The organism is Caldimonas sp. KR1-144, assembly GCF_049446155.1.
Lineage (GTDB): Bacteria > Pseudomonadota > Gammaproteobacteria > Burkholderiales > Burkholderiaceae_C > Rivibacter.
Genome location: NZ_JBMSEE010000004.1, coordinates 109,213 through 165,020, shown reverse-complemented (window position 1 = coordinate 165,020; position 55,808 = coordinate 109,213). Strand labels below are relative to the sequence as shown.

At 72.6% G+C, this 55,808-nt stretch carries 52 protein-coding genes (2 of these 52 only partly in view); 19 read left to right on the top strand and 33 right to left on the bottom strand.

What is annotated here, in order from left to right; genetic code table 11:
* From ACO2TI_RS11190 to ACO2TI_RS11175, 4 genes are all read right to left on the bottom strand, one after another.
* Positions 1 to 600: the 5' portion of an ATP-binding protein gene (locus tag ACO2TI_RS11190; protein ID WP_423284318.1), read on the bottom strand. It extends 2,262 nt beyond the left edge of the window; the window shows 600 of its 2,862 coding nt (coding positions 1–600); it begins with the start codon at positions 598 to 600; the stop codon falls past the left edge of the window.
* Positions 601 to 669: 69 nt separating this feature from the next.
* Complete coding sequence (locus ACO2TI_RS11185) at positions 670 to 1,332, bottom strand: response regulator (protein WP_423284316.1); 663 nt, start codon at positions 1,330 to 1,332, stop codon at positions 670 to 672.
* A gap of 65 nt (positions 1,333 to 1,397) precedes the next feature.
* Complete coding sequence (locus ACO2TI_RS11180; protein ID WP_423284315.1) at positions 1,398 to 3,203, bottom strand: ABC transporter ATP-binding protein/permease; 1,806 nt, start codon at positions 3,201 to 3,203, stop codon at positions 1,398 to 1,400.
* Between the two features lie 133 nt (positions 3,204 to 3,336).
* Positions 3,337 to 3,834, bottom strand: coding sequence for a c-type cytochrome (locus ACO2TI_RS11175; protein WP_423284314.1), 498 nt, complete (start codon positions 3,832 to 3,834; stop codon positions 3,337 to 3,339).
* A gap of 555 nt (positions 3,835 to 4,389) precedes the next feature.
* Between ACO2TI_RS11175 and ACO2TI_RS11170 the strand changes: the two genes are divergently transcribed.
* Together ACO2TI_RS11170 and ACO2TI_RS11165 are read left to right on the top strand one after the other, a co-directional pair.
* Entirely contained in the window at positions 4,390 to 5,337 is a 948-nt protein-coding gene (locus tag ACO2TI_RS11170; protein WP_423284312.1) for a DnaJ C-terminal domain-containing protein, read from the top strand.
* Positions 5,334 to 5,744: a chaperone modulator CbpM gene (locus ACO2TI_RS11165; RefSeq protein WP_423284311.1), complete on the top strand. Its 411-nt coding sequence runs from the start codon at positions 5,334 to 5,336 to the stop codon at positions 5,742 to 5,744. The genes ACO2TI_RS11170 and ACO2TI_RS11165 overlap by 4 nt, the downstream gene beginning before the upstream one ends.
* A gap of 22 nt (positions 5,745 to 5,766) precedes the next feature.
* Here ACO2TI_RS11165 and ACO2TI_RS11160 read toward each other — a convergent pair whose 3' ends face one another.
* Positions 5,767 to 6,399 carry a dienelactone hydrolase family protein gene (locus ACO2TI_RS11160; protein WP_423284309.1) on the bottom strand — a complete coding sequence of 211 codons (633 nt, stop codon included), beginning with the start codon at positions 6,397 to 6,399 and terminating at the stop codon, positions 5,767 to 5,769.
* Positions 6,400 to 6,559: 160 nt separating this feature from the next.
* Between ACO2TI_RS11160 and polX the strand changes: the two genes are divergently transcribed.
* From polX to ACO2TI_RS11145, 3 genes are all read left to right on the top strand, one after another.
* Positions 6,560 to 8,350 (top strand): DNA polymerase/3'-5' exonuclease PolX, encoded by a 1,791-nt coding sequence (gene polX / locus ACO2TI_RS11155; RefSeq protein WP_423284308.1) that lies wholly within the window; start codon positions 6,560 to 6,562, stop codon positions 8,348 to 8,350.
* On the top strand, positions 8,347 to 8,796 hold the full coding sequence (locus ACO2TI_RS11150) for a host attachment protein (protein WP_423284307.1): 450 nt from the start codon (positions 8,347 to 8,349) through the stop codon (positions 8,794 to 8,796). Before polX ends, ACO2TI_RS11150 begins: the two co-directional genes overlap by 4 nt.
* Positions 8,797 to 9,020: 224 nt before the next feature.
* Positions 9,021 to 9,449 (top strand): Hsp20/alpha crystallin family protein, encoded by a 429-nt coding sequence (locus tag ACO2TI_RS11145; RefSeq protein WP_423284306.1) that lies wholly within the window; start codon positions 9,021 to 9,023, stop codon positions 9,447 to 9,449.
* A 244-nt stretch (positions 9,450 to 9,693) separates the two neighbouring features.
* Here ACO2TI_RS11145 and ACO2TI_RS11140 read toward each other — a convergent pair whose 3' ends face one another.
* From ACO2TI_RS11140 to ACO2TI_RS11110, 7 genes are all read right to left on the bottom strand, one after another.
* A complete protein-coding gene (locus ACO2TI_RS11140) occupies positions 9,694 to 9,906 on the bottom strand; it encodes a hypothetical protein (protein WP_423284305.1) in 213 nt (70 codons plus the stop codon).
* Between the two features lie 132 nt (positions 9,907 to 10,038).
* Positions 10,039 to 10,647, bottom strand: a complete 609-nt coding sequence (locus tag ACO2TI_RS11135; protein WP_423284303.1) for an isochorismatase family protein — start codon at positions 10,645 to 10,647, stop codon at positions 10,039 to 10,041.
* Positions 10,648 to 10,766: 119 nt separating this feature from the next.
* Positions 10,767 to 11,723, bottom strand: a complete 957-nt coding sequence (locus tag ACO2TI_RS11130; RefSeq protein ID WP_423284302.1) for a hypothetical protein — start codon at positions 11,721 to 11,723, stop codon at positions 10,767 to 10,769.
* Positions 11,720 to 12,364, bottom strand: coding sequence for a phosphoribosyltransferase (locus ACO2TI_RS11125; RefSeq protein WP_423284301.1), 645 nt, complete (start codon positions 12,362 to 12,364; stop codon positions 11,720 to 11,722). Before ACO2TI_RS11125 ends, ACO2TI_RS11130 begins: the two co-directional genes overlap by 4 nt.
* Before the next feature lie 40 nt (positions 12,365 to 12,404).
* A complete protein-coding gene (locus ACO2TI_RS11120; RefSeq protein ID WP_423284300.1) occupies positions 12,405 to 13,811 on the bottom strand; it encodes a homospermidine synthase in 1,407 nt (468 codons plus the stop codon).
* Between the two features lie 13 nt (positions 13,812 to 13,824).
* Positions 13,825 to 14,163, bottom strand: coding sequence for a hypothetical protein (locus tag ACO2TI_RS11115; protein WP_423284299.1), 339 nt, complete (start codon positions 14,161 to 14,163; stop codon positions 13,825 to 13,827).
* The gene (locus ACO2TI_RS11110; protein ID WP_423284298.1) at positions 14,160 to 14,627 is read right to left on the bottom strand and encodes a CBS domain-containing protein; all 468 of its coding nucleotides are present in this window, start codon (positions 14,625 to 14,627) and stop codon (positions 14,160 to 14,162) included. Before ACO2TI_RS11110 ends, ACO2TI_RS11115 begins: the two co-directional genes overlap by 4 nt.
* Before the next feature lie 446 nt (positions 14,628 to 15,073).
* Between ACO2TI_RS11110 and ACO2TI_RS11105 the strand changes: the two genes are divergently transcribed.
* The 4 genes from ACO2TI_RS11105 to arcA are packed head-to-tail and all read left to right on the top strand — an operon-like array spanning position 15,074 to position 18,130.
* A complete protein-coding gene (locus ACO2TI_RS11105; protein WP_423284297.1) occupies positions 15,074 to 15,400 on the top strand; it encodes a DUF883 family protein in 327 nt (108 codons plus the stop codon).
* A 27-nt stretch (positions 15,401 to 15,427) separates the two neighbouring features.
* A complete protein-coding gene (locus ACO2TI_RS11100; protein ID WP_423284296.1) occupies positions 15,428 to 15,883 on the top strand; it encodes a universal stress protein in 456 nt (151 codons plus the stop codon).
* Positions 15,884 to 15,906: 23 nt separating this feature from the next.
* A complete protein-coding gene (gene argF, locus ACO2TI_RS11095; RefSeq protein WP_423284293.1) occupies positions 15,907 to 16,905 on the top strand; it encodes an ornithine carbamoyltransferase in 999 nt (332 codons plus the stop codon).
* Between the two features lie 7 nt (positions 16,906 to 16,912).
* Positions 16,913 to 18,130, top strand: a complete 1,218-nt coding sequence (gene arcA, locus ACO2TI_RS11090; RefSeq protein ID WP_423284292.1) for an arginine deiminase — start codon at positions 16,913 to 16,915, stop codon at positions 18,128 to 18,130.
* Between the two features lie 13 nt (positions 18,131 to 18,143).
* Here arcA and arcC read toward each other — a convergent pair whose 3' ends face one another.
* Both arcC and arcD read right to left on the bottom strand, forming a co-directional pair.
* Positions 18,144 to 19,106 carry a carbamate kinase gene (gene arcC, locus ACO2TI_RS11085; protein ID WP_423284744.1) on the bottom strand — a complete coding sequence of 321 codons (963 nt, stop codon included), beginning with the start codon at positions 19,104 to 19,106 and terminating at the stop codon, positions 18,144 to 18,146.
* Positions 19,107 to 19,132: 26 nt separating this feature from the next.
* The gene (gene arcD / locus ACO2TI_RS11080) at positions 19,133 to 20,635 is read right to left on the bottom strand and encodes an arginine-ornithine antiporter (RefSeq protein ID WP_423284290.1); all 1,503 of its coding nucleotides are present in this window, start codon (positions 20,633 to 20,635) and stop codon (positions 19,133 to 19,135) included.
* Between the two features lie 142 nt (positions 20,636 to 20,777).
* Here arcD and ACO2TI_RS11075 point away from each other — a divergent pair, with 142 nt between their 5' ends.
* Together ACO2TI_RS11075 and ACO2TI_RS11070 are read left to right on the top strand one after the other, a co-directional pair.
* Entirely contained in the window at positions 20,778 to 21,128 is a 351-nt protein-coding gene (locus ACO2TI_RS11075; RefSeq protein WP_423284289.1) for a hypothetical protein, read from the top strand.
* Positions 21,129 to 21,156: 28 nt separating this feature from the next.
* Positions 21,157 to 22,425 (top strand): MgtC/SapB family protein, encoded by a 1,269-nt coding sequence (locus ACO2TI_RS11070; protein WP_423284288.1) that lies wholly within the window; start codon positions 21,157 to 21,159, stop codon positions 22,423 to 22,425.
* On the opposite strand, the gene ACO2TI_RS11065 is transcribed toward ACO2TI_RS11070, so the two are convergent.
* From ACO2TI_RS11065 to ACO2TI_RS11005, 13 genes are all read right to left on the bottom strand, one after another.
* Positions 22,406 to 23,431: a S1C family serine protease gene (locus ACO2TI_RS11065; protein WP_423284287.1), complete on the bottom strand. Its 1,026-nt coding sequence runs from the start codon at positions 23,429 to 23,431 to the stop codon at positions 22,406 to 22,408. The two genes, ACO2TI_RS11070 and ACO2TI_RS11065, sit on opposite strands and share 20 nt — an antisense overlap.
* A 7-nt stretch (positions 23,432 to 23,438) precedes the next feature.
* A complete protein-coding gene (locus ACO2TI_RS11060) occupies positions 23,439 to 24,842 on the bottom strand; it encodes an MBL fold metallo-hydrolase RNA specificity domain-containing protein (protein ID WP_423284285.1) in 1,404 nt (467 codons plus the stop codon).
* 9 nt (positions 24,843 to 24,851) lie between these two features.
* A complete protein-coding gene (locus tag ACO2TI_RS11055) occupies positions 24,852 to 25,055 on the bottom strand; it encodes a YgaP family membrane protein (RefSeq protein ID WP_423284283.1) in 204 nt (67 codons plus the stop codon).
* A gap of 103 nt (positions 25,056 to 25,158) precedes the next feature.
* Positions 25,159 to 25,701 (bottom strand): DUF4124 domain-containing protein, encoded by a 543-nt coding sequence (locus tag ACO2TI_RS11050; RefSeq protein ID WP_423284282.1) that lies wholly within the window; start codon positions 25,699 to 25,701, stop codon positions 25,159 to 25,161.
* A gap of 96 nt (positions 25,702 to 25,797) precedes the next feature.
* A complete protein-coding gene (locus ACO2TI_RS11045) occupies positions 25,798 to 26,595 on the bottom strand; it encodes a formate/nitrite transporter family protein (protein ID WP_423284280.1) in 798 nt (265 codons plus the stop codon).
* Complete coding sequence (locus tag ACO2TI_RS11040) at positions 26,588 to 29,326, bottom strand: cation-translocating P-type ATPase (RefSeq protein WP_423284278.1); 2,739 nt, start codon at positions 29,324 to 29,326, stop codon at positions 26,588 to 26,590. The genes ACO2TI_RS11045 and ACO2TI_RS11040 overlap by 8 nt, the downstream gene beginning before the upstream one ends.
* Positions 29,327 to 29,336: 10 nt before the next feature.
* The gene (locus ACO2TI_RS11035) at positions 29,337 to 29,777 is read right to left on the bottom strand and encodes a universal stress protein (protein ID WP_423284276.1); all 441 of its coding nucleotides are present in this window, start codon (positions 29,775 to 29,777) and stop codon (positions 29,337 to 29,339) included.
* Between the two features lie 106 nt (positions 29,778 to 29,883).
* A complete protein-coding gene (locus tag ACO2TI_RS11030) occupies positions 29,884 to 31,395 on the bottom strand; it encodes an AAA family ATPase (RefSeq protein WP_423284275.1) in 1,512 nt (503 codons plus the stop codon).
* The gene (locus ACO2TI_RS11025) at positions 31,356 to 31,592 is read right to left on the bottom strand and encodes a hypothetical protein (RefSeq protein WP_423284273.1); all 237 of its coding nucleotides are present in this window, start codon (positions 31,590 to 31,592) and stop codon (positions 31,356 to 31,358) included. The genes ACO2TI_RS11030 and ACO2TI_RS11025 overlap by 40 nt, the downstream gene beginning before the upstream one ends.
* Positions 31,593 to 31,700: 108 nt before the next feature.
* Positions 31,701 to 32,879, bottom strand: a complete 1,179-nt coding sequence (locus ACO2TI_RS11020; protein WP_423284272.1) for an efflux RND transporter periplasmic adaptor subunit — start codon at positions 32,877 to 32,879, stop codon at positions 31,701 to 31,703.
* Between the two features lie 23 nt (positions 32,880 to 32,902).
* Positions 32,903 to 35,260 (bottom strand): FtsX-like permease family protein, encoded by a 2,358-nt coding sequence (locus ACO2TI_RS11015; RefSeq protein WP_423284743.1) that lies wholly within the window; start codon positions 35,258 to 35,260, stop codon positions 32,903 to 32,905.
* Between the two features lie 2 nt (positions 35,261 to 35,262).
* Complete coding sequence (locus ACO2TI_RS11010) at positions 35,263 to 35,922, bottom strand: ABC transporter ATP-binding protein (RefSeq protein WP_423284742.1); 660 nt, start codon at positions 35,920 to 35,922, stop codon at positions 35,263 to 35,265.
* A 154-nt stretch (positions 35,923 to 36,076) separates the two neighbouring features.
* On the bottom strand, positions 36,077 to 38,569 hold the full coding sequence (locus tag ACO2TI_RS11005) for a cation-translocating P-type ATPase (protein ID WP_423284271.1): 2,493 nt from the start codon (positions 38,567 to 38,569) through the stop codon (positions 36,077 to 36,079).
* Between the two features lie 407 nt (positions 38,570 to 38,976).
* Here ACO2TI_RS11005 and ACO2TI_RS11000 point away from each other — a divergent pair, with 407 nt between their 5' ends.
* On the top strand, positions 38,977 to 39,399 hold the full coding sequence (locus ACO2TI_RS11000; protein WP_423284269.1) for a universal stress protein: 423 nt from the start codon (positions 38,977 to 38,979) through the stop codon (positions 39,397 to 39,399).
* A 29-nt stretch (positions 39,400 to 39,428) separates the two neighbouring features.
* Here the strand turns inward: ACO2TI_RS11000 and ACO2TI_RS10995 are convergent, their stop codons facing one another.
* Positions 39,429 to 40,064, bottom strand: coding sequence for a hypothetical protein (locus tag ACO2TI_RS10995; protein WP_423284267.1), 636 nt, complete (start codon positions 40,062 to 40,064; stop codon positions 39,429 to 39,431).
* A 168-nt stretch (positions 40,065 to 40,232) separates the two neighbouring features.
* Here ACO2TI_RS10995 and ACO2TI_RS10990 point away from each other — a divergent pair, with 168 nt between their 5' ends.
* Genes ACO2TI_RS10990 through ACO2TI_RS10980 form a run of 3 tightly spaced genes read left to right on the top strand, consistent with a single transcriptional unit; the run spans position 40,233 to position 43,686 of the window.
* Positions 40,233 to 40,883, top strand: coding sequence for a BON domain-containing protein (locus ACO2TI_RS10990; RefSeq protein WP_423284266.1), 651 nt, complete (start codon positions 40,233 to 40,235; stop codon positions 40,881 to 40,883).
* 35 nt (positions 40,884 to 40,918) lie between these two features.
* Entirely contained in the window at positions 40,919 to 42,688 is a 1,770-nt protein-coding gene (locus ACO2TI_RS10985; protein WP_423284265.1) for a PHA/PHB synthase family protein, read from the top strand.
* Positions 42,688 to 43,686 (top strand): zinc-dependent alcohol dehydrogenase family protein, encoded by a 999-nt coding sequence (locus ACO2TI_RS10980; RefSeq protein ID WP_423284264.1) that lies wholly within the window; start codon positions 42,688 to 42,690, stop codon positions 43,684 to 43,686. The genes ACO2TI_RS10985 and ACO2TI_RS10980 overlap by 1 nt, the downstream gene beginning before the upstream one ends.
* Positions 43,687 to 43,837: 151 nt before the next feature.
* Here ACO2TI_RS10980 and ACO2TI_RS10975 read toward each other — a convergent pair whose 3' ends face one another.
* The gene (locus tag ACO2TI_RS10975) at positions 43,838 to 45,199 is read right to left on the bottom strand and encodes an AMP-binding protein (RefSeq protein WP_423284263.1); all 1,362 of its coding nucleotides are present in this window, start codon (positions 45,197 to 45,199) and stop codon (positions 43,838 to 43,840) included.
* Positions 45,200 to 45,282: 83 nt separating this feature from the next.
* On the opposite strand from ACO2TI_RS10975, the gene ACO2TI_RS10970 reads away from it, so the two are divergent.
* From ACO2TI_RS10970 to mgtA, 3 genes are all read left to right on the top strand, one after another.
* Complete coding sequence (locus tag ACO2TI_RS10970; RefSeq protein WP_423284261.1) at positions 45,283 to 47,931, top strand: GNAT family N-acetyltransferase; 2,649 nt, start codon at positions 45,283 to 45,285, stop codon at positions 47,929 to 47,931.
* A 97-nt stretch (positions 47,932 to 48,028) separates the two neighbouring features.
* A complete protein-coding gene (locus ACO2TI_RS10965) occupies positions 48,029 to 48,781 on the top strand; it encodes a hypothetical protein (protein ID WP_423284259.1) in 753 nt (250 codons plus the stop codon).
* Between the two features lie 14 nt (positions 48,782 to 48,795).
* Positions 48,796 to 51,366 carry a magnesium-translocating P-type ATPase gene (gene mgtA, locus ACO2TI_RS10960; protein ID WP_423284258.1) on the top strand — a complete coding sequence of 857 codons (2,571 nt, stop codon included), beginning with the start codon at positions 48,796 to 48,798 and terminating at the stop codon, positions 51,364 to 51,366.
* A gap of 10 nt (positions 51,367 to 51,376) precedes the next feature.
* Here mgtA and ACO2TI_RS10955 read toward each other — a convergent pair whose 3' ends face one another.
* Positions 51,377 to 52,213, bottom strand: a complete 837-nt coding sequence (locus tag ACO2TI_RS10955; RefSeq protein ID WP_423284257.1) for a universal stress protein — start codon at positions 52,211 to 52,213, stop codon at positions 51,377 to 51,379.
* Positions 52,214 to 52,304: 91 nt separating this feature from the next.
* Positions 52,305 to 53,564, bottom strand: a complete 1,260-nt coding sequence (locus tag ACO2TI_RS10950; RefSeq protein ID WP_423284255.1) for a putative Na+/H+ antiporter — start codon at positions 53,562 to 53,564, stop codon at positions 52,305 to 52,307.
* A gap of 267 nt (positions 53,565 to 53,831) precedes the next feature.
* Between ACO2TI_RS10950 and ACO2TI_RS10945 the strand changes: the two genes are divergently transcribed.
* Positions 53,832 to 54,203, top strand: coding sequence for a TraR/DksA family transcriptional regulator (locus tag ACO2TI_RS10945; protein ID WP_423284254.1), 372 nt, complete (start codon positions 53,832 to 53,834; stop codon positions 54,201 to 54,203).
* 34 nt (positions 54,204 to 54,237) lie between these two features.
* Here the strand turns inward: ACO2TI_RS10945 and ACO2TI_RS10940 are convergent, their stop codons facing one another.
* Entirely contained in the window at positions 54,238 to 54,486 is a 249-nt protein-coding gene (locus tag ACO2TI_RS10940) for a hypothetical protein (RefSeq protein WP_423284252.1), read from the bottom strand.
* Between the two features lie 105 nt (positions 54,487 to 54,591).
* Positions 54,592 to 55,808, bottom strand: partial view of a phenylacetate--CoA ligase family protein gene (locus tag ACO2TI_RS10935; protein WP_423284250.1) — the 3' portion only. 166 nt of this gene lie beyond the right edge of the window; 1,217 of the gene's 1,383 nt are visible here — the last part of the coding sequence; the start codon falls outside the window, past its right edge; it ends in the stop codon at positions 54,592 to 54,594.

Genomic DNA, 55,808 nt, shown 5'->3' with positions numbered 1-55,808 from the left:
GGTCTTGAGCCGGTCGAGTTCGCGCGTCTTGTCGTAGAGCCGAGAGATCTCGGCGTTGGCGCCACGCAGCTGCTCGTTGACCTGCTGCAGCTCCTGGGCGCGCAGCAGGATCTCGGCGGCCATGGACTCGGTGCGCCCGCGCAGCTGCGCGGTGAGCTCGGCGTACTCGGTGCCCCGGCGCTGCACGCGCACGAACTCGGTCACGTCCTCGACGCGGTGCATCAGGTAGCTCAGACTGCCGTCGGCGGCGAACACCGGCGAGTTCACCGGGCTCCACCAGCGCTCGTCGAAGCCGCCGCCCTGCTCCGCCGGGCGCCGCACGTCGTATTTCTGCACCGCCATCGTGTCGCTGGCGCCGCTGGCGAGCACGCGCCCGAGCGAGGCGCTGAGGTTGCTGACCCCCGTGGCGTGCGGATCGTCGGGGTTGTCGGGAAACACGTCGAACAGGCCGCGGCCGAGGATGTCTTCGCGCCGCGTCATCGTCGCGCGCGCATAGGCGTCGCTGACCGCGACGATGGTGTAGCGCGGCGCGTCAGGGCGCAGGGCGAGGTACAGGCCCGGCGCGGACTCGAACAGCAGGCGAAAGTCGGCGTCGGTCATGGTGCCGCAATGGGTTGACGGCGCACGCTTCAGCGGGGGCGCGTGTGCCCAACGGATCTGGAACGAAACCTACAGAGAAACGATTCCTTCGCGCAGCGCGTACTTGGTGAGCTCGGCCACCGAGTGCAGGCCGAGCTTGCGCATGATGTTGCGCCGGTGCGCCTCGACCGTTGCCACCGCGATGTGCAGCTGCTCGGCGATCGCCGCCGAGCGCAGCCCCTCGGCAATGAGGCGCAGCACCTCGCGCTCGCGGCGGCCCAGGCGCGCCGGCCCCTCCTCGCCACTCGCGTTGCGCATCTCGGCCACCAGCGCGCCGGCGACGTCCGGGCTCAGGTAGCTGCCGCCGGCGGCCACCGCGCGGATCGCGCCGACGAGCTCGGTGCCCGCGGCGGCCTTGCTGACGTAGGCCGACGCGCCGGCGCGCAGCATCTCGGTGACGAAGCGCTTGTCCGAGTAGGCCGACAGCGCGACGATGCGCGTCGACTCGCAGGCCTTGCGGATGCGCGCGGCAGCCTCGATGCCGTTCAGCCCGGGCATGGCGATGTCGAGCACGACCACCCCGGGGCGCAGCTCGCGCACGCAGTCGACCGCCGCCTCGCCGTCGCCGACCTCGGCGACGACGTGGATCTGCGGCACATGCGCAAGCGCGGCCCGCAGCGCCTCGCGCACGAGCCGGTGGTCGTCGGCGAGGACGACGTCGATCGGTGCCTGCTGTTGCGTTGTCGTGGCCATGCGGCCAGCATCGCAGATGGCCGCACGAACTCGTTGAGGTGGCGCAAGCTGCGCGAAGCGGCGCTTCAGCGTGCGTCGCGCGGATCCCGCAGATGCCAGCCGCCCTCGCCCTGCAGCTCGAGCACGCGCCGGTGGTACTTCTCGAGGCTGGCGTGGTGACTCACGCTGACCGGCGTGATCGACAGCGCGGCGAGCCGGCCGTACAGCCGGTCTTCGTTGAGCGGGTCGAGCGCGCTGGTCGCCTCGTCGAGCAGCAGGTAGCGAGGCCGCGCCAGCAGTGCGCGCGCGAACGCGAGCCGTTGCTGCTCGCCGACCGACAGCAGCTTGCCCCAGTCGCGTTCGGCATGGAGCCCGCCGACGCGCTCGGCCAGCGCCTTCAGGTTGACGGCCTCCAGCGCGTCGAGCAGCTCGGCGTCGGAGATCGTGCGCTCGGTGTGCGGATACAGCAGCTGCGCGCGCAGGTCGCCCGGCGGCAGGTAGGCCTGCTGCGGCAGGAACTGCATCTCCTCGCCGGCGGGACGCGAGACCACGCCGCCGCCGCTGGTCCACAGTCCGGCGATCGCACGCAGCAGCGAGCTCTTGCCCGAGCCGCTGGGCCCCGCGATCAGCAGCCCCTCGCCGGGCGGCACGGCCACGGTGAGCTCGCGCAGCAGCAGGTGCTCCCGCCCGGGCGTCAGCACGGTCAGGTCGCGCAGCTCGAGCTGCGATCCGGACGCCGTGCGGATCAGCCCCGCGCCGCCGGCGGCCTCGGCCTCGGCCTGCCGCGCCTGGCGCGCCAGCTCGCCGGAGAACGAATGCAGCCGGTTGACGCCGGCCGAGAAGCGGCTCAGGCCCTCGAAATGCTCGACCACCACGGTCAGCGCGCTCAGGATGGCCGCGAACGCGCCGCTGGCCTGGATCGCGCGGCCGACCTCCAGCGAACCCGACAGCACCTCGCCCGCGATGATGATCAGCGGCAGCGCCACCGTCAGGAAGCCGTGCGCGTACTGGAAGGTGTTGAGGTTGAGCTGCCACAGCAGCACGCGCCGGTAGTTGGCGTAGACCGCATCGAAGACGCGGCGCAGCGTCGACATCTCGCGCGCCTCGCCGTGATGGAAGGCGATCGGCTCGGCGTGCTCGCGCACGCGCACGAGCTGGAAGCGAAAGTCCGCCTCGCGCTGCAGCTGGCGGAAATTCAGGCCGATGAGGCGCTTGCCGTAGGCCGACGCGGCGAACCAGGTGCTCACGACCGCATAGCCGACCAGGAAGAGCACCAGCGGCTGCGAGATCGACCACAGCACGCCGGAGAAGGCCGCCAGCTCGGTCACCGCGGCCAGGACGATCATCCCGAAGTACAGCGACTGCTGCGTGAACGCGGCGATGTCCTCCGAGATGCGCTGGTCCGGGTTGTCGATGCCGGCCACCGCATTGAGGCGGTAGTAGGCCCGGTCGCTGAAGTAGCGCGACAGGAACTCGTGCGTCAGCCAGCGCCGCCAGCGCAGGCCGAGCGTGTCGCGCACGTAGTAGTACAGCGCGTAGATCGGCACCGCGATGGCGAGGATCAGCGCGTAGTTGCGCATCGAATGCCAAAAGCGCGGCGCGTCGCGCGCGGCCAGCGCCGAGGTGAACTCGCCGGTCTCGTGGTTGAACAGCACCGCGAAGCCGGTCTGACCGAGCAGCAGCAGCACCAGCAGCGCGAGCAAGCCGGCAGCGCGCCAGCGCTCTTCGCCGCGCCAGTAAGGCAGCGCGATCCTGCCGATGCGCCGCCAAAGCCGCACGTCGAGCCCGAAGCGCTCGAGCTCGGCCGGCGCCGCGGACGCCTCGCCGCGCGGCGCCGCACCCGCCGGGCTGGCGCCGGCCGCTGCGATCAGTTCGGGGTCGAGGTTGGCCACGGACGGCTCCGTTCAGCGGTTGTTGCGCCTGAGCCTGCACGGCCGGTCGGCGACGCTCATGACGGGGGGGCACACGCCGCCGATCTCGCATGAGGGCGCCCGGCGCCGCGGCTTGCGCGCCGGCGGCATGCGTTCAGGGCGCGGGCTGGCCCGGCCCCAGGGCGCCGTCGGAGCGCGCCGACAGGTAGGCATACAAGTCGATGATGTGCGCCTCCACGCGCGGCTGGCCCTGCCACGGTGGCATCACGAGCGCTGGCCCGCGCCGCTGCACGAGCTCGTCCAGCAGCGCCTGGTGCGCCGCGCTGTCGGGCTCGCTCTTGGGCACGGGAAGGTTCCATTCGTAGCGCCTGAGCACCGCGTCCGCGAAACGGCGCGGCCCCATGGTGCGCACGATCGGCAGCAGGTCGGGAGCCTGCGGCGAACCTTGGCCGGCGCTGCCGTGGCAGCGCGCACAGCGGTCCTGGAAGACGCGCCAGCCCAGGTAGGTGGAGCCCGGCAGCCGCGACTGTCGCTCGATCTCCTGCGCCGGCTGGCGGTTGCGAATCTCGACGGCTTCGATCGCGCACCCGCTCATCACCGCGAGCGCAAGCAGCACGGCACCCGCGCGCCTGCAAGACCTGTCCATCGCCATCGCTGTGCCTCCTATCGGCGCCATGCCCGCACCATGCGCACCTTCGGGCCTGGGTACGGGTCGGCACTTGACGCAGCGCAAGGCGCAGGCGCGTCGCGGTCAGCGGCGGTCCCCGGCCCCGCCGTGCGCTGCTCACCGCCCCGAAGACGGACGGGAGGGTCCGCGCGGCTGCCGCGCGCAGGAGATTGACCTGGCGCAATGCGGCGCGGCCCCGCTGGCCTATCTTGAATGCACCATCGTGCCGGGAGCGTTCGCCGCCGCGGCGCGTTTTGGGTCACGGCAAAGGGCCCCGAAAGGGTCCGCTGCTGCGCGGCGCATCAGCGCGGCGCACGTGGCCTGGAGGTGCAGGTGGCCCTGCGCAAGCAGGGCTCTCGGTGCGGTGGCCTTGCCGCAGCGTCCGGCGCTGCGGCATCCCGCGCGGGGCGTCGACCCTGCGGGCGCGCACCGGCCCGGATCGAGCCGCCGAGGTTGATGCCGCGCAAACCGTTGCGCACGAAGCGCCGCTAGCGTGTCCTCGACGCGGTCCGCCCGATCGCGACGAGTGGACGTTCGCGCATGGACTACCGGGACTATTACGCCACGCTGGGGTTGCAGCGCAGTGCCACGCCCGAGGAGGTCAAGCGTGCCTATCGCAAGCTGGCCCGCAAGTACCACCCCGACGTCAGCCACGAGCCCGATGCCGAGGCCCGCTTCAAGGAAGTGGCCGAAGCCTATGAGGTGCTGAAGGACGCCGACAAGCGCGCGGCCTACGATGCGGTGGACCACGAATGGACGCGCAGGCGCGCGGCCGGCGCCACCGCCGCGCAGGACTGGGACGCGGGATTCGAGTTCCACGGCACCGGCCTTGGCGACGGCGGCTTCGCGGAACACAGCGAGTTCTTCGACGCGCTGTTCGGACGCGCGGCGCGCAGCGCGCGCCACGGCGGGCGATCGCGCGGCGAGGACCGCCACGCGCGCGTCACGGTGCGCCTGCAAGACCTGTACGAAGGCGGCGTGCGCACGCTGGCGCTGCGCTCGGCCGAAGCCGCAGACGACGGTCGACTCCGCTGGGTCGAACGACGGCTGGAGGTGCGCATTCCCAAGGGCAGCCTGCCCGGCCAGCACCTTCGCCTGGCCGGTCAGGGCGCGCCCGGCACGGGCGGCGGCGAGCCCGGCGACCTCTATCTCGAGATCGATCTCGAGCCGCATGCCCTGTACCGCGTCGTCGGCCGCGACGTCCACTACGACTTGCCGGTCGCGCCGTGGGAAGCGGCGCTCGGCGCCACGGTCCAGGCACCCACGCCGACCGGCTGGGTCGAGCTGCGGCTGCCGCGCGCCAGCGGCCACGGGCGCAAGCTGCGGCTGGCGGGCAAGGGCCTGCCGGGCTCGCCGCCGGGCGACCTCTACGCGAGCCTGGCGATCACGATGCCCAAGGATGTGTCCCAGGAGGCCGAGCAGGCCTGGCGCGCGCTGGCGCAGGCGAGCGCCTTCGACCCGCGCGAATCGATGGAGCGACGAACGTGAACAGCCCTTCAACCCCGGCAGCACATGGATCGGTCGGCATCGAGCCGCACATCGTCGAGGAGCAGGTGCAGCTCACGATCGAGCAGATGTGCCATGCCTGCGGATGCAGCGCACAGGTGATCGCATGGCTCGTGGAGCACGACGTGCTGGTGCCGCGAGGCGCATCGCCGCCCGCATGGGTCTTTGCCGGCGGTTCGCTGCCGCGCGCGCGGCGCGCGCTGCGCCTCGTGCGAGACCTTGCGCTCGACGGCCCCGGCGTCGCGCTGGCGCTGGACCTGCTCGACGAGATCGAGTCGCTGCGCGCGCAGCTGGACGCCGCACGGGCGCCCGCCGCGGCGACGCAGGATGACCCGCTGAGTCCCGCGCATCCGGCGCACTTCTCGCCGCTCGCGCGCGTGCCGGACTGAACGCGCCTGAACGCGCGCGTCATCACTGCGCGGCGCCCAGGTGGCGCACGAACCAGTCGCCGGCCAGTATGGCGACGGTCTCGAGCGCGCCCGCTTCGGCGAACAGGTGGGTCGCTCGCGGCACGATCTCGAGCCGCTTCTCGCAACGCATCTGGGCATAGGCCTCGCGGTTGAGCGCGAGCACCTCGACATCGGCGGCCCCGACGATCAGCAGCGTCGGCGCGCGCACGTCGGGCAGCGCGGCGCGCGCCAGGTCGGGCCGTCCGCCGCGCGAGACGACCGCGGCCACGTCCGGCCGGCGCGCCGCCGCCACCAGCGCCGCCGCCGCGCCCGTGCTCGCGCCGAACAGGCCGATGCGCTGGGCCGGCACTCGGCCGTCGACGGCGTCCAGGGCCTCGCCGACGCGCGCGGCCAGCAGTTCGATGTCGAACACGTTGTCGCGGTTGGCCGCCTCCTCCTCGGTCAACAGGTCGAACAGCAGCGTGTCGAGGCCGCGCTGCTGCAGGCTTTGCGCGACCTGACGGTTGCGGCCACTCAGGCGGCTGCTGCCGCTGCCGTGGGCGAACACGACCAGACCGGACGCCCTGGGCACGCGGCACAGATCGCCGACCAGGCGGTGTTCGCCGATGGAGATCGTCTTGGTGTGATTGGGCATTGCCATGCTCCTTCCGATCGTGGCCGGCACCCCGACTATCCCGCCGGGGGCGAGCAGGTGCATCGTGCGCCGGCAGGCTGAGTTGACGCAGCGCAATTGCGCCGGTTCTGCGGTTCCTACAGTGAACTCCAGAGCCCGTTGCACATTCGCCCACGCACGCATGCCTGCCACCAACGCCGAGATCGCCGCGGTCTTCGACAGGATCGCCGACCTGCTCGAGCTGCAGGACGCCAACGCGTTTCGCGTGCGCGCCTACCGCCGCGCCGCGCGCATGCTCGAAGGCCTGGGCCGAAGCGTCGCGGCGATGGCCGAGCGCGGCGAAGACCTCGACGCCCTGCCCGGCATCGGGCCCGATCTGGCCGGCAAGATCGCCGAGATCGCCGCCAGCGGCACCTGCGCGTTGCACGAGCGACTGCGCGCCGAGATGCCCCCGCAGATCGCCGAACTGCTCGCACTGCCGGGACTGGGTGCGCGCCGCGTGCGCGCGCTGCACGACGAACTGGGCATCACGTCGCTCGCCGAGTTGCACCGCGCCGCGCAGGACGGCCGCGTGCAGACGGTGCACGGCTTCGGCGAGAAGACCGAGCGCCGGCTGCTCGAAGCCTGCGCCGCGCACTTGCGCGAAGGACGGCGCATCCTGCTGGCGCAGGCCGACGTCATCGCGCTGGGCCTGCTCGAGCGACTCGGCAAGGCGCCCGGCGTGCGTCAGGCGTTCGCCGCCGGCAGCCTGCGGCGCCGCCGGGAGACGGTGGGCGACATCGACCTGCTCGTCACGATGCGCAGCGGCAGCCCGGTCATGCAGCGCTTCACCGGCGCGCCGGCCGTGCAGCGCGTGCTCTCGCGCGGCGCGACGCGCGCGAGCGTGGTGCTCGACAGCGGCCTGCAGGTCGACCTGCGCGCGGTTGCGCCGGCCAGCCTGGGCGCGGCCTGGCTGTACTTCACCGGCTCCAAGGCGCACGGCATCGCGCTGCGCAAGCGGGCCCAGGCGCTGGGCCTCAAGCTCAACGAGTACGGCCTGTACCGCGGCCGCCGGCGCATCGCCGGCGCCACCGAGGCCTCGATCTACGAGGCGCTGGGCCTGGACTACATCGAGCCCGAACTGCGCGAGGACACCGGCGAGATCGAGGCCGCGCGCCGGCATCGCCTGCCGGCGCTGGTGCGCGTCGGCGACCTGCGCGGCGACCTGCACGTCCACACGCGCGACAGCGACGGCGCCGACGATCTCGAGACCATGGCCGAGGCCGCGCGCACGCGCGGCCTGCAGTACCTGGCGATCACCGACCATTCACGCGGCTCGGGCCTGCCGCGCAGTCTCGACGCGCCGGCCCTGGCGCGACAGGTCGAGCGCATCGAGGCGCTGAACGCGCGGCTCGAAGGCATCACGCTGCTCAAGGGCGTGGAAGTCGAGATCCTCGAGGACGGCCGGCTCGACCTGCCCGATGCGCTGCTCGGGCGGCTCGACCTCGTGATCGGCGCGGTCCATCGTCATCTCGACCTGCCGCGCGCGCGCCAGACCGACCGGCTGCTGCGCGCCATGGCGCATCCCTGCTTCAGCATCCTGGCCCACCCGCTGACGCGGCTGATCGGCGAGCGGCCGGCCTGCGACATCGACCTGCCGCGCGTGCTGCGCGCAGCGCGCGAGCGCGGCTGCTTCGTCGAACTCAACGCCCAGCCCTCGCGCCTGGACCTGCCCGATTCGGCCCTGCGCATCGCGCGCGACGAGGGCGTGCTGGTCAGCATCGCTTCCGATGCGCACGCCGCCGGCGAACTCGACGTGCTGCGGCTGGGCGTCGACCAGGCGCGCCGCGGCTGGCTGAGCGCCGCCGACGTGCTCAACGCGCGAACGCTCGCCGAGCTTCGCGCGCTGCTCGACCCGACGATGGGACGGTCTCGCTCGAAGAGCGTTCGAGACCCGTCGGCAACCCCCGCCTTCACCGGAGCGACACCATGAAATCCCAACTGATCCTGATCGCCAACGCGGGCGAGGCCCGACTGCTGCGTCGCAGCTCCAGTGCCGAACCGATGGAGCTGCTGGCCTCGCTGGCGCACGCGCCAAGCCGCGCCAAGGGCAGCGAGCTGGGCGACGAACGCGCGGGCCACGCCAGCATGGACCGCCGCCCCGGTGGCGTGAGCTTCCCGCCGCGCGCCACGGCCAAGCAGAAGGAACACGTGCGTTTTGCCGACGAGCTCGCGCAGCGACTCGACCGGGAACTGGCCGCCGGGCAGGTCGACCGGGTGGCCGTGTTCGCCTCCAGCCCCTTCCTAGGCGAACTCAAGCGCCGGCTCAGCGACGGCGCGCGCAAGGCGCTGCGCGTCACGGTCGATACCGATCTCACGTCGGTCCCGCTCGGCGAGCTGGAGGGACGCATCGGCGCGCAGCTGCGCGCTGCGGCTTAGTCGTGCGCAATGGGCGCGGGGGGCAAAGGCGTGCTTGCTCGCAGGAACCCCGCACCGGCCCTCTTCGATACGGCACACCGCCCGCCGCGAAGGCACTGCCCTCGTCTTCACATGCCTGCCCGATGGCCAGAGCTGATTCAGCTCAATGCACGGATCCTCACGGCGCCTAGATTGGACAGGTGCGCCGGCCTCGGCGCGCGATTGCGTCATGCCAAGGAGACCTTATGAACGCCCTCACCCCTTTCGAACGACTTGACGAACTGTTCCCGACGTTCTGGCGCCGCGCGATGCAGCCTCTGGCGGCGAACATCGAGCCCATGGGCGCGATCCGCATCGACGTGGACGAGACCGACAAGGACTACATCGTGCGCGCCGAGATTCCCGGCGCCAAGAAGGACGACATCCGCGTCGAGATCGAGGGCAACCGCGTCGCCATCTCGGCCGAGGTGCGCAAGGACTACGAGAAGACCGACAAGGACGACAAGAACCGCGTGCTCGTTCGCGAGACCTATCGCGGCAGCGCCTCGCGCAGCTTCACGCTCGCGCACGACGTCGACAAGGCGACCTCGACCGCCAAGCTCGAGGACGGCGTTCTCAAGCTCACGCTGCCCAAGCGCCAGGGCTCGGGGTCCAAGCTGCTGTCCATTCAATGATTCGAGCGGCCCGCCTGCGCCGGCCGTGCCGCCCGCAGGCAGACCGCGAACCGAAGTAGCGAGGCAACTGCTGTTCAGGGATCAGGCGCGCTCGCGCATCCGGCACGGCGTCGAAACGCTGGCCGATGCGGTGAAGAGCACGCCAAACCGTCGGGCGGGTTGCGGTGATCCAGGTCGGCGCGGCGATCGGGGAAGGCATCGTTCCGGGCGGCGGAGCGGCCGGAGCTGTTCTGATCGCCAGCGATCAATGCAGCTCGCTCGGCTGCACGGCCGGCAGCGCGAAGTCGCGGCCGATGCGCTTGCGTGCCATCAGGTAGTTGGCGAGGGCGCGTTCGCTCAGCGTGTCCATGTCGACGTGGCCTTGTCGGTCGCACGGGAAGCTCAGGCCCCGGCCGTCGTCGAACAGTGAGCGAAAGCGCAGTTCGAAGCCTTCGGGCGCATTGGCAGCGGTTCGCATGCGAGTCTCCTGAAGTCCGATCGTCGATGGATTCAGACTAGTCGCCCGGTGCAACGCGCCGGCCGCAGGGCGAAGACGGTCTGCAACGACCGGTCAACGGCGTGTCACCGTTTGCGCTCGCCAGCCGGCGGGTCAGTGGACGAGCCGATGCGCCGGTCGACGCGCACCGATCGCCGCGCCGGCGACGCAGCGTGCGCCGGCGGCGGCCATCTCGCGCAGCACGCGCTCGCCGGCGCCTCCCGGCGCCGCGTCGATGGCCGCGACCGCATCGGTCGGCACCACGACCGAAAGGCCGAGCGCGCAGGCGTCGAGCACGGTTTGCGCCACGCAGTACTCGGTCGCCACGCCGACGACGAAGAGCCGCCCGACACCGAGGCCGTTCAGCTGCTGCGCCAGCGAGGTGCCGCCGAACGCGGAGTAGGCCTCCTGGCGCGGCGCCGTGCCCTTGGAGACGATCGTGGCATGCGGCGGCAGCCGAAGGCCCGGCGCGAACTCGGCCCCGTGGGATCCGGCGACGCAGTGGGCTGGCCAGGGACCGCCCTGCTGCGCGAACGAGCAGTGGTGCGCCGGATGCCAGTCGCGACTCGCGAACACCGGCAGACCGGCCGCCGCGAAGCGCTCCACCCAGCGGTTGGCCTGCGCGACGACGCGCTCGGCACCCGGCACCGCCAGCGCGCCGCCGCGAAGGAAGTCGCGCTGCAGGTCGACCACCAGCAAGGCGTCGCCGCTACCGGGCGACATCACGGGCACATGTCGGCTGAAAGTCATCGCGGATCAGCCCTGCGGCTGCCTCTTCCATTGCATGCAGCATGCACAGCGCGGCAGCGCGCCGCCTTGCGCCTGCGCAAGCCACGCGGCCGTCAAACCGCGCGGCGTCGCATCGCGGTCGGCAGCGCGGCGATCAAGGCGCCGAGGCACTCGGGCGGCAGGCGGTCGATGCCGGCCGCGCGCGCGCGCCCCGAGCCGCCGAAGCCGGCAGCGATCTGCGCCGCGCCCGCCGGCGCGCGCAGGCTCACGCGCCAGCCGCCGTCGCGATGCGGCAGCAGGACCGCGCAGGCAGTGGCTGGACGCCCGCGCACCAGCTCGTTGGCGAAGCAGCCGACCACGCGCCGGCTCCAGGGCGCATCGGGCAACAGCCAGGCGGCGAAGCCCTCGCCCTGCCAGGCCGGCGCGAGCGCCTGTGCGCGCGCGAGATCGTCCTGGCGCTGCCCCTCGATCTCGCCGATCACCGGCTCGCCGTGGAGCAGCTGCCATGGCTGCGCGTAGCGCGCCATCAGCGCGTAGAGCTCGCGCGGCGGCAGGCGCACGTCGCGCTCGTCGTCGCCGTAGGCGTTGTAGTTGATCGCCTCGCCGAGCCGGCGCAGCGCCTCGACCGCCTCGCCTTCGACGCCGGCCGTCGCGCACAGCCTGCGCCCGAGATCGAGCAGGTTGTCGCCGAAGGCACCCACCGCGGCCCAGGCCCGGTGGCGGCCACCGACCGCGCGGTCCACGAGCGCGCTGGTGCACACGGCCGGCGCGGTGTCGATGCAGGCGGCGAGCCGCGCATGGACGATCGGCGCTCCCGGCTCGTGGTGGTCGAACCAGCGCACCTGCGCGCCGGCGTCGAGCAGCGCCGTCAGCGCGGCGCGGTTGCGATCGATTGAGATGTCGCACACGACGAGCTCGTCGGCGCTGCCGGCCGGCACGCGGTCGAGCAAGGCGATCTCGCGCTTGAGCCCGGTGACCAGCCGGGCATCCGCGGCCGGATGCTGCAGGCGCCACTGGCGCAGCGCGCACAGGCCGTCGGCGTCGCCGTTGCAGACGTCGACGCGTCTCATCGGTACGCGTCGAGCGCGTCGACGACCTCGCGGTCCTCGACCTGGTGGAAGTCGGCGTAGTGCACGCCGACGGCATGGAAGAAGCCCGGCTGGCGCAGGCACACGAGCTCGTCGACCGCGCCGCGCAGCGCGGCCACGGTGTCCGGCGGCGCGACCGGCACGGCCAGCACCAGCCGCGCGGGGCCGCGCTGTCGCAGCGCGGCGAGCGCCGCGCGCACCGTGGTGCCGGTGGCGATGCCGTCGTCGACGAGGATCGCCGTGCGCCCGGCCAGCGGCAGCGGCGCGCGGCCGTGCAGATAGGCCTGACGGCGGCGAAGGTTCTCGCGCTGCTCCTCGGCGGCGACGCGCTGCACGTAGGCCTCGTCGGCACCGGTCATCGCCATCGTCGTCGCGTCGCGCACGATCTGCGGCGGCTCGCCGTCGACGATCGCCGCGACCGCCAGCTCGGGCTGGGTCGGCGCGCCGATCTTGCGCACCAGGATCAGGTCCAGCGGGGCCTGCAGCTCGCGCGCGACCTCGGCGGCCACCGGCACGCCGCCGCGCGGCAGCGCGATCACCACCGGATGCTCGAGCTGAAGCGGCCGCAGCGCCGCGGCGAGCAGACGACCGGCCTCGGCGCGGTCGGCAAAGGCGTCGAACATGGCTTGCACTCCCCGGCGGCCATCGGCCCGCCTCGGCGTTTCAACTCACCCGCACATTGACGAACTGCCACGGATCCTCGCGGTCGATGGGCTCGTCGAACGACAAGCGCCCCCGTCCGGTCAGCGGCGTCCAGTCACTGTAGACCCCGATCATCGAACCGAGATAGGGGCGGCACAGCGCCAGGATCTCCTCGTGCGGCAGTTCGTCGGGCTCGACGATGCCGCGATCGGGATGCCGCATCGCCCACACCACGCCGGCCAGCACGCCGGCCGCGACCTGCAGGCTGGTGGCACTGTTGTGCGGGCACAGCACCCTCGCCTGCTCGATCGACAGGCGCGAGCCGTACCAGTAGGCGCCCCGCTCGTGGCCCAGCAGCAGCACGCCGAGCTCGTCGATGCCGGCCACGATGTCGTCCTTGAGCACGCGTTCGTGCGAGCCCAGGTGCCAGTCGCGGCCGGCCAGCTCGTGCAGCGACAGCACGGCATCGTCGCAGGGGTGGTAGGCGTAATGCACCGTCGGCCGGTACTCGGGCCGCTCGCCGCTGCCGATGCTCAGGTAGTCGGCGATCGAGATCGACTCCGAATGCGTGATCAGGAAGCCGTGCATCGGGCCGGACAGCGGCGTCCAGCTGCGCACGCGCGTGGCAGCGCCGGGGCGCTGCAGGTAGATCGCGGCCGCGTCGGCGGCGGCGTGGCGCGCGCCGTCGGGCGGAAAGTGCCGCTCGTGGCTGCCCCAGCCAAGTTCGGCGGGCTGGCAGGCCTCGTCGACGAAGGCCTCGACCGACCAGGTATTGACGAACTCGCCCAGGCGCTTGCGCAGCGCCGCATGCTGGGTGTCGCGCTCGGCGATGTGGATCGCGCGCACGCCCAGGCGCTGCGCCAGCCGCGCCCACTCGAGCCGCGTGCGCGGCGCCGCCGAGCCGTTCGCGCCCGCGAGGTCGAGCAGCGCCTGCTTGACGAAATGCGACACCAGGCCCGGATTCGCGCCGTGCGCGAGCACCGCGGTGGGGCCGTTCGCCCCGTCCGCGCGCAGCGCCAGCGCCGCCTCGCGCAGCGCGTGGTTGGTGCGCTGGGCCGTCGATCGCGCCGGGTCGAGGTAGCCGCCGGCCCAGGGCTCGATGCAGGTGTCCAGGTAGAGCGCACCGCGCTGCCGGCACAGCGTGATCAGCGCGACGCTGTCGACGTCGACAGACAGGTTGAGCAGGAAGTCGCCCGCGCCCAGCCGCGGCGCGAGCAGCTCCACGTGGTTGCCATCGGTGAGCGCCGCCGCCAGCCAGGGCACGCCGTGCGCCTGCGCGACCCCGAAGTCGCTGCCGGGCGGCGCCACGACCAGGATGCGCTGAGGATCGATCGCGAGGTGCCGCAGCAGCAGCGGCAGCACCCCCTGGCCGATGCAGCCGAAGCCGACCAGCACCAGACGGCCGCCGAAGGCGTGTCGCCAGGTCATGGACAGCCCCGACTCATTCCTCGCTCAGGTGCGGCGGCGAGCCGCCCTCGGCCGGCTCGCCGGACTCGGCGTCGATCCAGTCGGCGATGCCGATATCCCGCTCGGCTTCCCGCAGCAGCGCGCCCGGCGCCAGGGCATCCTCCTCGCCGTCGCGGTTGGCGCGCGCATGCTCGAAGCTCTCGAACGGGCCGAACTCCTGCTCGCCGTCGGGCGACTGCCAGTAGAAGCCGTCGGGCCGCTCGACGATCTCGGGCGCTTCGGCTTGCGGCTGCGCCTCCTCGGGCGGCGGCACGGCGGCGGGCTTCGCGCGGCGCGCGGCGCCGGCGGGCTTGGTCGCAGCGTGCCGCTTCATGGCCGCTGCACCTGTTCGTGACGCCCCTGTGCGGACATCGCCTCGAGCAGGCTGCCCATCTCGGCGGCCATCGCCTGCAGCAAATCGTCGGCAACCAGCAGGCCGACGAGGCGGCCCTGCGCCGCCGTCACCGGCAGTCGCCGCACGCCCTTGCGCCGCATCGTGGCCAGCGCGTCGAGCAGGGAATCCTCCTCGCGCACGCTGACCAGGTCGCGGCTCATGACCTCGCCCACGCTGAGGCCATGCATGGCGATGTCCTTGGCGACCGCCGCGGTGACGATGTCGCGGTCGGTCAGCATGCCGACGACCACGCTCTCGCCCGTCGCGCCGGCGTCCTCGACCACGGGCAGGCAGCCGACATGGCGCTCGCGCATCAGCCGCGCGGCCTCGCCCACGGCCGTGCTCCGGTACACGATGGCAATGTTGCGACTGCAGACATCGCCGGCCGTCGTTCGATCCTTCATCTCGCGCTCCATCGGCGCTCGGGCGCCTTGCCGAATCAGCATGGCACGCGCGCGCCGGAGCGTCTTGCGCTGCCTCAAGCGAGCCGTCGCGCCATCGACGGCGCTTGGGGCTCCTGCCCTGATCTCGCGCGATGCGCGGCCACGCGCCGCGCCTAGATGGCCTTGGCAGGCGCAGCTTGCGCGGAACCCGCGCGCGGGGCCGTGACTGCCTTCCCACGAGGCATCGAAAGGATCACCGAGATGAAGACCGACGCAGACCTGAAGCGAGACGTGGAGGCCGAGCTGGCCTGGGATCCGGCGGTCAACGCGACCGCGATCGGCGTGGCGGTCAAGGAGTTGCGCGATGTGCAGCCACCTTGCGCCATCGCAAACCGCCGACCGGCGCGCGGCCTAGCATCAAACCGACATCGCGCAAATCCGCGCGACCGACGTTCGAAAGGATCGACATGGCATTCGCAACTCACACGAGCGGCGCCAACGGCGTCGCAGGGCTGGCCAACGGCCTGCACCAGATCGTCGAAGAAGCCGAACGCCTGCTCGTCACGGCCGCTGACAGCGGCGATGCGCGGTTCGACGAAGTGCGCGACAAGGTCTCCGCGCAGGTGCGCGAGATGCGCGCGCAGCTCGAGGAGCTGCAAGACAGCGCGGTCGCCAGGACGCGCCGCGCCGCGCGGCGCGCCGACCTCGCCGCCCATGAGCATCCCTACGGCGCGATGGGTATCGCCGCCGCACTGGGCCTGCTGATCGGCTTCCTTGCCACGCGCGGTCGCTGAGACGCGCTCGCACTGCCGAGTGCCGACATGTACCAGCGCATCCTTGTCCCGGTCGACGGCAGCCCGACGTCCAACGCCGGGCTCGCCGAAGCCATCAAGCTGGCCAAGCTCACCGGTGCGCAGCTGCGCCTGCTGCACGTCGTCGACGAACTGCCCTTCGCGCTGGGCGCCGAGGGCGGCAATGCGGTCGCGGCCGAGGTGCTGGCGCTCGGCCGCAAGGCCGGCGAGCGCATCCTGCAGGACGCCCGCACGCAGGTCCGCGACGCCGGCGTCGCCGTCGACACGGTGCTGTCCGACGCCATCGGCGGGCGCGTCAGCGAGTTCGTCGCCGAGCAGGCCCGGCTGTGGGACGCCGACCTCATCGTCGTCGGCACGCACGGCCGCCGCGGCGTGGGCCGTTGGGTGCTCGGCAGCGACGCCGAGCTGATCCTGCGCATGGCACCGGTGGCGGTGCTGATGGTTCGCGCCGGCGGCGCCACCTGACGGCACGGCGTGCGAGGTCCGCGATGAGCTTCAACCTGCGCAACCGCAGCCTGCTGACCCTGGCCGAGATCGGCCCGGCCGGCGTCGATCTGCTGCTCGAGACGGCCCACGAGCTCAAGCGCGCGAAGGCCGCGGGCACCGAGCAGCCGCGGCTGCGCGGCAAGGAGATCGCGCTGCTGTTCGCCAAGACGTCCACCCGCACGCGCTGCGCGTTCGAGGTGGCGGCCTTCGACCAGGGCGCGCACGTGTCCTTCATCGGCCCGCAGGACTCCCAGCTCGGCGAGAAGGAAAGCGTCAAGGACACCGCGCGCGTGCTGGGCCGGCTCTACGACGCCATCGAGTACCGCGGCTTCGAACAGGAGGTCGTGCAGACCCTGGCCGCGCACAGCGGCGTGCCGGTCTACAACGGCCTGACCAACGAGTACCACCCGACGCAGGTGCTGGCCGACTTCATGACGATGCAGGAGCACTGCCGCAAGCCCTTGAGCGAGGTGAAGCTCGCCTATGTCGGCGACGCGCGCTTCAATACCGCCGATTCGCTGCTGGAAGGCGCGGCCATGATGGGCCTGGACTTTCGCATCGGCGCGCCGCGCGAGCTGTGGCCGCAGGCCGAGTTGCGCGAGCGCGCGCATGCGCTGGCCGAGCAAAGCCACGCGCGACTGCGCGTGACCGACTCGGCCGAGGAGGCCGTCGAGGGCGCCGACTTCGTCTACACCGACGTCTGGGTGTCGATGGGCGAGCCGCCCGACGCCTGGGCGCAGCGCATCCCTCGCTTGCTGCCCTACCAGGTGAACCACGCGCTGATGCGCGCGACCGGCAACCCCGAGGCCAGGTTCATGCATTGCCTGCCGGCGCTGCACAACCGCGAAACGGCCCTCGGCGAGCGGATCTACCGCCAGTTCGGCCTCGATGGCGTCGAGGTCACGGAGGAGGTGTTCGAGTCGCCGGCGTCGATCGTGTGGGACCAGGCCGAGAACCGCCTGCACACGATCAAGGCGCTGCTCGTCGCCACGCTCGCCTGAGGCCACGATGCGCCGCCACGGTGTCCACTCCGAAGCGGGCCGCCTGCGCCGGGTGCTGGTGTGCCGTCCCGGCCTCGCGCACCAGCGGCTGACGCCAGCCAACTGCGCCGAGCTGCTGTTCGATGACGTGATGTGGGTCGCGCAGGCCAGGACCGACCACTACGCCTTCACCAGCCTGATGCAGGAGCGCGGCGTCGAGGTGCTCGAGCTGCACGACCTGCTGGCCGACGTGCTCGCGCAGCCGGCCGCGCGCGCCTGGCTGCTGGCCCGCACGATCGACGCCCGTCACGTCGGCGTCGGCCTGGAGCAGGCCTTGCACGACTGGCTCGCCGAGGCGCCGGCGCGAGACCTGGCCGAGCGTCTGATCGGCGGCATCGCGCGCGCGGAGCTGCCCTTCGGCGTCGCCGCCGGGCTCGCGAACTACCTCGATCCGGCCGACTTCATCGTGCCGCCGCTGCCCAACGCGATGTTCACGCGCGACACGAGCTGCTGGATCTACGGCGGCGTCACGCTCAACCCGATGCACTGGCCGGCGCGGCGCCGGGAAACCGTGCTGATGAAGGCGATCTACCGCTTCCACCCGCTGTTCGCCGACGCCCGCGTCTGGTGGGGCGACCCCGAGACCGACCACGGCGCCGCGACGCTCGAAGGCGGCGACGTCATGCCGATCGGCAGCGGCGTGGTGCTCGTCGGCATGGGCGAGCGCACGACGCCGCAGGCCGTGGCGCTGCTGGCGCAGGCACTCTTTCGCGACCGCGCGGCCGAGCGGGTGATCGCCGCGCGGCTGCCGCGCACGCGTGGCGCGATGCATCTGGACACCGTGCTGACCTTCTGCGATCGCGACCTCGTCACCGTGTTCCCGGACATCGTCGACGGCATCCGCTGCACGAGCATCCGCCCCGGCGATCGCGAGGGCACGCTCAGCTTCACGGCCGAACGCGAGCCGCTGCTCGCGCTCGTCGCGCAGGCGCTGGACCTCAAGACCTTGCGTCGCGTGGCCACCGGCGGCGATGCCTACGAGGTCGAGCGCGAGCAGTGGGACGACGGCAACAACGTGCTCGCGCTCGAGCCCGGCGTCGTGGTCGCCTACAACCGCAACACCCACACGAACACGCTGCTGCGCAAGGCCGGCGTGGAGGTCATCACGATCCCGAGCGCGGAGCTCGGCCGCGGACGCGGCGGCGGGCATTGCATGTCCTGCCCGATCGAACGCGACTCGGTCTGAGCCGGCCGCGCTCTCAAGCGCAAGCACCGACGGCCGCGGCGACGCCGAGTTCCATGCCGTCGACGCGGGTGTCGATCCAGGTGCCGGCTTCGCCGCTCACCAGCCGCTCGATGTCGTCCAGCGAGCCGATCACGGCCGGCTTGCCCGTCGCCAGCGCGAACTCGCAAGCCGCTTCCACCTTGGGGCCGATCGAACCGGCGGCGAATGCGAGTCGCCGCAGCGCGTCGGGCGATGCGCGGCGGATCGCGCACGCGTTCGGCGTTCCCCAGCCGAGGTAGACGGCGGCCACGTCGGTGGCGATCAGCAGCAGGTCGGCGTCCAGCTGCCGCGCCAGCAGGCCCGCGGCGAGATCCTTGTCGATCACCGCCTCGACGCCCTCCTTCTCTTCGCCGCGCCCGGTGGCGACGACCGGGATGCCGCCGCCGCCCGCGCACACGACCACTGTGTCGTGCTCCAGCAGCGCGAGCACCGAGGCCAGCTCGAGGATGCATTGCGGCCGCGGCGACGGCACGGCGCGGCGCAGGCCGGCGCCGTCGGCCACCATGTGCCAGCCGCGCTCGCGTGCCAGCGCCGCCCCGCGCGGCGCGTCGTAGACCGGGCCGATGGGCTTGGACGGCGCGGCGAACGCCGGATCGCCGCGCTGCACCTCGACGCGCGTGAGCAGCGTGGCCACGCTGCGCCCGGGCGGCAGGCGGTTGGCGATCTCCTGCTCGATCAGGTAGCCGATCATCCCCTCGGTCTGCGCGCCCAGCACGTCGAGCGGATAGGGATGCACCTCGCGGTAGGCCTCGTTCTGCAGCGCGAGCAGTCCGACCTGCGGCCCGTTGCCGTGCGCGACGACGAGGCGCCGGCCTTCGGCCAGCCGCACGATCTGCTGCGCCGCACGCCGCACGTTGTGCAGCTGCGCCGTCGCCTCCAGCGGCTCGCCGCGCCGCAGCAGCGCGTTGCCGCCCAGCGCGACGACGAACAGCGGCACCGCCCCCGCGCTGGCCGGCGACGGCCTCACAGCGACAGCGTCCCGGTGACGAGCATGTAGGCCGCCACTGCCGCGGCGGCGAGCAGCACGGCCGCGGCGATGCCCTCCGTCGCGCTGAAGAGCTTCAGCCCGCGGTCCCGCCGCGCCCAGGCGAACACGGCCAGGCCCGGCGCGTACAGCAAAGCGCTGAGCAGCAGGTAGGCCGGTCCGGCCGCGTACAGCAGCCACACGCAGTACACGCTCGCCACGCCCGCGATGGCCAGGTCGCGGCTGCGCCCCTGCACCTCGCCGTCGTAGCCGGTGCCGGTCCACGCCGAGCGCAGCGCATGCAGGCCGGTGAAGAGATAGGGCACGAGGATCATCGACGTGGCCAGAAGGATCAGCGCGAGGTAGGTCGCGTTCGACCACAGCGTGACCAGCAGCAGCAGCTGGGTCAGGCCATTGGTGACCCACAGGGCCGCCGTCGGCGAACCCTTGGCGTTCTCGCGCGACAGCGCCTGCGGCATCAGCCCGTCCTGCGCAGGCGTGAACAGCGTCTCCGCGGCGAGCAGGATCCACGCGAGCAAGGCACCGCCCACCGACACCAGCAAGCCGACGCTGATCAACCGGGCGCCCCACGGGCCGACGGCCTTCTCGAGCACGCCGGCCATCGACGGGTTCTTGAGCCCGGCGAGCTCGTCTTGCGCCATCACGCCCAGCGACAGCAGCGACACCGCCATCAGCAGCGCAAGCACGGCCACGAAGCCCAGCAGCGTCGCGCGTCCGACATCCGACCGCCGCGCGGCGCGGCCCGAGTAGACGCTCGCGCCTTCGATGCCGATGAACACCCACACGGTGATCAGCATCGTGCCCTTGACCTGCTCGAAAACGCTGCCGCTCTTGGCGGAGCCCCAGAAGCCCGAGGTGAAGGTGTCGACGTGGAAGGCCGCCGCGACGAAGCCGACGAACAGCAGCAAGGGGACCAGTTTGGCCAGCGTGGTCAGCGTGTTGGCGAACGTGGCGCTGCGCACGCCCGCGAGCGTGAGGCCGTGCAGCGCCCACAGCAGCACCGAGGCGCCGGCGATGGCGGCGGCGTTGTTGCCTTCGCCGAACTGCGGGAAGAAGGTGGCCAGCGCCGCGAAGAAGATCACGAGGTAGCTGGCATTGCCGATCCACGCGCTCATCCAATAGCCCCACGCGGAGCCGAAGCCGACCAGGTCGCCGCCGCTCGCGCGCGCATAGGCGTAGACGCCGTTGTTCAGGCCGGGCTGGCGCAGCGCGAGCGACTGGTAGACCAGCGCCAGCGCCAGCATGCCGGCACCGGTGACGAGCCAGCCAAGGACGATGGCGCCGGCACCGGCGGCCGAGGCCATGTTCTGCGGCAGGCTGAAGATGCCGCTGCCGACCATCGAGCCGACAACCAGTGCCGTCAGCGCGCCCAGGCGCAGCGGGCGCTGCGCCGTGGCGGGCAAGCCGGCCTTGCCCGCCGAAGACGAAGGCCTGGCGACGACGGTAGCCGTGGCTGACCAGGATTGGCTGCTGATGCTCATGCCTTGCCTCCTTGGGACACGGATGCCCCGACCGCATGAACTTAGCCCCCGCGCGACGCGCGGGCCTTGCGCCATCGCAAGCCGGCGCGCCGTGCGGCGATCGATGCTTGGCTTCTCGACACCGTCGATTGCGGAGAAGCCGATGAAGCCCTTGAACCTTGCCCCCTGGATGCTCGTCGCCTCGGCCGCGCTGCTCGCCGGCTGCGCGGGCGGGCCCTACCACGCACGCCATCACGCCCCTGGGGCGGGCGCCGATCGCTACGAGCGGCAGATGGAGACGATGCAGGACATGCACCGCAAGATGGCCGCCGCCAAGACGCCCGAGGAACGCCGCGCGCTGATGGACGAGCACATGAAGGCCATGCAAGGCGGCATGCGCATGATGTGCGATGTGGGTGCCGCGCCCGACGCGACCCGGCGCTGCGCCGAGATGCGCGACATGACGATGATGATGATGATGGAGCGCGAGCCGGCGGCACCGGCGCGGCCTTGAGTCGCGGGGCGGCGCGCGAGGTCCGGTGATGGACCTGGACGTCGCGCGCAACTTCCTGGTCGCCTTGCTGATCGGCGCGCTCGTCGGCGCGCAACGCGAGATGACCAAGCCGACCGACGGCAGCGAGCCGCGCCGCCCGGTCGGCGGCATCCGCACCTTCATGCTCGTGGCCCTGGTCGGCGCCGCCTCGGCCTGGCTTGCGCGCGCGCACGAGCTGCCGTGGACCTTCGCCACCGCGCTGGGCGCGGTCGGGCTGGTGATGGCGCTTCGGCGCGGCGCCATGCACGCGGCGCCGAACGGCATCACGAGCGAGATCGCGGCCATCGCCGTGTGCCTGCTCGGCGCCCTGGCAGCGATCGGCGACACCGCGATCGCCGTGGCGCTGGCGGTCGCCGTCTCGGCGGTGCTGGCGTTCAAGCAGCCGCTGCACGGCCTGGTCGGTCGCATGGACGAACAGGACATGTACGCCGGCATCAAGCTGCTGGCGGCCACCTTCATCGTGCTGCCGCTGCTGCCGAACGCGCCGATCGATCCCTGGGGCGCGCTCAATCCCTACGAGCTCTGGCTGCTGGTGGTGCTGATCAGCGCGCTGTCTCTGGTGGGCTATGTCGCAACGCGCTGGCTGGGGCCGGTGCGCGGCGCGGCGCTCGGCGGGATCACCGGCGGCCTCGTCTCGTCGACGGCCGCGACGCTGAGCTTCGCGCGCGCCAGCCGCGACGAGACACTCGTCGCGCGCGACGGCGCGCTCGGCGCCGGCATCCTGCTCGCGTGGCTGGTGATGTTCCTGCGCATCACGCTGCTCGTCGCGGCGCTCAACCTGCCGCTGCTGGAGCGGGTCTGGCCGGCGCTGGCGCTGATGGGCGGCGCGACCGCGGTCTTCGCGGCGCTGCACTACCGCAGCGGCCTGGCGAAACAGCCGCCGGCCGCGCTCATGTCGGTCTCCAATCCGTTCAGCCTGAGCGCGGCGATGCGCTTTGCGGCGCTGTTCGCCCTGGTGCTGCTGGTGGTACACGTGGCGCAGGCGCGCTGGCCGGGCGCCGGTACCTACGTGGTCGCGGGGCTGACCGGACTGGTCGACACCGACGCGATCTCGCTGTCGCTGGCTTCGGGCGCGAAGACGCCCGAGGCGCGCGCCACGGCCGCCACGGCGCTGGTGATCGCGATGATCGCCAACACGGCGACCAAGTGCCTGCTGGTGCTGGTGCTCGGCCGCGGCGCCTTGCGCCGGCAGATCGCCGTGGCCGCGGCGACGACGATCGCGATGGGCGTGCTCGCGCTCAGCGCAGCTCCAGCGTGACGCGCTGTCCGGCGCGCATCACGTCGAAGCGTGTGCCGCTCGCCTTGCGCCACAGGAGCAGCCGCTGCGCGAGCGCGCCGCCGTCCTCGACGGCCTGGCCGTTCATCGCCACGATCACGTCGCCGACGCGCAGGTCGGCCTGCTCGGCCAGGCTTTCTGGCAGCACGGTGGTCACGGCCGCGCCGCCCTCGATCGCGGCATCCCAGGTGGCCAGGACCATCGGCGACACGTCCTCGAAGAACGCGCCCAGGCGCGGACGCTCGCGCTGCCCCGCCGGGCGGCGCAGTTCGTCGGCGATCTGCAGCACCAGCTCGATCGGCATCGACAGGCACAGCCCGCCGCTGCCGTAGGGGCTCGCGACGGTGCGCGTGTTCATGCCGACGATGTCGCCGGCCAGCGTGATCAGCGGCCCGCCGGAGTTGCCCGGATTCATCGCGATGTCCGACTGGATGAACACCGCCTCGCGGTCTTCGACGAAGTGGCGCCCGGTGCCGCCGACGATGCCGGCCGAGACCGACGAGCGCAGCCCGTAGGGCTCGCCGACCGCGATCACCCAGTCGCCCGCGCGCAGCGCCGTCGAGCGGCCCAGCGGCGGCGCGTGCGGCCATTCGACCGGCAGGGCCAGCAGCGCGATGTCCGCGTCCTCGTCGATGCCGACCACGCGCACCGGCAGCACGCGCCGGTCGTCCAGGCGCACGACCACGCGCCGCGCGCGCGCCACCACGTGCGAGGCCGTCACCACGTGGCCCAGGCGGTCGATCACGAAGCCGGCACCGATGCGCGGCACTTCGCCGGTGGTGCTGGCGTCGTCGGCCTCCAGCGCGTACACGCCGACGGTGGCCGGCAGGCTGCGCGCGAGCGCCGGGCCGAAGCCCGGCAGCGCGGCCGAAGCCAGCGGCGTGGAGGTCGGCTGCGGCGCCGAATGCGCGCATGCCGACACGAACCCCAGCGCGAACACCAGGGCGAGCATCGGCGCGTACGCCAGTGCGCCGACCGAGCGCAGCATCGACGGCTTAGTCAATCGACACCGCCTCCAGGTATTCCGGCACGCGGCAGGGCCAGTCGTGGCGCGCCTGCACCGCCTGGCGCAGCGCGTCGGCGGCGGCCGGCTCGCCGTGCGTGACGAAGACCTGCTTCGGCGCCGCCGGCAGCGCAGCGATCCAGGCCAGCAGGCCGTCGCGATCGGCATGGGCCGACAGGCTGTCGATGCGCGCCACCTCGGCGCGCACCGGCACCGTCTCGCCGTGGATGCGCAGCTCGGTCGCGCCGGCCTGCAGGGCCGCGCCGCGCGTGCCCATGGCCTGGAAGCCGGTCAGCAGCACCGTGTTGCGCGCGTGCGGCGCATAGGCCTTGAGGTGGTGCAGCACGCGCCCGCCGCTGGCCATGCCGCTGGCCGAGACGATGACCGAGGGGTAGCGCAGCTCGTTGAGCCGCCGCGACTCCTCGACCGACGCGACGATCCGCGCCACCGAGCCCAGCCGGGCGCATTGCGCCGCGTCGAGCCGGTGCTCGCCGATGTGCGCCCGGTACAGGCGCGTCACGTCGGCGGCCATCGGGCTGTTGAGATAGACCGGCATGTCCGGGATCCGGCCGGCCGCCTTGAGCAGGCCGATGCAGTGCAGCAGCGTCTGCGCGCGCCCGACCGCGAAGGCCGGCACCACGACCGTGCCGCCGCGCGCCGCGGTGCGCGCGATCACCGCCGCCAGCGTGTCGAGCACGTCTTCGCACGCGTGCAGGCGATCGCCGTAGGTGGACTCGACGACGAGCGTGTCACAGGCCGGCGGCGCAAGGGGCGGCTTCATCAGCAGGTCGTCGTCGCGGCCGAGGTCGCCGGAGAACAGCAGCCGGTGAGCGGCGCCGGCTGGCGTGCGATGTTGCGCGCGATGCTGCGTGCCATCGTGTGCCTCGAGCAGCACGCTCGCCGCGCCGAGGATGTGCCCTGCCGGGCGGAACGTCGCGCCGAGGCCGGGCAGCGGCTCGAAGGCCTCGCCGAACTCGTGCGGCACCAGGCACTCGAGCGCCGCGCGGCCCTCGGCCTCGGTGTACAGCGGCAAGGCCGGATGGTGCTTGCTGCGCCCGTGCCGGTTCAGGTACTCGGCTTCCTCTTCCTGCAGGTGGCCGCTGTCGGGCAGCAGCAGCTCGCACAGCTCGCGCGTGCCGCGGGTGCAGTGGACGCGGCCGCGAAAGCCCAGCCCGATCAGGCGCGGCAGGAAGCCGCTGTGGTCGATGTGCGCATGCGTGAGCACGACCGCGTCGATGCGCGAGGCCGGCAGCGGCAGGGCCTCCCAGTTGCGCAGGCGCAGCTGCTTGAGGCCCTGGAACAAGCCGCAGTCGACGAGCAGGCGACGACCGCCGCGCTCGACCAGGTAGCGCGAGCCGGTGACAGTGCCTGTCGCACCGAGGAAGTGCAGTTGCATGGAGGCCGATCAGCGTCCGGGCTTGGACTCGTGCGCACAGGTGCGCACCCCGAGCAGGCTGTAGGCCGGGCAGCGGCTCAGCAGCCCCGTCAGCAGCGGCACGATGCCCAGGTAGCCCCAGACCCCGATCGTGCCCATCGCCGCCAGGGCGATCAGCAGCAGGCCCACGCCGATGCGCAGCGTGCGATCGATCGTTCCGACGTTCTTGTCCATGTGCGTGACTCCTTGCCACCGCCGCCGTTGGCGGTGTGAACGGCAGGTTAGGCGCGCGGGCCGCGCGCTCGCTTGCGTTGCGTCAAGCCCGGCCGCGCGATGCTCAGCGTGCCGGCGGCGGCACCGCCAGCGCGCGCGGCGGCGCCTCGGGCTCCTGCGATGCCGTCTCGCACCAGGCCTGGACCTGCAGGCGCCAGGCCTCGATCAGCGCTTCGCGCTGGGCGTCGTCGAGCCAGACCATCGCCGGCTCCTCGCCCTCCTTGCCGGGGCGCAGCAGGCGCAGGCCCTCGGCCTCCTTGAGAAAGCGCAGCTCTTCGCGCGCCGAGCTGCAGCGCTGCGCCCGCTGCGCGGCCCGCGACGCCTGCGCCGACTGCGATGCCTGCGAGCGCGCCTCCTCTTCGCGGGTCTGCTCGAGGCGGCGCAGCAGTTCCGCGCGGCGCTCCTGCGCGCGCACGTTCTCGAGCGGATCGGGATGGCGGATGCTGATGCGCTCGACGCAAGGCCGGCCCGCCAGCGGCACATCGGAGTAGTGAACGGCGCCGTCGCGGTCGATCCACTTGCAGATCTCGACGGCCTGGACGGCGGTCGCGAACGCGGCGCCCAGCGCCAGCAGCGCCGCGGCCGCGAGACGGTTTCGATTCAGCATGCTGGCTCCTTGCCGCCGCTCGATGACATGGGTCTCGACTGTAGGAAGCGCCGGCGCGCGGGCCTTGACCCAACGCAGACCGCGGCGATCCGGGACTCAGCGCTCGGCGCTCCCGCGCAGGTAGATCACCCAGTACACGCCGGCCACCAGGACGCTGCCGCCGACGACGTTGCCGGCGATCACCGTCAGCAGGTTGCCGGCCAGCTCGCCGACGGTGATCGGCGCGCCCAGCAGCATGGCCAGGGGCAGCAGGTACATGTTGGCGACGGAGTGCTCGAAGCCGGCCGCGACGAAGGCAGTGACCGGAAACACCACCGCCACCACCTTGTCGACGACGCTGCGCCCGGCGATCGCCATCCACACCGCCATGCACACCAGGACGTTGCACAGCACGCCGCGCACGAAGGCCTCGTGCCACGGCAGGGCCGTCTTCGCGAGCGCGATCGACACCGCGGCGCGCCCGACCGCGCCGCCGTTGAACGCCGCCTGGCCGGACAGCCACACCAGCAAGGCCAGCCCGAGCGCGCCGACGAAGTTGGCCGCGCACGCGAGGCCCCACTGGCGCAGCAGCTGCGCCGTGCTCACGCGCCCCGCCGCCCAGGCCATGGCGATCAGGTTGTTGCCGGTGAACAGCTCCGCGCCCGCGACGACGACCAGCACCAGGCCGAGCGAGAACGCCAGTCCGCCGAGCAGGCGCGAGGCCGCGAAGCCCAGCGCGGCGTCGCTCGCGACCAGCGTGAACATCATCGCGCCCAGTCCGATGAAGGCGCCGGCCAGCGCGCCCAGCAGCGCGAGCGTGAGCGGCGGCAGCCGCGCCTTGCCGACGCCGACCTCCACCACGCGCGCGGCGATCTCGCGCGGCGCGTAGGCATCCATGCCGAACAGCTCAGGCATCCTGGCACCTCGCACGGCGCGGCCAGGACCGCCGCTGCCAGGACTTGCGCGCCTCCTCCACCCACAGCACGCCGCTGGCCAGCACCAGCAGCAGCGCCAGGGTCGAAGGCGGCAGGGCCTGGGTGTGGAACAGCCGGTTCAGCGCCGGCGCGTAGAGCACGGCAGCCTGCAGCGCCACCGACACCGCCAGCCCGCCGAGCAGCCACGGGTTGCGCCACAGCCGCCCGGACCATGCCGAGCGCCGCTGCGAACGGCAGTTGAGCACGTTGAACCACTGGCACATGGCCAGCAGCGTGAAGCTCTCGCAGCGCACCAGCGCCTCGTCGGCGCCCTGCGCGAGCCGCCACGAGAACCAGCCGAACACGATCGCGACGGTGGCCGCGGCCATCGCGGCGGCACGCATCAGCATCGCGGCATCGAGCAGCGCGCCGTCGCGCGAATGGGGCGCGCGCGCCATCTCGTCGCCGCTCGGCGGCTCCATCACCAGGTTGAGGGTCAGGGTCGCTTCGGTGACGAGGTTGATCCACAGGATCTGCACGGCCGCCAGCGGCAGCGGCAGGCCGGCCAGCAGCGCCAGCAGCAGGATCAGCACCTCGTCGACCGAGGTGGCGAACAGGAACAGGATCACCTTCTTCAGGTTGCCGTAGATCACGCGGCCCTGCTCCACCGCGGCGACGATGGTCGCGAAGTCGTCGTCGGTCACCACCACCTTGGCCGCGCTCTTGGCGACCTCGGTGCCGCTTTGCCCCATCGCCACGCCGACGTCGGCGCGCGCGAGCGCCGGCGCGTCGTTGACGCCGTCGCCGGTCATCGCGACCACCTCGCCGCGCGCCTGCAGCGCCTGCACGATGCGCAGCTTCTGCGCCGGCTGCACGCGCGCGAACACCGCCACGCGCGGCAGCAGCTGGTGCAGCTCGGCCTCGCTCATGCGCTCGAGTTCGCGGCCGTCGACGACCCGGTCGCCGGCCTGCGCGATGCCCAGCTCGCGCGCGATCGCCAGGCCCGTCAGCCGATGGTCGCCGGTCACCATCACCGGGCGGATGCCGGCCGCGCGGCAGGCGGCCACCGCCTCGCGCGCCGTCTCGCGCGGCGGGTCAATCTGGCCGATCAGACCCAGCAGCCGCGCGCGGCCCGCCAGCGCCGCGAAGCCGGGCGCCGCTTCGAGCGCGTCGTCGTCGACCGCGGCGAAGGCCAGCACGCGCAGCGCCTGCGAGGCCATCGCGTCGGCCTCGGCGCGTGCATCGCGAACCGCATCGCCATCGGCGCCGCCGCACAGCGCCAGCACGGCCTCGGGCGAGCCCTTGACGAACACGCGTCGCGGACCGCCCGCCACGCGGTGACGCGTGGCCATCAGCCGCGCCTGCGCGTCGAACGGCAGCTCGGCCTCGCGCGCGGCGTCGCGGCGCAGCACGGCGCGGTCGAGGCCGGCCTTGCCCGCGAGCGCCAGCAGCGCGGCCTCGGTGGGATCGCCGAGCGCCGACCAGCCCGCGCGCTCGTCGCCGGGCGGCAGCAGCTCGGCGTCGTTGCACAGCGCCGCGGCCTGCAGCAGGGCTTGCAGGTCAGGATCGGCGAGCGCGGCCGGCCGGCCCGCCTCGCGCAGTTCGCCGAGGGGTGCATAGCCGCTGCCGCTCACCGCGATGCGCCGCCCGGGCGGCAGCCAGAGCGCCACCGCGCTCATCTCGTTGCGCGTCAGCGTGCCGGTCTTGTCGGTGCAGATCACCGTGGTCGATCCCAACGTCTCGACGGCCGACAGGCGCCGGATGATGGCGCCGCGCGCGGCCATGCGCTGCATGCCGACGGCCAGCGCCACGGTCATCGCGACCGGCAGCCCCTCCGGCACCATCGACACCATCTGGCTGATCGCCACCATCGCCAGCTCGGCCACCGGCAGGCCGCGCCACAGGCCCAGCACCATCACCAGGGCGAACAGGACCAGCGCGGCGACCACCAGCTGGCGGCCGAAGCGCTCCAGCCGCCGCTCGAGCGGCGTGCGCGGCTCGCTGCCCGCCTCGGCCAGCTCGGCGACGCGCCCCATCTCGGTGGCATGGCCGGTCGCCACCACCACCGCGCTTGCGCGCCCGTCGGCGACATGGGTGCCCGCGTAGACCATGTTGGCGCGGTCGGCCAGCAGCGTGTCCTCGGGCAGCGGGGCCGCCGTCTTGAACACCGGCAGCGACTCGCCCGTCAGCGCCGCCTCGGCCACCTGCAGCTGCGCGCCTTCGATCAGCCGCGCGTCCGCGGCGACCGCGTCGCCGCCGGCCAGCAAGACGATGTCGCCCGGCACGATCTCGCTGGCCGTGACCCATTGCTCGCGCCCGTCGCGCAGCACGCGCGCACGCAAGGCCGCGAGGCGGCGCAAGGCGGCCATCGAGCGCTCGGCGCGCCCTTCCTGGACGCTGCCGACCAGCGCATTGACCAGCACGACGACGACGATGACGGCTGCGTCCGCGTCGTGGTCCATCGACACGGCCAGGGCCGCGGCGACCAGCAGCAGGTAGATCAGCGGGCTTTGCAGCTGGCGCGCGAACACGCGCCATGCCGGCCGCGGCGGCGGCTCGCGCAGCACGTTGGCGCCGTGTTCGCGCTGCAGCGTCTCCACGCGCTGCGGCGCAAGCCCTTGCGCGGGATCGACCGACAGCTGCCGCCAGACCGCGTCGGCCGACCAGGCATGCCAAGGCGGCGCGGCCGGCGCGGCTGGCATCGGCTCGCGCACCGGCTCGCGTGTCGGCACGCGCCGGACCTCAGTGCACCACCAGCACCGGCTGGCTCACGCTCGCCAGCACGCGATGCGTCTGGCTGCCCAGCAGTGCACCGGCGGCCGAGCCGCGGCCGCGGCTTCCCATCACGATCAGGTCGCAGGCCAGGCGCTGCGCCTGCGCGGCGATCTCGGCATGGGCGGAATCGCCCAGGCGCACCAGCGGCTCCACCGACGCCGGGGCGCCGCGGCTGCGCAGCTGCGACGCCAGGCGCTGCTCGCCCACGTCGAGCAGCGATCGGCGCAGCGACTCCAGCGCGTCGGCGCCGCTGACGAAGGCCTGCGCGTACTCGCGGAAGTGGTAATCGGGCACGACCGTCAGCGCGGTAAGCCGGGCGCCGGCGTGCGCGGCCAGGCCCAGCGCGGCATCGAGCGCGCGTTCGGCCTGCGGCGAATCGTCCAGCGCGACGAGGATGTGCTTGAACATGAGGCCTCCTTGGGCGCACCGGGCGGCGCTTGCCGCGCGGCGCATCGCCAGCCTATCGGGCCGGCCGGCGCAGCGCTTGACGAAGATCAGGCCGCCGTGCGGCGGCTCACCAGTGCGCGTCCAGCGCCTGCGCCGGTGTCATCGCGACAAGACGCTCGCTCGCGTCCAGCGGCTCGACGGCCTGCGCAAGCCGCTGCAGCACGGCGGCGTCCGCTTCGGACGCATCGCCGCGGCGCGCCGCCAGGCGCGCGGCGAGGACATCGGGCTCGGCCACGCACTCGACGATGCGGAACGGCACGCCGAGCTCGCGCGCCAGGCCCCTCGCCTGCGCTCGTTCGTCGGCCTTCAGGAAGGCGGCATCGATCACCACCGGCCATCCGGCCACGAGCGCGCCGCGGGCCTTGGCAAACAGCGTGGCATAGGCCTTGGCGGTCGCCGCGGCGCCGTAGATGTCCAGCCCGGCGCGCCGCGAGCTGGCCAGCATCGCCAGACCGAACAGCCGCTTGCGCTCGACGTCGGAGCGCAGCCGGATCGCGCCGTGGCGCTGCAGCAGCTGCTGCGACGACCAGGTCTTGCCCGAGCCCGGCAGGCCGAAGGTGATCAGCAGCCACGGCGCGGCCGGCCGCATCCACTGCAGCGCCTGGGCGGCATAGCGGCGCGCGAGTGCGGGATCGTCGCGGCGGCTCGCGGCCATGGCGCGCACCAGCGCGCGATCGACGCAGGCGAAACGCAGCGCCGGCAGGCCGTCGTGGTCGCCGCCGGCGTCGAGCCAGGCGCACAGGAAGCGAATCGCCAGGTCGCGGCGTCCCGCGGCGGCCAGGTCCATCACGACGAAGGCGGCGTCGTCGAGCACGTCGATCCAGCGCAGCGCCGGGTCGAACTCGATCGCGTCGAAGGCGGCCACCTCGCCGTCGAGCCACAGCAGGTTGTCCAGGTGCAAGTCGCCGTGGCAGTCGCGCACGCGTCCTGCATCGCGGCGGCGCCGCCACAGGCGGCCCAGGAGCGCCGACTCGCGGCGCAGCCAGCGCTCGAGCTGCGCGGCGTCGTGTTCGCCAAGGGCGCCGCGCGCCGCGTCCAGCAGCGCCAGCGCCGAGTCCAGGCGCTGGGGCACGGGCTCCGGCGGCGCATCGGCCGGCGCGATGGGCGCCTGCGCATGGCATTGCGAGAGCCAGGCCGCGAGGCGATCGATCGCGCCTTCGTCCAGCGTGCCCAGCGCCGCCCGATGCGAGAAAAGCGCCTCCTGCGGGAAGCGATGCATCGCCAGCGCGAACTCGATCGGCGGTTCGCCGCCGAGCAGCGGATCGTCCTCGCTGCCGCCGATGGGCAGCACCGCGCGATAGATCGAGGGCGCGTAGCGCCGGCTCAGCCGCAGCTCGTCCTCGCAGGCCTGGCGCCGCGCGGCGAGCGTGCCGTAGTCGAGGAAGGGCAGCGTCAGCGGCTGCTTGATCTTGTAGGCCGAGTCGGGCGTCAGCAGCACCCATGAGACATGGGTCTCGACGAGACGCGCGTCCAGCCGCCGCGCAAGGGCTTGAACCAGCCGACGGGCACGCACCAGCGCCTCGGCCTGGGCCGAGGCGCTCAGGCCAGCTGCTCGGGGCCGTTGAACCAGATCATCCACGGCGGCAGCTCGCTGGCCAGACGCTGCAGTTCTCGAACCCACTGGGCCTGCCAGTTCACGCACGAGGACCACCAGGCGGACTGGACCTCGAGCCACTGTCCGTAGAGATCGCCGGCGTCGGCGATCGCCGCGCTCACATCATCGATGGCCTGGACGACATCGCTCGCTGCGGCGTCGGCGGGGTTCCTGCGCGTCATGCTCGTCTCCACTGGAGGCCGCACGCACCCGGCGGCCTGTCTGGGGAATCTAGTGCCGCGGGCGCGGTGCCCATTGATCCTGCTCAAGACTGGCCGTGCCGGTCGGGTTCATCCGTCCGTGCGCACGCGCACCCTCGATCCTTCGCCCATCTCGTTGGCAGGGTAGCGAACCACCCGCTGCCCGGCGACCAGGCCGGCGATGACCTCGGCCTCGACGAGGTTGCGGTGCCCCACGTCGATGGTGCGCCGCCGTGCGCGTCCGTCTTGCACCACGAAGACGCACCACGCGTCGGCGCAGCGGAACAGCGCGCTGGCGGGCACCTTCAAGACCGCGTCGGCCTGCCATACGACGATCCGCGCCGTCACCCGGAATCCGTCGCCGAAGGCGACCGGCGGGTCGACGAAATCGGCGATCACCCGCACGCGCTTCTCCTCGATGCCCAGGGCGGAGACCTTGGTCACCGCGTAAGGCTCGACCAGGCGAACCTTGGCGCGCAGGGTCCGCACGCCGCCCCAGCCGTCGATGAGCACCGGCATGCCCGGCGCCACTTTCACGGCGTCGGAGGACAGCAGCTCGACAACCACCTCCAGTCGGCCGAGGTCCGCGATGGTCAACAGCGGCGCGCCCGCCGCGACGACGCGCTCGCTGGCATCGTCGATGCGCAGGATCCGTCCGGCCATCGGTGCGCGCACCGGCAGGTAGCTTGCACCGCCGGGCCCCGGGTCGCGCGTCACGCTCAAACCCGATTGCGCGACTGCCACGTCGGCCACGGCGGCGCGCACCCGGAATGCGGCGGCCTGCGCCTCGCCGACCGCCCGGGTCTCCAGGTTACGGGCCTGCTCGGCGGCCTGCGGGGCGATGAAGCCCTCCTGCACGAGCTTGCGCGCGCGTTCGAGCTCGCGCCTGGCCTGCGCGAGGTTCTCGTCGGCCTGGCGTTCGCGCTCCCGGGCCTCGCGCAGCAAGGCCTGCGCCGAAGCGACGCGCGCCGTGATCTCGTCGCGCTCCCGCGTCGACAGCGGCAACGCGGCGATCCGGGCCACGACCTGGTGCTCGGCCACCGTGTCGCCGTCGTGCAGCTCGATGCGCGCCAGTCGTCCTGCCACCGGCGCGGCAAGCACGTAGCGGTCGTGGCTGCGCGTCTCCCCCAGGTCGTCCACCGTCACCTGCATCGGACCGGTCCGGACGACGGCCGCGTCGACCTCGAGCGGATCCGGCCACAGCGCCCAGACCAGGGCCGCCAAGGCCGCGACGACGGCAAGAGCGAGAAGGACGCGCTTCACGGACATTCGACGCTCCTGCGTTGGCGGGCTCACTCGCGGGCCTTGAGCACCGCGATCAGGTCCAGGTGCCGCACGCGCCGCGCCACCAGCGCGCCGGAGCTCCCGGCCGCCACGAGCGCGACGATGACCGGCCACACGAAGGACGGCGTTGCGAGGACCAGCGGCAGGCGGAACAGCTCGCGGTCGAACACGGGCACGAGCATGGCGCACAGTCCGTACCCGAGGGCCAAGCCCACGGGCACCGCCGCCAGCAGCAGCATCGCCTGCTCGCCCAGCAACAGGCCGATCACCTCGCGCTCGGTGAAGCCGAGCACGGTCAGGCTCGCGAGCTCATGGCCCCGCTCCGACAGCGCGATGCGCGCGCTGTTGTAGACCATGCCCACGATGATCACGCTCGAGAAGGCCATCAGCACCGCGCTGAAGAAGAAGAACGTGCGATCGAGAGTCTCGCGCACGCTCTGCAGCACCGCGCCGCGAACCGCCACGCCGGCCACGACCGGCAGGCGCTTCAGGTGCTCGTAGAAGCCGGGGGCCCGGTCGGCCTGGATGCGCAGGAAGGCGCCGGAACTGGTCTCGACTTCGCCGAGGAGCCGGGCCATGGCCCCCAGGTCCATGTAGGCCCCCAGTCCCACCATCTCGTCGACGATGCCGACCACCGGCACGCGAAGCACGGCGCGCGAACCTTCGAGCACTTCCATCGTCACGACGTCGCCGGGGGCGATGTCGAGAATGCGTGCGAGCTTCTCGTTGAGGACCAGCCCTTGGGGCGGTAGATCGACGGGGCGCCGCTGGCGGTCGAGCAGGCGTCGCAGCTCGTGCACGGGCGACAGCCCCGTCACCTCGATGCGCTTGCCGCGGTGCCCGTGCCGCAGCCACACCGGCAGCAGCCGGAACGGTTCGGCCTGCACGACGCCGTCCATCTTCGCGATCGCGAGCGCGGCCTCCGGGCCGCGCGGTTCGTTGTAGATCACGGTGACGTCGTCGCGCTGCACCTGGCCGAACTGGATCGACATCATGTGACTGGCGGCATCCAGCCCGAAGCGGCTGACGACCATCAGGCCGATCGCGAAAGCCATCCCGAGCACCGACATGCCCGCCTTCCAGGGCTGGCGCGCGACGTTGCGCACGATCATTCGCAGCGATGCCGGCATGGGCCGCGTCCAGCCGCGCCGCTCCAGCGCGCCGGCGCGAAACGACGCCGGCGACGGCGCCCGCATGGCTTCTGCCGGCGAGAGCGCCGCCGCGCGGCGCACCGCGGCCAGTGCGCCCACGGCGCCGCCCGCCAGGCTGACGCCTGCCGCCGCGGCCAGCAGCGGCGCATCCACGACGAGCGCCAGGCGCGGGAACCGGAAGAAGTCCCGGTACACGTCGACGAAAAGCCCGCCCATGAAGACGCCGAGCGGCAGCCCCAAGGCAAGGCCGAGCGCGACGGTCACCAGCGCGATGTCGAGGAAGTGGATGGCCAAGCGCAAGTCGGTGCGGCCGAAGGCCTTGAGCAGGCCGATCTGGCCGCGCTGCGTCGCCACCAGGCGCGACAGCACAACGTAGAGGAGGAAGGCCGAGACGGCCAGGAAGAGCACCGGCACGGTGCCGGTCATCACGCCGAGCTCGCCCAGCTCGTCGGTGAGGAAGCGGTGCGACAGCTGCTCTCCCCGGCCGTAGGCGCCCAGGCCGCCGTGGCGGCGCAGCAGCGTGTCCAGCGCTTCGATGACCCCGCGCTCGCGCGCACCCGCGGCCAGCGTCAACACGACATCGTTGAACGCACCCTCCATGCTGAAGGCCGGTGCCAGCGCCTCGGCGGCGATCCACATGACGCCGAAGCGCTTGTTGTCCGGAAAGATCATCCCCGAGCCGACCTCGTAGACGAACTCCGGCGACAGGGCGATGCCGACGACGACAAGCGGCGTCCAGCGGCCGTGCAGCAAGGCGCCCAGTCGCGCGCCCAGCTCCAGGCCGTTCGCCTTGGCGAAGGCCTGGCTGACGATGACCTCGTCGACCGAGCCGGGATCGATGTAGCGCCCGCGCACGATCTGCAGATCGTTGAGCATCGCCGTGCGGCGGGCCGCCACGGACACCAGCCGCGCCGTGGCCGGCTCGGCCAGGCCGGGAACGTCGACCGACACGTCGACGACGATGCGCGTGCGCACCTGGGCCACGCCCGGCAGCGCCCGGATCTGCTCGGCCAAGGCGTCGGGTGCGCGCTTGAGGTGGACGAAGACGTCCGCGAAGCGATGGCTGCGGTAGTAGTCGTGCTTCGCCGCCAGCAGCGACTGGTGGGTCGCACGCGTGGCCACCAGGGCGGCAACCCCGCAGGCAACCACCAGTGCCGCCGCGACGATCTGGCCGCGCAGGTGCCACAGGTCGCGCCACAGCATCCGGTCGAGCATGCTCACCACGAGATGTCGTCCGGTGTCGCCTTGGTGGCGTTGTGCTGGATGTCGACGATGCGGCCGCTGCTGATGCGGATCACCCGATCGGCCAGCGCGGCGATCGCCGCGTTGTGCGTGATCACGACGGTGATGGTGCCGAGCTCCTGGTTCACCCGCTGCACGACCGAAAGCACGAGCTTGCCGGTCGCGTAGTCGAGGGCGCCCGTGGGTTCGTCGCACAGCAGCACGTCGGGGCGCTTGGCCACGGCCCGTGCAATGGCCACGCGCTGCTGCTCGCCGCCGGACAGCTGCGACGGGAAGTGGTCCCGACGGTGCGCCATGTCCACGAGTGCCAGCGCCTCGTCGGCATCCATCGGCGACTCGGCGATCTCCGTGACGAGGGCAACGTTCTCCCAGGCCGTGAGGCTGGGAATCAGGTTGTAGAACTGGAACACGAAGCCGACGTGCTCGCGGCGAAAGCGCGTGAGCTGCGCGGACGAAGCCGCCGTCAGGTCGTGGTCGCGGTAGCTCACCTCGCCCGAGGTCGGCCGGTCCAGCCCGCCGAGGATGTTGAGCAGCGTCGACTTGCCGCTGCCCGAGGCTCCCAGCAGCACGACGAACTCCCGCGGCACGAGATCGAGGTCGACCTCGCGCAGGGCATGGATCTCGGACTCGCCCATCCGGTAGACCTTGCTCACCTTGCGAAGGCGAAACACCGCGCCGGATCCCGCCGTGCCGGCGGGATCGAAGCGCTGTTCGGCAGTGACGCGATGGACTTGCAAGGATCGATCACCTCCGCGATGGCCCGGCTGCTCGTCGTTCGACCGGCGCCGGTCACCCCGCACGCGCAAGCCGTGGCGCGCCAGGCCTTCTCCAGCGGGAAGGCAACCCGGCCAGCAGGCATGCCACGACCCCGCCGCCCAGCGCCAGTGCCCAGTCGTCGGGATCCAGCTCCTTCAGATGCAGCAAGGGCGCCAGCCACGGCGTCTGAACGAGCAGGAACGAGAGCACCAGCGTCGCGGCCACCGTGGTTCTCGCCGCGCGCGTGCGCAGTCCCGTCAGGCCAGCCGTGATGCCGGCGCTTGCGCTGCTGAGCGCGAGCAAGGCGATCGTGCGCGCATGTTCCACGTCGAAGCCCTGCTCCAGCCCGCGCAGGAAGCTCAGCGTCACGACGCCGGTGACCCAGGCGGCAACCAGGGCGATGGCCACCCACTGGGCCTTGCCGAAGAACCGCACCTGCGCGGCCCTGCGCACGGGGGCAAGGCGCGCGCCGTCGGGCAGTTCCTGGAAGACCAGCAGCGCCGTGGGATGAATGATGAGCTCCAGCCAGACCACGTGGACCGGCAGGTACAGCACCGGGGATCCAGCCAGCGGTATCAGTGCCGCCGTCAGCACCAGCGGCAGGTGGATCATCAGCAGGTACTGGAAGCTCAGCTGCAGGTTGGTGAAGAGCTGCCGCCCCTCCGCGATGGCATGGACGATGCTGCGAAAGCTGTCGTCGAGCAGCACGATGGCGGCGACCTCGCGGGCGCTGCGCGTGCCGCGCCCGCCCATCGCGATGCCGACGTCGGCCGCCTGCAGCGCCGGGACGTCGTTCACGCCGTCGCCGGTGACGGCGACGATCTCGCCGCTCTCCTTGAGGGCTCGAACGAGAGCGAGCTTGTTCGCCGGCACGGCGCGGGCGACGACGTCCACCTCGCGCAGCACCGACGCGTCGCCGCGCTCGAGTCGCTCATGCATCTGCGCCCCGTCGATGACGCACGGGTCCGCGTCCCCCAGCCCGATCTCGCGCGCGACGGCGAGCGCGGTGCGCGTGTGATCGCCGGTGACCATGATGACGCGGATGCCCGCGGCCCGGCAGGTCCGCAGGGCTTCGGCGGCGCCGGCGCGCACCGGATCCTCGAAGCACAGCAGGCCGGCGGCGCGAAAGCCGCGGTCGGGCTCGCCGCCGGCCCAGTCCCCGCCGGTGTCGAGTTCGCGCCAGGCGCAGGCGATCACCTTGTGCCCGGTGTCCGCAAAGCCGTCGACCCGCTCCTGCCAGGCGCGCAGCGCCTGCGCACCGAGGCCGCATTGTCCGAGCACGGTCTCCGGCGCGCCCTTGACGGCGGCGATCAGCCGGCCGTCGCGACGAACGATGCCGGTCTCCCGCCGGCGGTCCTCGGTGAACGGGAAGGTCGCGACGGTTTCCCACGGCGGCTGCGGCAGGGCGTCCAGGATGGCCACGTCCATCGGATCGCCGGTCTCGCGCCGCGAAGCCGCCGCGGCGAGCTGCAGGAGGAACTCCGGGTCCACCTCGTCGGCTACGGCGCGATGGCCCAGGCGCAACCTGCCCTCGGTGATGGTGCCGGTCTTGTCGGAGCAGATGCACGTGACGCGCCCGATGTTCTCGACCACCACGGCCCGGCGCACGAGCGCCTGGCGCCTCGCAAGGCGGTACACGCCGACGCCCAGGAAGAACGTCAGCACGACCGGAAACTCCTCGGGCAGCGCCGCCACCGCCAGCGTCAAGGCGCTGATGAGTGCATCGAGCAGCCCGTGCCCCTGCCGCCACCGCACCCAGGCGAGCGTCAGGCACAGCAGCACCGCGCCGACGATCAGCACCACGACCAACTGCCCGACCGCGGCCTGCAGCGGCGTGCGAGCCTGCAGGCCGCGGCTCGCCGATTGGGCGATCTCGCCGTAGAGCGTTTCGCCGCCGGTGTAGACGACGCGCATCTGCGCTTCGCCGGTCAGCAATCGGGTGCCGGCCAGGCCCCACGAGGCGCCGTCGATCCTGAGCTGCGACGCGTCGAGCGGCCAGCGCCCGAGCGCCACCTTGCGAACCGGGAACGATTCGCCCGTCAGCGCCGACTCGTCGGCCTGCATGCGCTGGCCGCCGACCACCAGGCCGTCGGCGGGAAAGGCTTCCCCGGCGGCGACGACGACCAGGTCGCCCGGCACGAGCTGCGTCGCGTCCACGGTGCTTCTGACGCTCTCGCGCACCACCGTCGCGCTGCTGGCCAGGCGGCTGCTCAGGCCTTCGGTCGATGCGCGCGTGCGACGGTGAAGGTAGGCGTCCATGCCGACCAGGGGCAGCACGGCGACGAGCAGGATCACGCACTCGCCGGCCTGACCCACGAGGGCGAACAGCACGCTGGTTCCCAGCAGGAACCACAGCATCGGATCCTTGAGCGTCTGCCTGGCCAGGTCGCCCCATCCCTTCGGCGCGGCCTCCAGGATCAGGTTGCGGCCGTAGGTGGCGGCACGCGCTGCCGCATCGCGCTCGGAAAGCCCCTGCCCGGAGCCGTCGAGCCCCGCGAGCCGGTCGATCGGCACGCTCCTGAGCATCGCGACGGCTCGCTGCGCGGCGCCTTACCTGCCCGGCACGACGGGCCGGTCGGCGACGCGGGCCGCTTGGCGCGCGGCGGTCTCGGCCTTCGAGCTTGGGGCAAAACGCATCGGCATCGGGCAGGCCTCGCTGTTGATGCGGGCTGGGTCGGCCCGCGCAGGGTGATCGCAGTGGATTCTGGTGACGGGGCGCAGCGCCGCGCTTGACTGCCGTCAAGCCGCAGGGCCGTGCGCGCCGGCCCTGCGTCGCGGCCTCGGCGCATCGCGTGGGATGCCGCGGCGCCGCTGTCGCCGTTGACGCCTGTCAAGCGGGCCGGGTTCGCGGTTGACGAGAATGCCGGCGTCGCACCGGTGCCGCGCCCCGACGAGGCCATCCGGCACTTCGACAGCAGCCAGGAGGCAGCGACGTGAAGATCCTGATCGCCGTGGACGGCAGCGCCTGCACCCAGCGCATGCTGGACTTCATCGCCGCTCATGGCGGTTGGCTGGAGCCTGGGCACAGCCTGACGGTGCTGCACTGCGTGGCGGCAATTCCGCATCGCGCGGCGGCCTTCGTCGACGCTCGGCAAGCCGAGGAGTTCTATGCGGACGATGCCGAAACCGTGTTCGAGCCGATCCGGGCCTTCTTCCACCGGCACGGCGTGGCGGCCACCTTCGTCCATCGCGTCGGCCCGCCTGGGCCGACCATCGCGGCGTTCGCCTCGCAGCAAGGCTTCGATCTCCTCGTCATGGGCACGCACGGGCACGGCGCCGTCGCCGGACTGGTCCTGGGATCGGTCGCCACGAAGGTGATGTCGCTTTGCGACACGCCGATGCTGCTGATCCGCTAGGCGCATCGTCGCCGCCGTGCGCCCGCGGCTCAGGGCCGGAGCTCGCGTGGCGCCGTCTCGCCGATCGACTGCAGAGGTCCGAGCGGATTCCTGCGGTCCTCGACGGATTGCAGACGCGGCTGTCCGCCGACGTTGCGAAACAGGACCAGGCCGTCGCGCACCAGCGCCACGCCCTCGAAGCGCCAGCCCTGCGTGTGCGTGACGCGGCGAAAGTTGAAGAAGTCGGCCAGGAAGCCGCCGCTGCGGGCGCGGTCGCTGCGCGAGAACCGAAAGACGTAGGCCTGGCAGGCCCGCTCGGCCGCAAAGCAGTCGCGGATGCCCGTGTCCGACTGGTCCGGCGAGGCACTCGGGTGCACCAGCATCGCAACCCATTGCGGATACGGCACCTGCTCCACGTTCGCGCTGGACTGCGGATCAAAGCCGAGGCGCCGCAGGTCGTCGAGTGTCGAGCGGTACGGGGTCACCTGTTCGAAGGCGGTGCGAGCCTCCTCGAAGCTGGCGAACCGCGACACGTCGACATTGCTGCCGCGCGGCAGCAGCGACGAGCAGCCACCCGCCACCAGCCAGACCGCCAGGCCGGCGCCCAGTCGCGGCGTGCGCCGTCGCGCCGGCCGCCCGCCGGGGGGTACCGGCCGATCGGGGTGCTCGTCGAACGCGTGTCTCACGTGCACATGGTCCGGGATTCGCGGCGCGACCCGCTTGACGGCCGTCAACGGCGCCACGACCGCGCCGCGGCGCACGCTTCGGCGACCGCTTCTGATCCAGCGCAAGGGTGCCGGGGCCGATCGGCCTAGATTCGCGACAGACCAAGGTGCTGCCGAAGGAGCGTGACCATGAAGACCGATGCCGACCTCAAGCGCGATGTCGTTGAAGAACTTTCCTGGGATCCTGCCGTCAACGCGACGGCGATCGGCGTGGCGGTCAAGGAGGGCGTCGTCACGCTCGCCGGGCACCTGGACACGCTGGCCGACAAGTACGCGATCGAGCGCGCGCTGCATCGCGTCGCGGGCGTGAAGGCCATCGCGCTCGAGCTGGACGTGAGGCTTTCGCCCGAGCACCGGCGCAGCGACACCGAGATCGCCGCCGCGGCCGAGCAGGCGTTGCGCTGGAACAGCATGGTGCCCGCCGAACGCGTGCGCGTGACGGTCGAGCGCGGCGCGATCACCCTCGGCGGCGAGGTCGACTGGGACTACCAGCGCCAGGCCGCGTTCAAGGCGGTTCGCCACCTGATCGGCGTGACCGCGGTGCGCAACGACATCCTGATCCGCTCCGGCAAGACCCGCTCCGACGTCGCCGCGCGCATCAAGGACGCGCTGGCGCGCCAGGCCGCGCGCGAAGCGGCGCGCGTCGAGGTCGACATCGCCGAAGGCACCGTGACGCTGCGCGGCACGGTGCACTCGCTGGCCGAGCGCAAGGCGGTCGTCGGCGCGGCGTTCGCGGCCCCGGGCGTGCGGGCGGTGGTCAACGATCTGACGGTGGGCTGAGTGAGGCCTGTTGGCAGGGCGCAGGGACTCGCGTGATGCGGCAGGCGGGCGCCGGCACGCGCGAGCGGGAGGACAGCCCCTGGCTTGGTCGCCGGGTGGCACCGACGCCCTCGTTCGAGGCCTGGCTGTCGCTGGAACGCGCCGCCCAGGCCTGGTGGCCTGCGCCCTCGGTGGCGATCGCGCCGGCCACGGCCTTCGGCGCCTTCGCCGATTGGGCGCTGCATCTGGCCATGTCGCCGGCCAAGCGGGCCGAGCTGATCGAACTCGCGGCCCGGCTCGGCTGGCGCTGGTGGCTGCAGCTCGCATGCGAGTCGCAGCAGCCCTGGTGCGTCGAGCCCTTGCCGCAGGACAAGCGCTTTGACGATCCGGCGTGGCGCCAGGTGCCCTTCGCGTGGTGGGCACAGGGCCTGCTGATGCGCCAGGCCTGGTGGCAATGCGCCACCAGCGCGGTGCCAGGGGTCGAACGGCACCACGAAGAGATGGTCGGATTCGCCGCCCGGCAATGGCTGGACATGGTCTCGCCGTCGAACTGGCTGCCGACCAATCCCGTGGCGATCAAGCGCACGCTGGCCGAAGGCGGTGCCAACCTGGTGCGCGGGACCATGCATGCGATCGACGACGTATGGCGCGAAGCGCAGGATCTCCCGCCGGCCGGCGCCGAGCGGTATCGCGTCGGCGTCGAGGTGGCGGCCACGCCGGGTCGCGTGGTGCTGCGCAACCGGCTGATGGAGCTGATCCAGTACGCGCCGTCCACGCCCACGGCGCATCCCGAGCCGGTGCTCATCGTGCCGGCGTGGATCATGAAGTACTACGTGCTCGACCTGGAGCCCGACGATTCGCTCGTGCGCCGGCTGGTGGCCCAGGGCTTCACGGTGTTCATGATCTCCTGGAAGAACCCGCAGGCCGAGGACCGCGACCTCGGCCTGGACGACTATCACCGGCTGGGCCTGCGGGCGGCGCTCGAGGCGATCGACCGCGCCGCGCCGGGGCGCGGCGCGCACGTCGTGGGCTACTGCCTCGGCGGCACGCTCGCGGCCGCCGGCACCGCGGTGCTGGCACGACAGCGCCCCGACGCGCTCGCCACGCTGACCCTGCTGGCCGCGCAGACCGATTTCAGCGATCCCGGCGAGCTCTCGCTGTTCACCGACGAGAGCCAGGTCGCCTGGCTCGAGAGCCAGATGGCGCGCCGCGGCTTCCTCGACAAGCGCCAGCTCAAGGCCACGTTCCAGATGATCCGCTCGCGCGACCTGGTGTGGTCGTATCGCCTGGCGACCTACCTGCTCGGCGAGCGCGCGCCGGTGAGCGCGCTGATGGCCTGGAACGCCGACGGCACGCGCCTGCCCGAACGCATGCACGCCGAGTACCTGCGCGCGATGTACCTCGACAACGCGCTGGCACGCGGCGAATGGCGGCTCGACGGCGCGCGCGTCGACCTGCGCGCGCTGCGCATGCCGCTGTTCAGCGTGGGCACCGTGCAGGACCACGTGGCGCCCTGGCGCTCGGTGTACCGGCTGCACCAGCTCACCGACACCGAGCAGACCTTCGTGCTGACCTCGGGCGGCCACAACGTCGGCATCGTGAACCCGCCCGGCCAGGCTCGCAGCAGCTACCGCATGCGCACCCGCGCGCGCGACGGGCTCGACATCGCGCCCGACGAGTGGCTGGCCACCACCGAGCTGCGCGACGGCTCCTGGTGGACACCCTGGTTCGACTGGCTCGCCGCGCACTCCTCGCCGCGACGCAAGCCGGTGCCGATGCTGCCTTCTCTCGGCGCGGCGCCGGGCCGCTACGTGCTGGAGAAGTGATGCCGCCGGACTACGCGGCCTGGGCCCGCGTCGAAGGCAGCACTCGGCTCGCGCCGCTGCGCCTGCCGATGGCGCCGCTGGCCGAAGGGCAGCTTCGTCTGAAGGTGCTGGCCTGCGGCGTGTGCCGCACCGACTTGCACCTGCTCGACGGCGACCTGCCGCCGCGCGGCCTGCCGCGCGTGCCGGGCCACGAGATCGTCGGCCGCGTCGTCGAGCGCGCGCCCGGCGCGCAGCGCCACGCGCTCGGCACGCGCGTGGGCGTGCCGTGGCTGGGCGGCACCTGCGGCCATTGCCTGCAGTGCCGCGGCGCGCGCGAGAACCTGTGCGAGAACGCGAGCTTCACCGGCTGGTCGGTCGACGGCGGCTATGCCGAGTACGCCGTCGCGCACGAGGACTTCTGCTTCGAGCTGCCGCCGGGCTACGGCGACGAGGAGGCGGCGCCGCTGCTGTGCGCCGGGCTGATCGGCTATCGCGCGTGGCGCATGCTGCCGCCGCATGCGAAGGCAGTCGGCCTGTACGGCTTCGGCGCGGCCGCGCACCTGATCGCCCAGGTCGCGCTGGCCGAGGGCCGGCGCGTGTTCGCCTTCACGCGCCCCGGCGACGCGGCCGCGCAGGCACTGGCGCGGCGCCTCGGCGCGCACTGGGCGGGCGACAGCACGCAGGCCGCGCCGAGCGCGCTGGACGGCGCGATCCTGTTCGCGCCCGACGGCCGCCTGGTCCCGCAGGCACTCGGCCAGCTGGCGCCGGCCGGCGGTGTGGTCTGCGCCGGCATCCACATGAGCGACATCCCCGGCTTCGCCTACCGCACGCTCTGGCAGGAACGCAGCATCAGATCGGTGGCCAACCTGACGCGCCAGGACGCGATCGACTTTCTTGCGCTGGCGGCGCGCCACAAGCTCACGCTGGCGACCACGAGCTACCCGCTGGCCGAGGCCAACCGCGCGCTGGACGATCTGCGCGGTGGTGCCGTGACGGGCGCGGCGGTGCTTCGGGTCTGACTCTTCCTGCTGTATTTCTCCCTCTCCCTCGGGGAGAGGGTTGGGGTGAGGGGCTCGTGCGAGCGCAGCGCTTCGGCCCTCACCCCCCCACCCTCTCCCGCACGCGGGAGAGGGAGCAAATGCCTCTTTCGCTTGCGGAAGCCACGGCGCTCTACGCATGCGCGACGACGCGCGGCAGCTTGCCGCTGCGCCCGCGCACCGTCGCCGCGCCGCACCGCACCTCCAGCCGCACCGAGCCGGCGCCCTGGGCGCCCAGGTAGGCCCGCAGCGCGTCGCCCGCCCGGCGCGCCGCCGCGTCGTCGGCGGCGCCGGCCAGCGTGAGCCGCAGCGAGCGCGGTCCGCGCTGCACGAGCTGGAAGTCGAACCAGCCGCCCTCGTCCTCGATCACCGTGGTCAGGGCCAACGGGGGCAGGCACACGCCGCGCCCGCCGTCACCGCGAACCTGCAGTGCATCGTCGACGCGGCCTTCGACCTCGATGACCGGCAGCGCGCTGCCGCAGTCACAGGGCTCGTCGTGCAGGCACACGCGGTCGCCGAGGTCGTAGCGGATCAAAGGCTGCACGTGGTTGGCCAGGTTGGTGAGCAGCGTGGTGTGGCCCGCGCTGCCGGGCGGCACCGCAAGCCCGCGCTCGTCGACCGGCTCCAGGACGACCCAGTCGCTGTTGAGATGCAAACGCCGATGGCCGCACTCGCTGGCCAGCGCCATGAACTCCGAGGCGCCGTAGCTGGCCAGCACCGCGCAGCCGAACTGGCCGGCCACGAAGGCGCGCATGCCCTCCCCCAGCGCTTCGCCGCCGGTCCAGACTTCGCGCAGCGACAGCGCGAGCCGCCCGGCCGCCGCTTCCTCGGCCAGCATCACGGCCGCGCTGGGATAGGTCGCGACGATGGTCGGCTGCCAGGCCTGCAGCGCGGCGCGCAACCGCGGCAGGGGCTCGAGGAAAGAGAAGGCGCGCAGCCCGGCGACCATGCCCGGCAGCAGACGGCGCAGCCGCTCGACCGACACGATGCTCGCGAAGTGGCCGCCCGTCGCGCCCACGAAGGCGATGCGCTCGGTGGCCAGCGCCGGGTCGAGCCAGCGCCGCGGCGACGGCAGGCGGCGCACGGACTCGAGCGCGTCGTAGACGCCCATCGCGGCTTCGTCCTGCACGAACAGCCCGGCGACGCCGCTGCTGCCCGAGCTTTGCCAGACGGTGTAGCGGCCGGCGAACGCAGCGCCGATGTTGGCCGGCTCGCGCATGAAGTCCTCGACCGCCGAGCGCGTGACGCGCCGGTCGCAGACCGAGTCGTCGAAGCGCGCCATCAGCTCGGCCTTGCCGAGCGGCGGCTGCGCCTCGAACGCCGGACCGTAGCGCGCGAAGCGTTCGCGCCAGAACGCGCTGCCGCGGGCGGCGGCCATCAGGGCCGCCAGCCGCCGCGCACGCCGCGCGGCCAGCGCGCCGTGCGGCGCGTGCGCCGCAAGCGCGATGTCGAGCGAGAGCATGCCGGACTGCCAGAGCTGCGGCCACGTGAGCATGGGTCATCATCGTTGCCCGCGGCGCCGGCCGCTTGACGGGGCTCAAGCAAGCGCGCCGCCGCGCTGCCTAGACTGCGCCGGCCATGAGCATCCGCCATCTTGACCGCCTGCTCGATCCGCACTCGGTCGCGGTGATCGGCGCCAGCGACCGCGAAGCCAGCGTCGGCGCAACGGTCTGGCGCCACCTCCACGGCGGGCGCTTCAAGGGCCCGGTGTGGCCCGTCAATCGCCGCGCAGGCATGCTCGACGGGGGGCCCGTGTACGCCAGCGTGGCCGAACTGCCGCAGGCCCCGGACCTGGCCGTGATCTGCACGCCGGCGCCGGGCGTCGCCGGGCTGGTGGCCGAGCTGGCCGCGCGCGGCACCCGTGCCGCGGTGGTCATGACGGCCGGGCTCGACGCCCACGACAAGCAGGCCATGCTCGATGCCGCACGGCCCTCGCTGCTGCGCGTGCTCGGCCCCAACTGCCTCGGGCTGATCACGCCTCACCTGGGCCTCAACGCGAGCTTCGCGCACGCCGACGCGCTGCCGGGCGACCTGGCCTTCGTGTCGCAGTCGGGCGCCCTCGTGACCGCGATGCTGGACTGGGCCAATGCGCGCGGCATCGGCTTTTCGCGGCTGGTGTCGCTGGGCGAGCATGCCGACGTGGACTTCGGCGACCTGCTCGACTGGCTCGGCAGCGACCCGTACACGCGCGCCATCTTGCTGTACATCGAATCGATCGACCAGGCGCGCAAGTTCATGTCGGCCGCGCGCGCCGCCGCGCGCCACAAGCCGGTGATCGTCGTCAAGGCCGGGCGCGCCGGCAACGGCGTGCAGGCGGCCGCCTCGCACACCGGCGCGATGGCCGGCTCCGACATCGTGTTCGATGCCGCGATCCGCCGCGCGGGCATGCTGCGCGTCGACACCCTGGGCGAGCTGTTCACCGCCGCCGAGACGCTGGCGCGCTTTCGCGCCAACCGCAGCGAGTCGCTGGTGGTCGTCACCAACGGCGGCGGCGCGGGCGTGCTGGCGGCCGACGCCGCCGCGCGCGAGGAGGTGCCACTGGCGCCGCTGCCGCCGGCGCTGGCGGCCGAGCTCGATCGCGTGCTGCCGGCGAACTGGTCGCACGGCAATCCGGTGGACATCATCGGCGACGCGCCCTGCCCGCGCTACGTGGCCGCGCTGGAGGCCCTGCTCGCGCACGCGCCCGGCAGCGCCATCTTGTTCGCGCATGCGCCGACCGCGATCGTGCCGAGCCAGGCCATCGCCGAAGCGCTGCTGCCGGTGGTGTCGTCCCATGCCGAGCGCGTGATGGCCTGCTGGCTCGGCGGCCAGGCGGTCGCGCAGGCGCGCGAGCGCTTCGAGCGCGCCGGCATCGCCGACTACGCCACGCCCGAGGAGGCCGTGCATGCCTTCGCGATGCTGCTCGCCTACCGGCACCACCAGCGCCTGCTGATCGAAGCGCCCGCGGCCTCGCACGGACGCGCGCCCGACCGCGCGATGGCACGCGCGCTCGTGGCGCAGGCCATCGAGCGCGGCGGCGGCTGGCTCGACGCCGACGCTGCGCGGGCCGTGCTGCAGGCCTACGGCATCCCCGTCGTCGCGACGCGCGCCGTCGGCACCGAACTCGACGCACTGGTGCGCGAAGCGCAGGCCTTGGGATGGCCGGTGGCGCTCAAGATCCGTTCGCCGGACATCACGCACAAGTCCGACGTCGGCGGGGTCGCGCTCGACATCGCCGACGCCGCGCAGCTGCGCGCGGCGGCCGAGGCAATGCTGGCGCGCGTGCGCACGACGCGGCCCGACGCGCGCGTCGACGGCTTCAGCCTGCAGTCGATGGCGCGCCGCCCGCAGGCGCAGGAACTGATCGTCGGCGCCAGCATCGACGCGGCGTTCGGCCCCGTGCTGCTGTTCGGCGCCGGCGGCACCGCGGTGGAAGTCCTGGCCGACCGCGCGATCGCGCTGCCGCCGCTGAACGCGCCGCTGGCGCGCGATCTCATCGGCCGCACGCGCATTGCGCGCCGGCTGGCGGGCTATCGCGACCACCCGGCGGCGAACCTGGAAGCCGTGGCCGACGTGCTGATCGCGGTCTCGCAGCTGATGGCGGATTTGCCGGAACTGGCCGAACTCGACATCAACCCGCTGCTGGCCGATGACGCCGGCGTGCTTGCGCTCGACGCGCGGCTGCGCGTCGACGCGGCAGCGCCGGGCGGCGCCGCGCATTTCGCGATCCAGCCCTACCCCGACCAGCTCGAGGAACGCCTCGCCTGGCGCGACATCGACCTGCTGCTGCGCCCCGTGCGGCCCGACGATGCGCGCCGCCATGCCGACTTCCTGGCGCAGCTGACGCCGGAAGACCTGCGCCTGCGCTTCTTCCAGGCGCGCCAGCAGTTCAGCGAGGGCGAGATCGCGCGGCTGACGCAGATCGACTACGCACGCGAGATGGCGTTCGTGGCGGTGCACGCCGACGAATCGCAGACGCTCGGCGTGGCCCGGGCGGTCGCCGATCCGGACAACGAGGAAGCCGAGTTCGCCATCGTCGTGCGCTCGGACCTGCAGGGGCTGGGCCTCGGTCGGCTGCTGCTCGACAAGCTCGTGCGCTACAGCCGCGAGCACGGCACCGCCCGCCTGGTCGGCTGGGTGCTGCGCGAGAACCGCGCAATGCTGGCGCTGGCGCAGTCGCTGGGCTTCGTGGTCGACGAGGCCGGCTCCGACCCGGACGCACTTCGCGTGGTCAAGGAACCCATCTGATCGCCCGCGGCGCCATCGCCGCGGTTGATCGCTGTCAAGGCCGACCGGGCGGCTTTGCGTAGGCTGACCACCGTGCGGCGCGAGTGCCGCGAGCAGCATGTCGTCCACCGTCCCTCATCGATCCCTCTGGTCCGCAGACCGGCTCTCGGCGCGAGATCTCGCCTGCCTGCTTCGGACCGCCCAGCAACTGCGCGCCGAGCGGCTCGACGGCAGCGCGCATGCGGCGCTGGCGGGCCGGCACATCGCCCTGATCGGCGCACCCGCCGGGGCCGATACGCAGGCATTCGTGCAAGCGGCGGCCGAGCTCGGCGTTCGCGTCGCGCAGATCGATGCCGAGTCCTTGCGCAACGCGCCGTCGCAGCGCGTGCCCGAGTTGGCGCGCATGCTCGGGCGCCTCTACCAGGGCGTCGACTGCCGCGGCCTGCCCGCCGAGCGCATCGAGCAGATCGAAGCCCATGCCGGCGTGCCGGTGCTCAACGGCGTGGCCGACCCGGCGCATCCGCTGCGGCTCGTCGGCGACCTGCTGACCATGCAGGCCTGGTCGGGCCGGCCGCTGGCCGACCTGGGCCTCGAACTGCCCGACCTCGCCGCGCCCGAGAGCCGCACGATGATCGAGCTGGCCCGGCTGTCGGGACTGCATGTCCTTCGGCCCCAGTGCGCCGTCGCCGTGGCCGACCCGTCCGCCGATGAACGCGTCGCGCCCGAGTTCAGGTTCGCCGCGGGCCGCGGCGTGGCCGAACGCCTGTGCACCGGCGACGACAAGCCCGAATCGCGGCGCGCGCTGGGTCTGCTGAACCAGGCGCACGAACGGCTGACCCTCCAGGCGCTGCTGGTCGCGGCGCTGGCCTGACCGGCGCGGCCGAGATGGCGGGCCACGGCAGCGCCACCGGCCGCCTCGAGGTTGGGCCGCAGCCCTGGAGCCTGCCCCCGCAAGCGCTGGCCGAGGCGCTGCGCAGCTCGGTCTCGGTCGGCTTGTCTCGCTCCGAGGCGAGGCGGCGGTTGCGCGCGCACGGACCGAACGCACTGCGCACCGTGGCCGAGCCGTCGCGCTGGCGCCTGCTGGCGCGCCAGTTCGGTAGCCCGCTGGTGCTGATCCTGCTGATCGGCGCCGCGATCTCGGCCGTGCTCGGCGAGTGGGCCGAGGCCGCGATCATCGTCGTCATCGTCGGCTCGACCGCCGGCCTGGGCTTCTGGCAGGAGGCGCGCGCCTCGACCGCGCTCGGCCGGCTGCGCCGCCGACTCGCCTTGCATGCCCGCGTGCGCCGCGACGCGCGCGAGCTGAGTGTCCCGGCGACGCAGCTGGTGCCGGGCGACTTGCTGCTGCTGTCCGCAGGCAACCTGGTGCCGGCCGACGCGGTGGTGATCGAGGCGCGCGACTTCCTGGTCGTCCAGGCCAGCCTGACGGGCGAGTCGCTGCCGGTCGAGAAGCGCCCCGGCCCCTGCCCCGCCGACGCGCCACTGGCCGCGCGGGGCAACGCCATCCATCTCGGCACCTCGGTTCGCAGCGGCACCGCGCTGGCGCTGGTGACGGCCACCGGCGCCGACACCGCGCTCAGCACCATCGCCGCGCGCCTGGGGGCGCCGCGCGATGCCGGCGGATTCGAGCGCGGCGTGCGCGATTTCGGCGCGCTGCTGCTGCGCGTGATGCTGGTGATGGTGGTGTTCGTGCTGGTCGTCAACCAGTGGTTCGACCGACCTGCGGTCGAGTCGCTGCTGTTCGCCGTGGCGCTCGCGGTGGGTCTGTCGCCCGAGCTGCTGCCGGCGATCGTGACGGTCACGCTGGCGCGCGGCGCGCGCGACATGGCCGCGCAGGGCGTGCTGGTGCGCCGGCTCGAAGCGATCGAGAACCTCGGCAGCATGGACGTGCTGTGCACCGACAAGACCGGCACGCTGACGCAAGGCGAGATGACGCTGGTCAGCGCCGTCGACGGCGACGGGCGCGATTGCCGGCGCGTGCGCGAGCTCGCCTATCTCAACGCGGCGCTGGAGACCGGCATCGCCAACCCGCTCGACGCGGCCATCGTCGCCGCAGGCCGCGCCGAGAAGCTGCCGCTGTCGGGCTGGCGCAAGGTCGACGAGATCCCCTACGACTTCCAGCGGCGCCGCCTGACCATCGTGGCGGCGTCGGCGCAAGGGCCGCTGATGGTGACCAAGGGCGCGTTCGACCAGGTCCTGTCCATCTGCGACCGCGACGCCGACGATCGGCCGCTCGATGCACGGCGGCGCGAGGCGCTGGGCGAGCGCATGCGCGCGGCGGCGGCCTCGGGGCTGCGGGTGCTGGCCGTGGCCTCGCGCGAGGTCGAGGCGCGCGCCGCGTTCGATGCCGGGGACGAGACGGGACTGCGCTTCGAGGGCCTCGTGTGCTTCGCCGACCCGCCGCGCCACGACGCCGGCAAGACCCTCGAAGCGCTCGCGCGCCTGGGCATCCAGGTCAAGCTGATCACCGGCGACAACCGTCACGTCGCGGAGCACCTCGCGCGCGCCGTCGGCCTGGACGCGCGGGCCGTGGTCACCGGCGACGCGATGGCGCGCATGAGCGACGAGGCGTTGTCGCGGCAGGCGCGCGACAGCGCGCTGTTCGCCGAGATCGACCCGCAGCAGAAGGAGCGCATCGTGCGCGCGCTGCAGCGCGGCGGACACGCGGTGGGCTACCTCGGCGACGGCATCAACGACGCGCCGGCACTGCACGCGGCGGATGTGGGCATCTCGGTCGAAGGCGCGGTCGACGTGGCGCGCGAGACGGCCGACGTCGTGCTGCTGCGCCCCGACCTCGGCGCGATCGTGCGCGGCGTCACCGACGGCCGACGCTCGTTCGCCAACACGCTGAAGTACATCCGCATCACCACCAGCGCGAACTTCGGCAACATGATCAGCATGGCCGCAGGCACGCTGCTGCTGCCCTTTCTTCCGATGGCGGCAAAGCAGATCCTGCTCAACAACCTGATGTCTGACTTGCCGTCGATCGTCATCGGCGGCGACCGCGTCGATGCGGCCGAACTCGCAAGCCCATGCCGCTGGGACATCCCGGAACTGCACCGCTTCATGGTGGTGTTCGGCCTACTCAGCAGCCTGTTCGACCTGCTTGCCTTCGCCTTGCTGCTGCGCGTCTTCGACGCCGCGCAGGCGACGTTCCAGACCGGCTGGTTCGTCTTCTCGCTGCTCAGCGAGATCGCGATCCTGATGGCGCTGCGAACCCGCGGCGCCGCCTGGCGCAGCCCGCCCGCGCCGTGGTTGATCGGCCTGGGCGCGGTGACCGCGTTGGCAGCGCTGAGCCTGCCGTTGTGGCCGCAGCTGGCGCAGCCGATGGGCTTCACGCCGTTGAGCGCGTCGCTGCTGGGCGCGCTGCTCGCGCTGATCCTCGCCTATGTCGGCTGCACCGAGCTGGCCAAGCGGTACGTGGCGATGCGCCCGGCACGACGCCGCTCGAAGCGCTGACAGGCCCGCCCTAATGCGCGAACAGCGTCGGCAGCCTCATCGACTGCAGCACCGTGCGCGTGACACCGCCAAGCAACCTTTCGGCTGCGCGCGAGCGGCCATAGCAGCCCATCACCAGCAGATCGGCCCCGACGTCGTCCGCCAACTCGAGCAGTGCCTGGCCCGACAGCGGGCCGTTGCGCCCGTGCTGGACCACCGGCGCGACGACGCCGTGGCGCTCCAGATGCGCTTCCAGCGCGCCGACTGAAAGCTCCGGCGACGCGTCGACCTCGACCGCGCGCAGCACGTGGACCTGGCGAGCGGCACGCAGCAGCGGCAGCGCGCCGTCGACCGCGCGCGCGGCTTCCCGGCCCGGCTTCCAGGCGATGAGCACGATGCGGTCGGCCTGCTCGTACTCGCCCGCGCACGGCAGCACCAGCGTCGGGCGGCCGCTGCCCAGCACCACGGTCTCGACGAAGTCGGACGGCACGCCGATGCCCGACGCGTCGGCCGGGTCGTGCTGGCCGAGCACGACCAGGTCGTGGCACAGCGCGGCCTCGACGAAGGTGCCGACCCCGTCTTCGGCGCCGGCGTCGTCCCAGTGCATCGCCGCACCAGGCGCCCGGTTGGCCGTGTCGAAGCTCGCGCGGCCGCGACGGTGCCGGTCGGCGTCGATCGACTGCATGGTCGCCGCGGCTTCATGCCCGGCGGCATGGGCGAACGGCAGGTCGACGAGCCTGGGCCCGAGCGCCATCAAGGCGCTGACCTGCGCGTCGTGCTGCGCGGCGAGTGCCCGCGCGAAGGTCAGGCGCGAGGTGCAGCGCGCACCGGCATCGACGTGCACGAGGATGGAGCGAAGGTCGGGCATCGCGGTCGGCTCCAGGGCAGGACAGATGCCGGCAGCCTATGCGGCCGCGCCGGCGGCGGGATTGCGCGACGTCAAGCGCGCCCGCGCCTGCCTACAGCATTCGAAACGCCAGCACGGCGACCAGCGTGGGCGGCAGCGCCGCCACCAGCAGGCCCAGCGGGTTCACCGTCTGGTCGTCGAAGCTGCCGCGCAGGATCGCCACGCCGGCCGGGTTCGGCGCATTGGCGATCACGGTCAGGCCGCCGCCGGTGACGGCGCCGGCCACGAGCGCCACCTTGAACTCGTCGCTCAGGCCTTGCACCAGCGAGCCGAGGTAGGTCAGCGCCGCGTTGTCGGTGATGGCGGTCAACGCCGCCGCGCCGAAGAAGACCGCGTTGGCGTCCATGCCCAGCAGCACCGGCTGCAGCCACCATTGCTGCAGCCCGCCCAGCACCACCAGGCCGGCAAGGAAGAACGCCACCAGCAGCGCCTCGCGCAGGATGAGCGGCTCCTGGTAGCGCTGGTAGGCGGTCGCAAAACCGAGGAAGAACAGGAACAGGCCCAGGAAGACCGCGGGATGGTGGGCGAAGGCGACGACGCCCGTCAGGAACAGCAGGTGCACGGCCACCACGGCCGCGGGTACCGCCGGCGCTGCGCCGGACGGGCGCTCGGCCATGTGGCCCAGCTGGTGGCGAAACAGCAGCGCCGCCGAGGCGGCATTGACGATCACCGCGAGCGCGGCCTTCCAGCCGAAGTGGCTCAGCATGAACCAGATGTCCCAGTTCCAGGTCGCCGCCACCATCAGCACCGGCGGCGCGGCAAAGGGCGTCAGCGTGCCGCCGATGGAGATGTTGACGAACAGCACGCCGACGGTCGCGTAGCGCAACCTGGTCGACACGGGCTTGGCGAACAGCGTGTCGCGCAGCATCAGCGCCGCGAGCGTCATCGCGGCCGGCTCGGTGATGAAGGAGCCCAGCAGAGGCACGACGGCGAGCACGACGAAGTACATCGACATGCCGCGGTTGAACGGCATGAAACCCGCGACCCGCCGCACGATGCCGCCGGCCATCTGCAGGATCGGCCGCGTGCCGGCGATCACCATGATCGCGAACACGAACATCGGCTCGGTGAAGTTGCGCGACTCCAGATACTGGGTGGCCGGCTCCTTGCCGTTCACCGCGAACATGAACAGCATCAGCACCATCGCCCAGAAGCCGAACACGACCTCGACCTCGCCGAGCAGGTGCCACAGGCCGGCGTGTCGCGGCCGCGTGTGGGCCAGCTGCTCGAAAAACTTGGTGGAGAAGGTGTGGACCAGGGCGACCGCGAAGAGCACGGCGCCGAGCAGCTGAATCGTCGAGGGGGTGGTCATCGCGCGTGATCGATCCCGCGTGGCGGCCCGACCATCGCGCACAACCTGCTGCGCCGCGCCGGGTTCCACCCGCACGGCTCAACACCCGCGGCGATTGTAGGCAGGCCCTGCGGCCCTTCACGGCCGATGCACGAGCATCGACTCACGAGCCAGGCGGCCATGACGCGATCGGGCGGTCCCGCCAGGGAACCGTCCGGCGCCTGATCGGCCTCCAACCACGACGCCCTCGGACGACACGGCCGAGTCGACACGCGCAAGGAGACGACGATGGACCCCGCCACACAGACCCACCTGCCTGCGCTGCGCCAGTCGCTGCTCGAACGCCTGCGCGAACTGCAGGCCGAGCTGTCAGTGCGCGAGCCGCAGCCGCTCGACAGCACGGACGTCGGCGACCTCACCGACACCGCGACGCAGCGCGAGTTCGAGACGCTGCACCAGGCCGAGGAACAGCGCGATGCCGACGAGCTGGGCGCCGTGCGCGCGGCACTGGAGCGCATGAACGCCGGCCGCTACGGCGACTGCGCCGACTGCGGCGAGCCGATCCCGCTGCAGCGCTTGCTGGTACAGCCGGCGGCCGAGCGCTGCACGGCCTGCCAGACGGCTCACGAGCAGGCGCACGCCGTTTCGAGCGCGGGGTAGCGCCTGTCGCGCTGAGCGGCGGCCGCAGCGCCGGTCAGGCGAGCTGTTCGGTGCCGTTGTGCCAGATCAGCCACGGCGGCAGCTGGAAGCCTTGCTGCTGATAGGCCTGCAGCCACTGCGCCTGCCATTCGAACCACGACGACGCCAGGGCGAGCTGCGCCTGCAGCCACTGCTCGAACAGTTCACCCCCGGCTTCCACCAGCTCGCCGCCGGCGTCCATCAGGGCCTGCGTGGCGTCGTCGGGCGAGTTGGCGGCGTCGAGGGTTGGGTTGCGTCGGGCCATCCTGGTCTCCTTGGTCGGCCGCTGCGAAGAGCGAGCGGCAAGTGAACAATCTAGTGCGCGTCGCGCCGGGCGTCGAAGAAACAGGCACCGCCAGCGCAAAAGAACTTACGGGCAAGCGGCGTTCCCGGTTGCGCTGGCCACCACGCGCGGTCGCTTGCCACTGTGGCCGACCATGCTCGGCTCGCCGCAGTGCACCGCGAGGCGCACGCCGCCCGCGCCTTGCGAGCGCAGGTAGGCCGCCAGTGCCTGGCGCGAGCGGCGCGTCGTGGCGGCGTCGGCCGCACCGCCCAGCGTCAACTCGAGCAGGCGCGGGCCGTGCTGCACGAGCTGGAAGTCCGACCAGCCGGCGTCGTCCTCGATCACCGTGGTCAGCGCCAGCGGCGGCAGGCGGACCGCGTGGCCGTGCGCGCCGGTCACCCACAGCGAGTCGTCGATGCGCCCTTCGACCTCGATCACCGGCAGCGGACTGCCGCAGGCGCAGGCATGGCCGGCGATGCGCACGCGATCGCCAAGGTCGTAACGGATCAGCGGCTGCGCATGGTTGGCGAGATTGGTGAGCCAGGTCGTGTGGCAAGGCGTGCCGTCGGGCACCGGCCGGCCGTGCCGATCGACCTGCTCGAGGATCGCCCAGTCGCAGTTGAGATGCAGGCGCCGGTGCGCGCACTCGCAGGCCAACGCGAGGAACTCCGACGCGCCGTAGCTGGCCCACACCGGGCAGCCGAAGGCACGCACGATCACGTCGCGCATGCCTTCGGTCAGGGCCTCGCCGCCCGTCCACAGCTCGCTGAGTTCGAGGCGCAGCTCGCCGCGCTGCGCAGCCTCGGCCAGCATCAGCGCCGCGGTCGGATAGGTCGCGACGATGGTCGGCCGCCAGGCATTGAGCGCCGCCATCAGCTGCTGCCGCGGCTGCAGGAACGAGAAGCCCTGCAAGCGCCGCGTCATGCCCGGGATCCGATGCCGCAAGCGTTGCACGGCCGCGATGCTCGCGAAGTGGCCACCGGTCGCGCCGACGAAGGCGATGCGCTCCGTGAGCAGCGCCGGATCCATCCAGCGCCGCGCCGACGGCACGCGCCGCACCGCTTCCAGTGCCTCGTAGACGCCCATCGCCGCCTCGTCCTGGACGAACACGCCGGGCTCGCCGCTGCTGCCCGAGCTCTGCCACACCGTGTAGCGGCCGTCGACCGGCAAGCCGATGCGCTCGGGCGCACGCATGAAGGCCTGCAGGCCGGCCAGCGTGAGGCTGCGGTCGGTCAGCGAGTCGTCGAAGCGCGCCATCAGCTCGCGCCGGCTCAGCGGCGGCTGCGACTCGAAGCACGCGCCGT

Coding starts and splice junctions, on each gene's coding strand:
- arcA (WP_423284292.1), top strand. CDS start 16,913: ATGCGCCGCCACGGTGTCCACTCCGAAGCGGGCCGCCTGCGCCGGGTG.
- arcD (WP_423284290.1), bottom strand. CDS start 20,635: ATGAGCATCAGCAGCCAATCCTGGTCAGCCACGGCTACCGTCGTCGCC.
- ACO2TI_RS11055 (WP_423284283.1), bottom strand. CDS start 25,055: ATGGACAAGAACGTCGGAACGATCGATCGCACGCTGCGCATCGGCGTG.
- ACO2TI_RS11070 (WP_423284288.1), top strand. CDS start 21,157: ATGGACCTGGACGTCGCGCGCAACTTCCTGGTCGCCTTGCTGATCGGC.
- ACO2TI_RS11175 (WP_423284314.1), bottom strand. CDS start 3,834: ATGGCGATGGACAGGTCTTGCAGGCGCGCGGGTGCCGTGCTGCTTGCG.
- ACO2TI_RS11185 (WP_423284316.1), bottom strand. CDS start 1,332: ATGGCCACGACAACGCAACAGCAGGCACCGATCGACGTCGTCCTCGCC.
- ACO2TI_RS10990 (WP_423284266.1), top strand. CDS start 40,233: ATGAAGACCGATGCCGACCTCAAGCGCGATGTCGTTGAAGAACTTTCC.
- ACO2TI_RS11050 (WP_423284282.1), bottom strand. CDS start 25,701: ATGCTGAATCGAAACCGTCTCGCGGCCGCGGCGCTGCTGGCGCTGGGC.
- ACO2TI_RS11120 (WP_423284300.1), bottom strand. CDS start 13,811: ATGACCTGGCGACACGCCTTCGGCGGCCGTCTGGTGCTGGTCGGCTTC.
- polX (WP_423284308.1), top strand. CDS start 6,560: ATGCCTGCCACCAACGCCGAGATCGCCGCGGTCTTCGACAGGATCGCC.
- ACO2TI_RS11140 (WP_423284305.1), bottom strand. CDS start 9,906: ATGCGAACCGCTGCCAATGCGCCCGAAGGCTTCGAACTGCGCTTTCGC.
- ACO2TI_RS11105 (WP_423284297.1), top strand. CDS start 15,074: ATGGCATTCGCAACTCACACGAGCGGCGCCAACGGCGTCGCAGGGCTG.
- ACO2TI_RS10940 (WP_423284252.1), bottom strand. CDS start 54,486: ATGGCCCGACGCAACCCAACCCTCGACGCCGCCAACTCGCCCGACGAC.
- ACO2TI_RS11020 (WP_423284272.1), bottom strand. CDS start 32,879: ATGTCCGTGAAGCGCGTCCTTCTCGCTCTTGCCGTCGTCGCGGCCTTG.
- ACO2TI_RS11110 (WP_423284298.1), bottom strand. CDS start 14,627: ATGAAGGATCGAACGACGGCCGGCGATGTCTGCAGTCGCAACATTGCC.
- ACO2TI_RS11025 (WP_423284273.1), bottom strand. CDS start 31,592: ATGACGCGCAGGAACCCCGCCGACGCCGCAGCGAGCGATGTCGTCCAG.
- ACO2TI_RS10970 (WP_423284261.1), top strand. CDS start 45,283: ATGAGCATCCGCCATCTTGACCGCCTGCTCGATCCGCACTCGGTCGCG.
- mgtA (WP_423284258.1), top strand. CDS start 48,796: ATGGCGGGCCACGGCAGCGCCACCGGCCGCCTCGAGGTTGGGCCGCAG.
- ACO2TI_RS11015 (WP_423284743.1), bottom strand. CDS start 35,260: ATGCTCGACCGGATGCTGTGGCGCGACCTGTGGCACCTGCGCGGCCAG.
- ACO2TI_RS11100 (WP_423284296.1), top strand. CDS start 15,428: ATGTACCAGCGCATCCTTGTCCCGGTCGACGGCAGCCCGACGTCCAAC.
- ACO2TI_RS10980 (WP_423284264.1), top strand. CDS start 42,688: ATGCCGCCGGACTACGCGGCCTGGGCCCGCGTCGAAGGCAGCACTCGG.
- argF (WP_423284293.1), top strand. CDS start 15,907: ATGAGCTTCAACCTGCGCAACCGCAGCCTGCTGACCCTGGCCGAGATC.
- ACO2TI_RS11115 (WP_423284299.1), bottom strand. CDS start 14,163: ATGAAGCGGCACGCTGCGACCAAGCCCGCCGGCGCCGCGCGCCGCGCG.
- ACO2TI_RS11065 (WP_423284287.1), bottom strand. CDS start 23,431: ATGCTGCGCTCGGTCGGCGCACTGGCGTACGCGCCGATGCTCGCCCTG.
- ACO2TI_RS11145 (WP_423284306.1), top strand. CDS start 9,021: ATGAACGCCCTCACCCCTTTCGAACGACTTGACGAACTGTTCCCGACG.
- ACO2TI_RS11010 (WP_423284742.1), bottom strand. CDS start 35,922: ATGGGCGAGTCCGAGATCCATGCCCTGCGCGAGGTCGACCTCGATCTC.
- ACO2TI_RS11075 (WP_423284289.1), top strand. CDS start 20,778: ATGAAGCCCTTGAACCTTGCCCCCTGGATGCTCGTCGCCTCGGCCGCG.
- ACO2TI_RS10975 (WP_423284263.1), bottom strand. CDS start 45,199: ATGCTCACGTGGCCGCAGCTCTGGCAGTCCGGCATGCTCTCGCTCGAC.
- ACO2TI_RS10965 (WP_423284259.1), top strand. CDS start 48,029: ATGTCGTCCACCGTCCCTCATCGATCCCTCTGGTCCGCAGACCGGCTC.
- ACO2TI_RS11035 (WP_423284276.1), bottom strand. CDS start 29,777: ATGTTCAAGCACATCCTCGTCGCGCTGGACGATTCGCCGCAGGCCGAA.
- ACO2TI_RS11170 (WP_423284312.1), top strand. CDS start 4,390: ATGGACTACCGGGACTATTACGCCACGCTGGGGTTGCAGCGCAGTGCC.
- ACO2TI_RS11125 (WP_423284301.1), bottom strand. CDS start 12,364: ATGTTCGACGCCTTTGCCGACCGCGCCGAGGCCGGTCGTCTGCTCGCC.
- ACO2TI_RS11130 (WP_423284302.1), bottom strand. CDS start 11,723: ATGAGACGCGTCGACGTCTGCAACGGCGACGCCGACGGCCTGTGCGCG.
- ACO2TI_RS11060 (WP_423284285.1), bottom strand. CDS start 24,842: ATGCAACTGCACTTCCTCGGTGCGACAGGCACTGTCACCGGCTCGCGC.
- ACO2TI_RS10945 (WP_423284254.1), top strand. CDS start 53,832: ATGGACCCCGCCACACAGACCCACCTGCCTGCGCTGCGCCAGTCGCTG.
- ACO2TI_RS10955 (WP_423284257.1), bottom strand. CDS start 52,213: ATGCCCGACCTTCGCTCCATCCTCGTGCACGTCGATGCCGGTGCGCGC.
- ACO2TI_RS11045 (WP_423284280.1), bottom strand. CDS start 26,595: ATGCCTGAGCTGTTCGGCATGGATGCCTACGCGCCGCGCGAGATCGCC.
- ACO2TI_RS10950 (WP_423284255.1), bottom strand. CDS start 53,564: ATGACCACCCCCTCGACGATTCAGCTGCTCGGCGCCGTGCTCTTCGCG.
- ACO2TI_RS11005 (WP_423284271.1), bottom strand. CDS start 38,569: ATGCTCAGGAGCGTGCCGATCGACCGGCTCGCGGGGCTCGACGGCTCC.
- ACO2TI_RS11150 (WP_423284307.1), top strand. CDS start 8,347: ATGAAATCCCAACTGATCCTGATCGCCAACGCGGGCGAGGCCCGACTG.
- ACO2TI_RS11135 (WP_423284303.1), bottom strand. CDS start 10,647: ATGTCGCCCGGTAGCGGCGACGCCTTGCTGGTGGTCGACCTGCAGCGC.
- ACO2TI_RS10985 (WP_423284265.1), top strand. CDS start 40,919: ATGCGGCAGGCGGGCGCCGGCACGCGCGAGCGGGAGGACAGCCCCTGG.
- ACO2TI_RS11160 (WP_423284309.1), bottom strand. CDS start 6,399: ATGCCCAATCACACCAAGACGATCTCCATCGGCGAACACCGCCTGGTC.